53 protein-coding genes, 1 tRNA gene and 2 pseudogenes (2 of these 56 only partly in view) are annotated in these 56,797 nt (G+C 58.7%); 27 read left to right on the forward strand and 29 right to left on the reverse strand.

Annotated elements, in window-relative coordinates:
- From C8D72_RS17310 to C8D72_RS03170, 3 genes are all read right to left on the reverse strand, one after another.
- Positions 1-156, reverse strand: the beginning of a protein-coding gene (locus tag C8D72_RS17310; protein WP_147301492.1) for a hypothetical protein. 204 nt of this gene lie to the left of the window's left edge; the window shows 156 of its 360 coding nt (coding positions 1-156); it begins with the start codon at positions 154-156; its stop codon lies beyond the left edge, outside the window.
- Between the two features lie 2 nt (positions 157-158).
- Entirely contained in the window at positions 159-1,073 is a 915-nt protein-coding gene (locus C8D72_RS03165) for a LysR family transcriptional regulator ArgP (protein ID WP_115852939.1), read from the reverse strand.
- Between the two features lie 243 nt (positions 1,074-1,316).
- The gene (locus C8D72_RS03170; protein WP_170140483.1) at positions 1,317-2,084 is read right to left on the reverse strand and encodes an SIMPL domain-containing protein; all 768 of its coding nucleotides are present in this window, start codon (positions 2,082-2,084) and stop codon (positions 1,317-1,319) included.
- 282 nt (positions 2,085-2,366) lie between these two features.
- Between C8D72_RS03170 and C8D72_RS03175 the strand changes: the two genes are divergently transcribed.
- A complete protein-coding gene (locus tag C8D72_RS03175; protein ID WP_170140484.1) occupies positions 2,367-3,467 on the forward strand; it encodes an ABC transporter substrate-binding protein in 1,101 nt (366 codons plus the stop codon).
- 38 nt (positions 3,468-3,505) lie between these two features.
- Here the strand turns inward: C8D72_RS03175 and cobO are convergent, their stop codons facing one another.
- On the reverse strand, positions 3,506-4,114 hold the full coding sequence (gene cobO, locus C8D72_RS03180; RefSeq protein WP_115852942.1) for a cob(I)yrinic acid a,c-diamide adenosyltransferase: 609 nt from the start codon (positions 4,112-4,114) through the stop codon (positions 3,506-3,508).
- Between the two features lie 45 nt (positions 4,115-4,159).
- Positions 4,160-5,380 (reverse strand): NupC/NupG family nucleoside CNT transporter, encoded by a 1,221-nt coding sequence (locus tag C8D72_RS03185; RefSeq protein WP_115852943.1) that lies wholly within the window; start codon positions 5,378-5,380, stop codon positions 4,160-4,162.
- 258 nt (positions 5,381-5,638) lie between these two features.
- Between C8D72_RS03185 and C8D72_RS03190 the strand changes: the two genes are divergently transcribed.
- Entirely contained in the window at positions 5,639-7,198 is a 1,560-nt protein-coding gene (locus tag C8D72_RS03190; protein ID WP_115852944.1) for a BCCT family transporter, read from the forward strand.
- 100 nt (positions 7,199-7,298) lie between these two features.
- Here C8D72_RS03190 and C8D72_RS03195 read toward each other — a convergent pair whose 3' ends face one another.
- Both C8D72_RS03195 and ydiJ read right to left on the reverse strand, forming a co-directional pair.
- On the reverse strand, positions 7,299-9,188 hold the full coding sequence (locus C8D72_RS03195; protein ID WP_115852945.1) for a cation:proton antiporter: 1,890 nt from the start codon (positions 9,186-9,188) through the stop codon (positions 7,299-7,301).
- A gap of 108 nt (positions 9,189-9,296) precedes the next feature.
- Positions 9,297-12,389 carry a D-2-hydroxyglutarate dehydrogenase YdiJ gene (gene ydiJ / locus C8D72_RS03200; RefSeq protein WP_115852946.1) on the reverse strand — a complete coding sequence of 1,031 codons (3,093 nt, stop codon included), beginning with the start codon at positions 12,387-12,389 and terminating at the stop codon, positions 9,297-9,299.
- Positions 12,390-12,685: 296 nt separating this feature from the next.
- Between ydiJ and serS the strand changes: the two genes are divergently transcribed.
- Both serS and cobA read left to right on the forward strand, forming a co-directional pair.
- Entirely contained in the window at positions 12,686-13,966 is a 1,281-nt protein-coding gene (gene serS / locus C8D72_RS03205) for a serine--tRNA ligase (protein WP_115852947.1), read from the forward strand.
- Positions 13,967-14,040: 74 nt separating this feature from the next.
- Positions 14,041-15,216, forward strand: coding sequence for a uroporphyrinogen-III C-methyltransferase (cobA, locus tag C8D72_RS03210; RefSeq protein WP_342768057.1), 1,176 nt, complete (start codon positions 14,041-14,043; stop codon positions 15,214-15,216).
- Positions 15,217-15,256: 40 nt separating this feature from the next.
- On the opposite strand, the gene C8D72_RS03215 is transcribed toward cobA, so the two are convergent.
- The 4 genes from C8D72_RS03215 to C8D72_RS03230 are packed head-to-tail and all read right to left on the reverse strand — an operon-like array spanning position 15,257 to position 16,375.
- Entirely contained in the window at positions 15,257-15,508 is a 252-nt protein-coding gene (locus C8D72_RS03215; protein WP_115852949.1) for a hypothetical protein, read from the reverse strand.
- A complete protein-coding gene (locus C8D72_RS03220) occupies positions 15,508-15,717 on the reverse strand; it encodes a hypothetical protein (protein WP_147301493.1) in 210 nt (69 codons plus the stop codon). The genes C8D72_RS03215 and C8D72_RS03220 overlap by 1 nt, the downstream gene beginning before the upstream one ends.
- A gap of 44 nt (positions 15,718-15,761) precedes the next feature.
- The gene (locus C8D72_RS03225) at positions 15,762-16,121 is read right to left on the reverse strand and encodes a hypothetical protein (RefSeq protein WP_115852951.1); all 360 of its coding nucleotides are present in this window, start codon (positions 16,119-16,121) and stop codon (positions 15,762-15,764) included.
- A gap of 41 nt (positions 16,122-16,162) precedes the next feature.
- The gene (locus C8D72_RS03230; protein ID WP_115852952.1) at positions 16,163-16,375 is read right to left on the reverse strand and encodes a hypothetical protein; all 213 of its coding nucleotides are present in this window, start codon (positions 16,373-16,375) and stop codon (positions 16,163-16,165) included.
- Positions 16,376-16,787: 412 nt separating this feature from the next.
- Here C8D72_RS03230 and C8D72_RS03235 point away from each other — a divergent pair.
- The 3 genes from C8D72_RS03235 (at position 16,788) to C8D72_RS17315 (ending at position 17,984) form a co-directional block, all read left to right on the forward strand.
- Positions 16,788-16,872, forward strand: a tRNA-Leu gene (locus C8D72_RS03235).
- Positions 16,873-17,151: 279 nt separating this feature from the next.
- Positions 17,152-17,427: an Arm DNA-binding domain-containing protein gene (locus C8D72_RS17815; RefSeq protein WP_211308752.1), complete on the forward strand. Its 276-nt coding sequence runs from the start codon at positions 17,152-17,154 to the stop codon at positions 17,425-17,427.
- 161 nt (positions 17,428-17,588) lie between these two features.
- Positions 17,589-17,984, forward strand: coding sequence for a hypothetical protein (locus C8D72_RS17315; RefSeq protein ID WP_147301494.1), 396 nt, complete (start codon positions 17,589-17,591; stop codon positions 17,982-17,984).
- On the opposite strand, the pseudogene C8D72_RS17820 reads toward C8D72_RS17315, so the two are convergent.
- The 4 genes and pseudogenes from C8D72_RS17820 to C8D72_RS17325 all read right to left on the reverse strand — a co-directional run bounded on the left by C8D72_RS17820 (position 17,924) and on the right by C8D72_RS17325 (position 20,586).
- Positions 17,924-18,567, reverse strand: a pseudogene (locus C8D72_RS17820) (SMP-30/gluconolactonase/LRE family protein). The gene C8D72_RS17315 and the pseudogene C8D72_RS17820 overlap by 61 nt on opposite strands.
- Positions 18,554-18,745, reverse strand: coding sequence for a hypothetical protein (locus C8D72_RS17825; RefSeq protein WP_425453244.1), 192 nt, complete (start codon positions 18,743-18,745; stop codon positions 18,554-18,556). The pseudogene C8D72_RS17820 and the gene C8D72_RS17825 overlap by 14 nt, the downstream one beginning before the upstream one ends.
- 94 nt (positions 18,746-18,839) lie before the next feature.
- Positions 18,840-19,646: a hypothetical protein gene (locus C8D72_RS17320; protein ID WP_147301495.1), complete on the reverse strand. Its 807-nt coding sequence runs from the start codon at positions 19,644-19,646 to the stop codon at positions 18,840-18,842.
- A gap of 331 nt (positions 19,647-19,977) precedes the next feature.
- Complete coding sequence (locus tag C8D72_RS17325; RefSeq protein ID WP_147301496.1) at positions 19,978-20,586, reverse strand: hypothetical protein; 609 nt, start codon at positions 20,584-20,586, stop codon at positions 19,978-19,980.
- A gap of 240 nt (positions 20,587-20,826) precedes the next feature.
- Here C8D72_RS17325 and C8D72_RS03260 point away from each other — a divergent pair, with 240 nt between their 5' ends.
- The 3 genes from C8D72_RS03260 to C8D72_RS03270 all read left to right on the forward strand — a co-directional run bounded on the left by C8D72_RS03260 (position 20,827) and on the right by C8D72_RS03270 (position 22,110).
- Positions 20,827-21,282 carry a hypothetical protein gene (locus tag C8D72_RS03260; RefSeq protein WP_115852956.1) on the forward strand — a complete coding sequence of 152 codons (456 nt, stop codon included), beginning with the start codon at positions 20,827-20,829 and terminating at the stop codon, positions 21,280-21,282.
- 107 nt (positions 21,283-21,389) lie between these two features.
- Positions 21,390-21,857: a UvrD-helicase domain-containing protein gene (locus C8D72_RS03265; RefSeq protein ID WP_115852957.1), complete on the forward strand. Its 468-nt coding sequence runs from the start codon at positions 21,390-21,392 to the stop codon at positions 21,855-21,857.
- Positions 21,858-21,912: 55 nt separating this feature from the next.
- Positions 21,913-22,110, forward strand: coding sequence for a hypothetical protein (locus C8D72_RS03270; protein ID WP_115852958.1), 198 nt, complete (start codon positions 21,913-21,915; stop codon positions 22,108-22,110).
- A 319-nt stretch (positions 22,111-22,429) separates the two neighbouring features.
- On the opposite strand, the gene C8D72_RS03275 is transcribed toward C8D72_RS03270, so the two are convergent.
- The 3 genes and pseudogenes from C8D72_RS03275 to C8D72_RS03285 form a co-directional block, all read right to left on the reverse strand.
- Complete coding sequence (locus tag C8D72_RS03275; protein ID WP_115852959.1) at positions 22,430-24,013, reverse strand: glycoside hydrolase family 43 protein; 1,584 nt, start codon at positions 24,011-24,013, stop codon at positions 22,430-22,432.
- Between the two features lie 27 nt (positions 24,014-24,040).
- A pseudogene (locus C8D72_RS03280) lies at positions 24,041-25,446 on the reverse strand (MFS transporter).
- 600 nt (positions 25,447-26,046) lie between these two features.
- A complete protein-coding gene (locus tag C8D72_RS03285; protein ID WP_115852960.1) occupies positions 26,047-26,235 on the reverse strand; it encodes a hypothetical protein in 189 nt (62 codons plus the stop codon).
- Between the two features lie 298 nt (positions 26,236-26,533).
- Between C8D72_RS03285 and C8D72_RS03290 the strand changes: the two genes are divergently transcribed.
- From C8D72_RS03290 to C8D72_RS03305, 4 genes are all read left to right on the forward strand, one after another.
- On the forward strand, positions 26,534-27,286 hold the full coding sequence (locus C8D72_RS03290) for a ComF family protein (RefSeq protein ID WP_245955126.1): 753 nt from the start codon (positions 26,534-26,536) through the stop codon (positions 27,284-27,286).
- Positions 27,287-27,319: 33 nt separating this feature from the next.
- Positions 27,320-28,294 carry a serine/threonine protein kinase gene (locus C8D72_RS03295; RefSeq protein ID WP_115852961.1) on the forward strand — a complete coding sequence of 325 codons (975 nt, stop codon included), beginning with the start codon at positions 27,320-27,322 and terminating at the stop codon, positions 28,292-28,294.
- A 91-nt stretch (positions 28,295-28,385) separates the two neighbouring features.
- A complete protein-coding gene (gene folE, locus C8D72_RS03300) occupies positions 28,386-28,940 on the forward strand; it encodes a GTP cyclohydrolase I FolE (protein WP_211308754.1) in 555 nt (184 codons plus the stop codon).
- Between the two features lie 125 nt (positions 28,941-29,065).
- Positions 29,066-30,523: an NAD-dependent succinate-semialdehyde dehydrogenase gene (locus C8D72_RS03305; protein WP_115852963.1), complete on the forward strand. Its 1,458-nt coding sequence runs from the start codon at positions 29,066-29,068 to the stop codon at positions 30,521-30,523.
- A 108-nt stretch (positions 30,524-30,631) separates the two neighbouring features.
- On the opposite strand, the gene C8D72_RS17505 is transcribed toward C8D72_RS03305, so the two are convergent.
- The 9 genes from C8D72_RS17505 to ppa form a co-directional block, all read right to left on the reverse strand.
- On the reverse strand, positions 30,632-30,778 hold the full coding sequence (locus C8D72_RS17505; protein WP_170140486.1) for a hypothetical protein: 147 nt from the start codon (positions 30,776-30,778) through the stop codon (positions 30,632-30,634).
- Positions 30,779-31,078: 300 nt separating this feature from the next.
- A complete protein-coding gene (gene purH, locus C8D72_RS03310) occupies positions 31,079-32,692 on the reverse strand; it encodes a bifunctional phosphoribosylaminoimidazolecarboxamide formyltransferase/IMP cyclohydrolase (RefSeq protein ID WP_115852964.1) in 1,614 nt (537 codons plus the stop codon).
- A 52-nt stretch (positions 32,693-32,744) separates the two neighbouring features.
- On the reverse strand, positions 32,745-33,041 hold the full coding sequence (gene fis / locus C8D72_RS03315; protein WP_245955127.1) for a DNA-binding transcriptional regulator Fis: 297 nt from the start codon (positions 33,039-33,041) through the stop codon (positions 32,745-32,747).
- Positions 33,038-34,051: a tRNA dihydrouridine synthase DusB gene (gene dusB / locus C8D72_RS03320; RefSeq protein ID WP_115852965.1), complete on the reverse strand. Its 1,014-nt coding sequence runs from the start codon at positions 34,049-34,051 to the stop codon at positions 33,038-33,040. The genes fis and dusB overlap by 4 nt, the downstream gene beginning before the upstream one ends.
- Before the next feature lie 94 nt (positions 34,052-34,145).
- The gene (prmA, locus tag C8D72_RS03325) at positions 34,146-35,066 is read right to left on the reverse strand and encodes a 50S ribosomal protein L11 methyltransferase (RefSeq protein WP_115852966.1); all 921 of its coding nucleotides are present in this window, start codon (positions 35,064-35,066) and stop codon (positions 34,146-34,148) included.
- Positions 35,067-35,178: 112 nt separating this feature from the next.
- Positions 35,179-36,522, reverse strand: coding sequence for an acetyl-CoA carboxylase biotin carboxylase subunit (gene accC, locus C8D72_RS03330; RefSeq protein WP_115852967.1), 1,344 nt, complete (start codon positions 36,520-36,522; stop codon positions 35,179-35,181).
- Positions 36,523-36,535: 13 nt separating this feature from the next.
- Entirely contained in the window at positions 36,536-37,009 is a 474-nt protein-coding gene (accB, locus tag C8D72_RS03335; protein ID WP_115852968.1) for an acetyl-CoA carboxylase biotin carboxyl carrier protein, read from the reverse strand.
- A gap of 230 nt (positions 37,010-37,239) precedes the next feature.
- Positions 37,240-39,165, reverse strand: a complete 1,926-nt coding sequence (gene dsbD, locus C8D72_RS03340) for a protein-disulfide reductase DsbD (RefSeq protein ID WP_170140487.1) — start codon at positions 39,163-39,165, stop codon at positions 37,240-37,242.
- A 171-nt stretch (positions 39,166-39,336) separates the two neighbouring features.
- Complete coding sequence (gene ppa, locus C8D72_RS03345) at positions 39,337-39,873, reverse strand: inorganic diphosphatase (RefSeq protein ID WP_115852970.1); 537 nt, start codon at positions 39,871-39,873, stop codon at positions 39,337-39,339.
- Between the two features lie 228 nt (positions 39,874-40,101).
- On the opposite strand from ppa, the gene C8D72_RS03350 reads away from it, so the two are divergent.
- On the forward strand, positions 40,102-41,784 hold the full coding sequence (locus C8D72_RS03350) for a bifunctional protein-serine/threonine kinase/phosphatase (protein WP_115853595.1): 1,683 nt from the start codon (positions 40,102-40,104) through the stop codon (positions 41,782-41,784).
- Between the two features lie 96 nt (positions 41,785-41,880).
- Here C8D72_RS03350 and C8D72_RS03355 read toward each other — a convergent pair whose 3' ends face one another.
- Positions 41,881-43,140, reverse strand: coding sequence for a 6-phosphofructokinase (locus C8D72_RS03355; RefSeq protein ID WP_115852971.1), 1,260 nt, complete (start codon positions 43,138-43,140; stop codon positions 41,881-41,883).
- A 275-nt stretch (positions 43,141-43,415) separates the two neighbouring features.
- Between C8D72_RS03355 and mpl the strand changes: the two genes are divergently transcribed.
- Positions 43,416-44,801: a UDP-N-acetylmuramate:L-alanyl-gamma-D-glutamyl-meso-diaminopimelate ligase gene (gene mpl / locus C8D72_RS03360; RefSeq protein ID WP_115852972.1), complete on the forward strand. Its 1,386-nt coding sequence runs from the start codon at positions 43,416-43,418 to the stop codon at positions 44,799-44,801.
- Between the two features lie 93 nt (positions 44,802-44,894).
- On the opposite strand, the gene C8D72_RS03365 is transcribed toward mpl, so the two are convergent.
- Positions 44,895-46,313, reverse strand: a complete 1,419-nt coding sequence (locus C8D72_RS03365; RefSeq protein WP_115852973.1) for a bifunctional DedA family/phosphatase PAP2 family protein — start codon at positions 46,311-46,313, stop codon at positions 44,895-44,897.
- Between the two features lie 206 nt (positions 46,314-46,519).
- Here C8D72_RS03365 and C8D72_RS03370 point away from each other — a divergent pair, with 206 nt between their 5' ends.
- From C8D72_RS03370 to lipB, 11 genes are all read left to right on the forward strand, one after another.
- Positions 46,520-47,800: a glutamate-5-semialdehyde dehydrogenase gene (locus C8D72_RS03370; protein WP_115852974.1), complete on the forward strand. Its 1,281-nt coding sequence runs from the start codon at positions 46,520-46,522 to the stop codon at positions 47,798-47,800.
- On the forward strand, positions 47,787-48,449 hold the full coding sequence (nadD, locus tag C8D72_RS03375) for a nicotinate-nucleotide adenylyltransferase (RefSeq protein ID WP_342768058.1): 663 nt from the start codon (positions 47,787-47,789) through the stop codon (positions 48,447-48,449). The genes C8D72_RS03370 and nadD overlap by 14 nt, the downstream gene beginning before the upstream one ends.
- A gap of 113 nt (positions 48,450-48,562) precedes the next feature.
- A complete protein-coding gene (gene rsfS / locus C8D72_RS03380; RefSeq protein WP_115852975.1) occupies positions 48,563-48,928 on the forward strand; it encodes a ribosome silencing factor in 366 nt (121 codons plus the stop codon).
- Positions 48,925-49,392, forward strand: a complete 468-nt coding sequence (gene rlmH / locus C8D72_RS03385) for a 23S rRNA (pseudouridine(1915)-N(3))-methyltransferase RlmH (protein ID WP_115852976.1) — start codon at positions 48,925-48,927, stop codon at positions 49,390-49,392. The genes rsfS and rlmH overlap by 4 nt, the downstream gene beginning before the upstream one ends.
- 71 nt (positions 49,393-49,463) lie before the next feature.
- Positions 49,464-51,380, forward strand: a complete 1,917-nt coding sequence (gene mrdA / locus C8D72_RS03390; protein ID WP_115852977.1) for a penicillin-binding protein 2 — start codon at positions 49,464-49,466, stop codon at positions 51,378-51,380.
- A gap of 5 nt (positions 51,381-51,385) precedes the next feature.
- Positions 51,386-52,522, forward strand: a complete 1,137-nt coding sequence (rodA, locus tag C8D72_RS03395; RefSeq protein WP_115853597.1) for a rod shape-determining protein RodA — start codon at positions 51,386-51,388, stop codon at positions 52,520-52,522.
- 56 nt (positions 52,523-52,578) lie between these two features.
- Entirely contained in the window at positions 52,579-53,559 is a 981-nt protein-coding gene (gene mltB, locus C8D72_RS03400) for a lytic murein transglycosylase B (RefSeq protein WP_245955128.1), read from the forward strand.
- A gap of 1 nt (position 53,560) precedes the next feature.
- The gene (locus tag C8D72_RS03405) at positions 53,561-54,514 is read left to right on the forward strand and encodes a septal ring lytic transglycosylase RlpA family protein (RefSeq protein ID WP_245955129.1); all 954 of its coding nucleotides are present in this window, start codon (positions 53,561-53,563) and stop codon (positions 54,512-54,514) included.
- A 25-nt stretch (positions 54,515-54,539) separates the two neighbouring features.
- Positions 54,540-55,733 (forward strand): D-alanyl-D-alanine carboxypeptidase family protein, encoded by a 1,194-nt coding sequence (locus C8D72_RS03410; RefSeq protein ID WP_115852978.1) that lies wholly within the window; start codon positions 54,540-54,542, stop codon positions 55,731-55,733.
- Positions 55,734-55,855: 122 nt separating this feature from the next.
- Complete coding sequence (locus C8D72_RS03415) at positions 55,856-56,182, forward strand: HP0495 family protein (protein ID WP_245955130.1); 327 nt, start codon at positions 55,856-55,858, stop codon at positions 56,180-56,182.
- Positions 56,183-56,233: 51 nt separating this feature from the next.
- Positions 56,234-56,797: the 5' portion of a lipoyl(octanoyl) transferase LipB gene (gene lipB / locus C8D72_RS03420; protein WP_115852979.1), read on the forward strand. The gene runs 141 nt beyond the window's last position; 564 of the gene's 705 nt are visible here — the first part of the coding sequence; its start codon is at positions 56,234-56,236; the stop codon falls past the right edge of the window.

A 56,797-nucleotide genomic window follows, 5' to 3' on the forward strand; every position in this document is an offset into this window, starting at 1 on the left:
GGCCGTGGGTTCATCAGTGGCACCGGCGCTGACGGTCAGGATTCTTTCTGACGGCCCCTCCTGTTGAGTAGCGCTACAGGCTGGCAGCAGACCGGGCAGTAACAGCATGCCAAGGCAGGCGAGCGCAGGTCTGATGACAGAAGAAGGGGCACGCATGGTCAGAGTACTCCCACGGAATTTTCGAAACCGTCAAGATCGGTCAGCCAGCGCTGTGCATGCTGGGTCAGATGCTGTGTCAACGCTTCCAGTATATTCCCCCCCTGACGCCAGTAATGCCAGTAGAGCGGCACGATAACGTCAGAGCTGCTTTCAAGATCCACCAGCTCCCCACGCTCGATGGCCGCCTGCGCCTGGATTTCGGGCACCAGACCATAGCCGATGCCGGATCGAATCATCTGATAGAACCCTTCAGAAGAGGGGCACAGGTGATGCGGAAACGGCACGGTCACGCCATGGTTGGCAATGTAGCGCTGCTGAAGGCGATCATCGGGGCCAAAGACTACTGCCGGTGCTTCGGCAAGCGCAATGCGATCCAGACCATTGGGGAAGTAGCGCTTCACGAAGTCGGGCGTGGCCAGCGGGCGATAGCGCATGCCGCCAAGCGGGCGGGCGCGGGCCCCCTGAATCGAGCGTGGCGTCATGCATAGACAGGCAGCGACCTCGCCATCACGCATGCGCTTGAGCGCTGCTTCCTGATCCTCGACAACCAGGTCAAACAGCACGGTATGCTCACGAAAGAAATCCTCTACCGCCTCGGCCCACCAGGTGGCCAGGCTGTCGGCATTGAGCGCGATGCGCAGACGCTGTTCGCGATCACCGAGTGAGGGCACATAATCGAGCAGATCATGTTCCAGTAGCCGAACCTGCTGAATATGGTTAAGCAGTCTTTTGCCCAGATCGGTGGGAGCAATGCGTGGCGCACGGATCAGGACCGGCTGGCCCAGGCGCGCCTCCAAAAGCTTGATTCTCTGCGATACCGCGGACTGGGTCAGTCCCAATACCTGAGCGCCGCGCTCAAAGCCTGCCTGGTCCACAACGGCGCCAAGCGCCTCAAGAAGTTTATAGTCGAGCATAACGCCTGCTAAGCCGCTTTATATGAGGTTCCATCCAACAGCCCTATAGAATAGAGCATGTAACAGGCAGGTGCTTATGAGCACGATCCGATACGCCAGCCCGGGCGCCGTCATCAAAACGACGCCACGGACGGCAGGAAGGCGCCCAGAAGCACAAGACCCGTTTCCAGAAGCCAGCCGGTGGCCCGGAGCAGGCCTTTTGGCCGGTCAGGCCGGGGTGTGGGAGACGAATTGTCCCCGCAGTCAGTTCGTATGGAATGACGACGCGCCAAGCGCCCAGTTGACCAGGACGCCCGCATCCACGCTGATGGTGCCCGGCGTGTAAGTGGCGCTGTCGGCCTGTTCACTACGCGCCGTGGCCATCATCATCGGACGAAAGACCGGTGCTCGGGTTTCCTGAATACGCTCGACATCGCCCAGCGTCACGGACAGGGTCTCCGCCATCAATTCTGCCTTGTGCCGAGCACGTAGCAGCGCCTTTTGAAGCGCCCTGTCCTCAACGCCTTCCCGATCGCTGACGTCATAGCGAATACCTGCCAGACGATCGATGCCGTTGGCAAAGAGGGCATCGATGATATCGGGCAACGATGTCAGGTCGTTGATGTCGATATCAAGATTGCGCTCGATGATCACGCGCTCAAGCAGTGGGGCATTCTGATCATGTTGCTGCAGCTGCTGTTCGTTGCGCACGCTCAGATTGCCGGCATGCAGGTGATCATCATCAATACCCAGCTTTCGCAGCGCGTCGATCAGAGCGGTGCTGCGTTTTTCCAGCTGCTTACGCGCCTGAGGCGTGGCATCGTCATCGCGTTCGCTGCCCATCTCCACCAGCGGGGTCGCTTCTACCAGTACCGCATTCAGGGTGGCCCGGTCGGGCCGCACATCGATACTGGCTTCGGCCTGGACCTCGATCTGAGGTGGTACGTGTGACTCTGCGGCCAGAGCCGGCATCACCGGCAGACTCATGGCGATTAGTGCCAGACACGCTGGAAGGCGCAGTGAGACGGGCATGGGGCGATGCTCCACACAGGGCGCCATCGGCGCGGGAAAAGGACGATACTGGTTCACGACAGACCGGAAATGACCTCGGGGGCCAATACTGCGTGAGATAGTAAAGAGGCTGCGGCATGAAGTACAACGCTCTTTGCGTACCATCCCTTGCCGGGTTGAAGAAAAGCGCCTGTCGGTTTGAGGGGGATTTGCCTCATTGAGTCTACGCGATCATGATGAGCGCGACGGGCGCTGCCCCGAACCCTCGTTTTCGATCGGTCAGGACGATACATCAGAATGCATGTGAGTAAACAATGGTTTGCCGGTCTGGCGCTGGGCGTGCTGTCCGTGTCGGCGCAGGCCGATATTACGGTGCACGATATTGAAGGCCGTGACGTCACACTCGACAAACCGGCAGAGCACATCGTGCTGGCGGAAGGGCGTCAGTTGATTGCACTGTCGCTGCTGGACAAGGACCCGGCACACTGGCTGCTGGGCTGGGGCAGCGACATGAAGCGATCGCCCGAGCTTTATGACATCTATCGCCAGCGTGCGCCGGCACTTGATGACCTGCCCATCGTGGGCGACGGGCCGGGACCGGGCAGCATCTCGGTGGAAAAAATCATTTCGATGAACCCTGATGCGGTCGTTTTAAGCCGCTCGCAGGTGCCGGTATCCCAGGGGCAGGAACTCATGCATCAGCTGGATGCGGCCGGCATTCCCGTTGTGTTTATCGATTTTGCCACCGACCCGCTGGATGACACCGTGCCCAGCCTGCGTGCGCTGGGCACGCTTCTGGGACGCGAGGATCAGGCCGAGCGCTTTATCAGCTTTTACGAACAAAAGCGTCAGGCCGTCCTGGATCGAGTCGAAGATGACTCGGATACCGACAGGCCTACGGTGATGATCGAGGCCCATGCCGGCATGAATGAGTGCTGCAATTCACCCGGGCAGGGCAGCTTTGATCACTTCGCCAGACGTTTGAACGTGGACAACATCGGCGCCGACGTGCTCAAGGGCAAGAGTGGCCGGATCGACCCCGAGTACGTGCTGACCCGTGATCCCGATGTCTATATCGCTACCGGCGGTGGTTACCTGCGTCGGGTCAATGGCCTGGTGCTGGGGCCGGACGTGGAGGAAAGCGAGGCGGCTCAATCCCTGAAGCGCATTCTGGAGCGCCCCCTGATCGGCCATTTGAGCGCCGTTGAAAACGGCCGGGTGCATGGTCTCTACCATCATCTGATCAACACACCGCTCAATATTCTGGTGCTGGAGCAGATGGCCAAATGGAGCTATCCCGACCGCTTTCAGGACATTGATGCCCGCCAGACGCTTGAAGAGATCAACGAGCACTACATCAGCGACCCGTTTACGGGAACACTGTGGGTTGATCTGAAAGGGTAGAACGGCGCCGGTGAGCAGCGCCGTATCTGCGGTTGCGCCTAGTAATCGAGCCCGCGTCGTGCCTTCAGGCCGTTGTTGAAGGCATGGCGGGTTTCCTGCATTTCGGTAATGGTATCTGCCATGGCCAGCAGCTCACGATGGGCGTTGCGCCCGGTCACGATCACGCTCTGCTCGACGGGGCGGTGTTGCAGGGCGTCCCTGACCGCCTCGATATCGAGATAGCCGAATTTCAGCATATAGGTGATCTCGTCGAGCACCACCAGATAGACGCCCGGGTCGCTCAGCATTTTTCTGGCATCCTGCCAGACCGCTTCACAGGCCTGGCGGTCGGTCTCGCGGTTTTGTGTCTCCCAGGTGAACCCGGTGCCCATGGTGGCCACCTGCAGGTTCGGGTCCTCCTGCAGGCGTTCGCGTTCGCCGCACTCCCACTCGCCCTTGATGAACTGAACCACGCCCACGCCATAGCCGTAGCCCAGCGCGCGCGTCACCGTTCCCCAAGCGGCGGTGGTCTTGCCCTTGCCGTTGCCGGTGAAGATCAGCAGCTGCCCGCGCTCTTCACTGGCGCCGGCGACCCGCTCATCCACGTGACTTTTCAGTTTTTCCATGGCGCGCTGATGGCGCGCCTGGCGTTGGTCGTCGTTGCTCATGTCAGGGTGTCCTGTTGTGAAAGCGAATGATCGTGGTCCATGGTCCTACATTGATAGAAACAGGCCCGCCAGCGAGGCGCTCATCAGATTGGACAGTGTCCCGGCAAGAATCGCTTTCGGCCCCAGCCGGGCCACATCGCCACGCCGTGAGGGTGCCATGACAGCCAGCCCGCCCATCAAAATGGCAATGGAGGAGATGTTGGCAAAGCCACACAGCGCAAAGGTGATAATGGCGCGCGTGTGTTCGCTGAGATCGCCTTCGAAGCCGGTAAAGGAGGCAAAGGCGACGAACTCGTTGAGAATCGTTTTCTGGCCGATAAAGTTGCCGGCCGCCACGGCTTCCGACCACGGCACGCCGATCAGCCAGGCCACGGGGGAGAAGATATAGCCCAGAATCAGCTGCAGGGTGAGATCTTCAAAACCAAACAGCCCGCCGATACCGGTAAGGATGGCATTGGCCAGCGCGATCAGACTGACAAAGGCCAGCAGCATGCCACCCACATTGAGGGCCAGCTGCACGCCGGTGCTGGCACCGGTCGCCGCGGCATCGATGACGTTGGCCAGCTTTTCATCGTTTTCGGCAGTGGAAACATTGGTGTCGTGTCTGGGCGTTTCGGTCTCCGGCAACATCATCTTGGCCATTAAAAGGCCACCGGGCGCTGACATGAACGAGGCCGCGATCAGGTATTGAAGGTCCACCCCCATCGCGGCGTAACCGGCCAGCACGCCGCCTGCAACGCTTGCCAGGCCGCCGACCATGACGGCGAAAAGCTCCGAGCGGGTCATGTTGGCGATAAAGGGGCGTATCACCAGCGGCGCCTCTGTCTGGCCGACAAAGATGTTGGCGGCTGCAGACAGCGATTCGGGGCGGCTGGTGCCCATCAGCTTTTGAATGCCGCCGCCGAGAATGTTGATGACCCAGCGCATGATGCCCAGGTAATACAGCACTGAGACCAGCGAGGAGAAAAAGACGATGACCGAGAGCACCTGGATGGCAAAGATAAAGCCATTGTTACCGCCGGCCAGCGAGCCGAAGAGAAATTCGATGCCATCGCCGGCGCTGTCGATGACCGTCTGAACACCACCTGACATTCCCAGCAGGACGGTCTGGCCCACCGGCACATAGAGAACAAACAGGGCAAAGCCGGCCTGCAGGACAAATGCCCAGAACACGGTGCGCAGACGAATGGCGCGGCGGTTTTCGGAAAAGATAAAGGCGACTGCCAGCACGAACACGATGCCAACCAGTCCCATCAGAATTTGCATGATCAGCAACTCCCGGTATGTATTATTGATTGTTCCAGGGAACAACGCTCTCTCGTATCGCTCGGGCGCTTTCGTATTGCCCGGACGCTTTGGCGCACACCTTACCAGATTGAAGTCTGAGCGCACGGGCAGTCACCGGCAGGCGCAGCGGACCCGCACAACGGCGCGCAATTATGGCCGGATTTGAAATTTGAATATACCTGAAGGTGATGGATTGGTAGGGTGGTCAGCTTTGCTATCAAACGGTGACCCCCCTTCATGTCTTCATCCGACTCCGCTCGAGTGCTCGGTCAACGTATCGTATTTGCACTCAGTGGCGGCCTGCTGGTGCTGTTTGTGACCGCCGCACTGATCGATATCGATACGGTCAGCAGCTGGATCGATACCGCCTTTGGCTGGTCAACCTACTGGTTTGGTGCCTACTGGCAGCTGTGGATGCTGCTCAATCTTGTCATTGCCCTGGCGCTGGCGCTGACACGCTATGGTGATGTGCGTCTGGGCGGCAACGACAGTGAAGTCACCATGTCGACCTTCAACTGGCACGCCGTGATTCTCTGCGCCCTGCTGGGTGGCGGGGGCGTGTTCTGGTCCACGGCCGAACCCATTTATCATTTCATGTCGACGCCGCCGGCCTTTGACGGCGTGGAAAGCGCCACACCCGCAGCCATCGGCCCGGCACTGGCACAGGGGTTTTTCCACTGGGGCTTCAGCGCCTGGGCCTGTCTGGGCACACTGTCGGCGCTGGTCATGATCCATGCGCATTACCACGGCGGCATTCGCCTGCGCCCTCGCGCACTGCTGTATCCGTTTCTGGGACAAAAGGTGGAAACCCACTGGCTGGGGATCGTGGCTGACGTTGTCTGCATTCTGGGCGTGGCGGCCGGTACCATCGGCCCCATCGGCTTTCTGGCCACCCAGCTTGCCTATTCGTTCAATACGCTGTTTGGCTGGGCTGACAGCTACACTCTGCAGCTGGCCATTCTGGGCGGGCTGGTGGTTATCTACACGCTTTCAGCCGCCACCGGGCTGTCGCGCGGCATTCAGTGGCTCTCCAACTGTAACGTCTGGATTGTGCTGGTGCTGTTTGTGCTGATCATGGTGGCAGGTCCGGGGACGTTCATCGTGCACTCCATGATGGAAGGTTTCGCCAGCTACCTGCACAACTTTGTCGGCATGTCGCTGACGCGGGGCAGCGAAAACGAAGCATGGCTTGGGCAGTGGACGCTCTTTTTCTGGGGCTGGTTTATCAGTTTCGTGCCCTCCATGGCCATGTTCGTGGCGCGCATTTCGAAAGGCCGTACCCTGCGGGAGCTGGTGATCGCACTGGCCATTACCGCCCCGGTGGCCACCAACATCTGGTTTGCCACGCTGGGGGGCTCGGGCATCTTCTATGAGCTTCAAAACCCGGGAAGTGTCTCGGACTCCCTGACCGCCGGTGGACTGCCTGCTGCGCTTTTGGCGGTGACCAGTCAGCTGCCGCTGGCGTTTATCATCGTGCCGGCCTTTTTGCTGCTGACTACCATTTTCGTGGCCACAACCGGTGATTCCATGGCCTATGCCATCGCCATGTCGGTGACCGGTGATGCCAGGCCGTCGGCATTTGTCCGTATCTTCTGGGCCATCTCCTTTGGCGTGGTCGCAGCACTGTTGCTGATGATGGGACAGGGAGGCATCAGTGCGCTGCAGTCCGTCATCGTCATTGCGGCCGTGCCGGTGTCACTGCTGCTGCTGCCGCTGCTATGGACCGGGCCGAGAGCGGCCTACGCCATGGCCCGTGAGCAGGGGATTGCCACCGAGAAGCGCCCTTCCAAAGGGTAACGAACGGGGTCTTTCCTGAGCCTCAATAAAAAAGCCTCGCAGCGTTGCGAGGCTTTTTTTATGGCAGGGCCAGTTGGTTATGGATGCTTGCCGGGCAGAATCACGACGGCAGGCGGCCGGGATTGCTGCTGTCACTGCGTCCCGGCGTCACGCGCTGCTCTTCGCGGGCCCGCTCTTCACGCTCGCCCGGCTGCATTTCCGGGGAGTCCGGATAGATCAGGCTGATCACGCGCTCGCCCGCTCGAGGCGCGAGGGTCGCGTCGGTGTGGACCACGCGCAGCCGGCCGTTGGCTGCCACACAAAAAAGAGGCATCAGCCGGCCATCGTGAATGCGACGATACTCTTCAAGACCAAAGCTGTCGGTCATTTTCGCCACCCGGATTTCGGCACCACCGGCCACCAGACTTGCCAGCTTGGCAAAGGTGGCCTCGTCATTGAAAAGCCGCGGCAGATGGCCCAGCGCACGATCCTGCTGTCGCTTGGCATGCTTGCTCGACTCTTCGGCCAGTCGAAAGACATTGCCATGGCCGAGCATGTGCTCAAAGTGCAGTGCCGCCAGATTGTTGAGCTCGCGGTAGGGAGACAGCGGCAGCAGGCGACCGATACCGGTCAGCTCCAGATGCTGGGTAGCATGCTCTGACAGGGGATTGCCGTAGTAGACCGGCAGACCGGCCATGCGTGCTTCCTGAACGGCGTCCCAGCTGGTGTCGGTCAGGCGTACGGTCCAGCCCATCGTCATCAGCTCGCTGGCAATGGCGCGAGCGACCGGGTTGGCACCGATGATGAGAAAGCCGGTGGGCTCGGGCTCGTTGACCTTGAGCGCCTTGACGATGGGCTTTGAAAAGAGACTCTGGATGACCACGGTGCCGATGATGACCAGAAAGGTGATGGGCACCAGCATCTCGGCGCCTTCAACGCCGGCCTGCTCGAGCTTGATGGCAAACAGCGAGGCTACCGCGGCGGCGACGATGCCGCGGGGCGACAGCCAGGCCAGCAGGGCCTTTTCACGCCAGTGAAGCTCGGTACCGATGGTGCAGACCCAGACGGTAATGGGGCGGGCCACAAACATGAGCACGCCCAGAAACACCCAGGCCGGCCAGTTCAGGGTCATCAGCTGCTCGGTGGTGATGCGCGCGGCCAGCAGGATGAACAGCCCCGAGACCAGCAAAACGGTCAGCGTTTCCTTGAATTCGATGATCGGTCGCACAGGGATCCCGCGCATGTTGGCCATCCAGATGCCCATGACGGTCACGGTCAAAAGCCCCGACTCTTCAAACAGCGCGTTGGAGCCGGCAAACAGCGTCAGCATGATCATCAGGGTGCCGAAGTTATGCAGCCGCTGCGGCAGCCAGTGATGACGCAGAATAAGCCCCCAGAGCCAGCCACCCAGCGCGCCCAGGCCGAACCCGAGACCGACGGTCTGGCCAAACAGCAGCACGGTATGGGATGCCGCCCCGTTTTCCTGACCCAGCGCCACGAATTCATAGATCAAAACGGCCAGCAGGGCGCCTACCGGGTCCACCAGGATGCCTTCCCAGCGCAGGATCTGGGAGAGATTGGCCTTGGCGCGTAGCGTCTGCAACAGCGGAATCACCACGGTCGGCCCGGTCACGACCAGCAGCCCGCCCAGAACGGCGGCAATCTCGAGCGGCATGTCCAGAAGCCACCAGGCGGCCACGGTGCCGATCAGCCCCGTAATGACCACCCCCCAGGTGATCAGGCGGATCACGGTGCGCCCATGGCCGCGCAGATCCTCATAGTTGAGCGTAAGACTGCCCTCAAAGAGAATTACTGCCACAGAGAGCGAGACCAGCGGAAACAGCAGCTCGCCCAGAATGGCGTCGGGGTCCAGCCAGCCGGTGACGGGCCCGGCGATCAGGCCGACAATCAAAAGAGGCAAAATGGCAGGCAGGTGAACCCGCCACGCCGCCCATTGACACATCAGGGACAGCAGGCCGATCAGGGCCAGATAGAGCGCAGCGTGTTCCATGCAGGAAGATTCCGATAGGGGTCGATAAGGGTGCGCAGCCTAGACGCAGGCGATGGCCGTTGCAATGGGGAGTGAAAGTGGCCGCCTTAAGGTGGCGGCCATTGATCGTCACAGTGACGCGTTGTGATGACGCAGGTGCGACAAAAGGGCCTGCATGGGATGTTCGAGCGTGACCTCGGAGAAGCGCCGGACCTGGCTTCGACAGGAGTAGCCGGTCACCAGCAGCCGGGTATTGTCTTCACCGGATTCCACAAGCGGCTGCCAGGACTGGCTGTAAATGATGCGCGACGTTTCCAGGTTGCGCGCCTCATGCCCGTAAGTACCGGACATGCCGCAGCAGCCCGTGGGCACCAGCTCAAGCTCAAGGCCAAAGGCGCTGAAGACCTGCTGCCAGGCCCTGGCGCTGCCGGTGGCGTTGGTCTTTTCGGTGCAGTGACTCAAAAGTCGATAGCGAACGTTCGACTTCGATGACGCGTCATTTGATGTCGGCGCCAGTGTTCCCGCCATGGAAAGCAGCCATTCTTGGGGCAATAGCACCTCGGGCACGGCGTCCTGGCCCAGCGCGTCGACATACTCCTGACGGTAGGTCAGGGTCATGGCCGGATCGAGACCGACCAGCGGCACCTCAAGACGGGCCAGTGATCGAAGCTGCTCGGCCTGGTGTCGTGCGGTTTTTGTGAATGCCCCCATGAAGCCCTGCACGTGCATGGGCTTGCCGTTGGGCAGATAGGGCGCCACGAAGACGCGTATCCCCAAAAGGCTCAGGCATTCGACAAATTGACGGGCAACACTGGCATCAAACCAGGAGGTGAAGGCGTCCTGTACCAGCACGACGCTGCGCGCCTTTTGCTGTTCGCTTAAAAGCCCGAGCGCGACCGGGGTCGCCTCGGCAATGCCCCAGGCGTGGAGCTGTTTGTGAAAGTCACTGTGTGAAAAGGTCGGGGCGTCCACCATGCCGATCCCGCGCGCCATGACGTGCTGTACCAACTTCTGGCGCAGCAGGAAATTGTACAGCGGCGCTACCGGTTTGAGCCGCGGCATCAGGGTTTCCATGCGCCCAATCAGATGATCGCGCAGTGGTCTGATGCGCCGGCCATGATAGAGCTCCAGAAAGCGGCTGCGAAAATCCGGCACGTTGACCCGTACCGGACACTGCCCGGCGCAGGACTTGCAGGCTAGACAGCCGGCCATGGCCTCGTGGACCTCATCGGAGAAGCGATCATCCCCCTTGAGCGTACGTCGCAGTCGTGCCGGCAGCGTTTTAAGACGCTGGATCGTGCCGGCCTGGCGCAGTTCATGTGCCTCGGCCAGTACATCATGGCCGGCTGCCTGCTCGCGTCGTAGCCACTCGCGCATCAGACTGGCGCGCCCCTTGGGCGAGTGAATGCGCTCACGGGTGGCCTTCCACGACGGGCACATGGCGTCGTTGGGGTCGTAGTTGTAGCAGGCGCCATTGCCGTTGCAGTAGACCGCGCTCTGGTAACTCTGCCAGACCCGCTCGTCGATGGTGCGATCGAGCTCGCCGCGTGTGGTAACACCATCCACGGTGAGCAGGGTGGCATCGCTTGCCGGCGGCGTGGCGATCTTGCCGGGGTTGAGCTGGTTTCTCGGATCGAAGGCGCCCTTGAGCTGCTGCAGGGCCGGATACAGGTCGCCAAAAAAGGCCGGGGTATATTCCGAACGAATGCCCTTGCCGTGCTCGCCCCACAAAAGCCCGCCGTAGCGCTTTGTGAGGGCGACGACCTCATCGGAGAGCGGGCGAATCAGGGCCGCCTGCGCAGGGTCCTTCATGTCGATGGCCGGGCGGACATGCAACACGCCGGCATCCACATGGCCGAACATGCCGTATTCAAGGCCGTGGCTGTCGAGCAGGGCGCGAAACTCACTGATGTAATCGGCGAGCTGCTCGGGCGGTACGGCCGTGTCCTCGATAAACGGAATCGGGCGCTTCTCGCCACGCACGTTGCCTAAAAGCCCCACGGCGCGCTTTCGCATGCCGTAGACCGTCGTAATACGCTCGCGGCCCCAGGCAATGGTATGGCCCAGGCGCTCAACGTCTCGGTTGTTTTCCAGCGCCTGTGTGAAGCGCTCGACACGACGCTGGAGTGATGCCTCATCGTTGTCGTTGAACTCCACCAGGTTGATACCCCGCACCGGTGCGGCGCCTTCCTCACCGGCCGGGAAGTATTGCGCCACGCCATCCCAGACGATGTCTTCCATGGCGAGCATCAGCACGCGGTCATCGATGGTCTCGATCGAGGTGGGGGCATCCGGGCTGTCATCGCTGCCCATCAGGGCGCGGGCATCGCGCAGGGCATCCATGAAGCCCGAATAGCGTACGTTAATCAGCGCCGAATATTTCGGCAGCGGCAGCACGTTGAGGGTGGCCTCGATTAGAAAGCTCAGCGACCCTTCGCTGCCACACAGCGCGCTGTTGAGATCTAAACGCCCGTCCTCGGTGCGCAGGTGGGCCAGATCGTAGCCGGTCAGGCTGCGGTTGAGCGGTGGAAAGACGCGCTTGATCTGTTCCTGACGGGTATCGATGATCTCACGCGCACAGCGGTGCACCTCACCGATACGGTCCGTGCGGGCGCACTGCGCTTCAAGCGCGGCGTGATCAAGCGGCCGGCTGACAAAACGCTCGCCGCCTACCAGGGCAACATCCAGTTCGAGCACGTGATGGCGTGTCTTGCCATAGGCGCGCGAGCCCTGGCCGCAGGCGTCGGTGCTGATCATGCCGCCGATGGTGGCGCGGTTGGAGGTCGAAAGCTCGGGGGCAAAGAAAAGCCCAAAAGGCTTGAGGGCCGCATTGAGCTGGTCCTTGACCACGCCGGCCTGAACGCGCACGCGGCGATTGTCCACGTCGATGTCGATGATGTGATGCATATAGCGGGTGACATCCACCACCAGGCCATCGGTCAGAGACTGCCCGTTGGTGCCGGTGCCGCCGCCGCGCGGGGCCAGCACCACCTCGGCGAACGCCTCTTCGCCGGCGAGCCCGGCCAGCAGGGTAATGTCATCGGCGTCACGCGGATAGACCACGGCCCGGGGCAGGCGCTGATAGAGCGAGTTATCGGTGGCCAGGACGATGCGGTTGGCATCATCTGCGGCGATATCGCCCTTGAAGCCGCGAGCCTCAAGGGTGTCAAGAAACTGCTGATAGCACTGCTCGAGCGCTGGGGTCTTAAGCTGTTCGGTCATGATCAAGTCTTGCGGCTGTGGTCTGTCGAAAGCGTGCGATTGTGCTGCGTCATCGGCTCGGGCAGCAGGCGGTGTGCATGTACTGTCTCACGGCGGGGCAGGCGGCTGTCGCCATCGTGGTTCGGTATGCGCATAATGCACTGGCAGTCATGCGGTTGCGGCAGATAAAGTGTCGTGGCTGGCTGCCGGCCAATAGTGTCGGGCAGCGTTATTTTTTACAATATGTTCCTTTTCCTGATTCCGCATCGTGCGCGCGCGATTGACGGACATTATTGTCACGAACCGACAGGATAGTCATGCTCGATCCCAAACTGCTGCGCAGCGACCCTGACAGCGTTGCCGCAAGCCTTGCCCGCCGCGGCTATGCCCTTGATGTTGACCGGGTCCGAACGCTGGAGACACGCCGTCGCGAGCTTCAGACCCGTACCGAAGAACTCCAGAACGAGCGCAATACCCGCTCAAAAGAGATCGGGCAGGCCAAGGCACGCGGTGAGGATATCGAGCCGCTGCTGGCAAGCGTCGGCAATCTGGGCGATGAACTCGACAGCGCCAGCCGTGAACTCGCTCAGGTGCAGGCTGAATTCGAGGAGATTGCCACCGCCATCCCCAACCTGCCGCATGAGAGTGTCCCCAATGGGCAGGACGAGGAAGACAACGTCGAGCTGCACCGCTGGGGTACGCCGCGCGAGTTTGACTTTACCGTGCGCGACCACACCGATCTGGGTGGCATGTACGGCTATCTCGACTTTGAACTGGCCACCAAAATTACCGGGTCTCGCTTTGCCGTCATGCGGGGGCCCATTGCACGGCTGCATCGGGCATTGGCACAGTTCATGCTCGATAAACAGACGCTCGAGCACGGTTATGAAGAAGTGGCCGTGCCCTACATCGTCAATCGCGACTCGCTTTTCGGTACCGGGCAGTTGCCCAAGTTCGGCGATGACCTCTTCAAGCTGGAAGGCGATCAGGAGTACTACCTGATTCCGACCGCCGAGGTGCCGCTGACCAATATCGTCCGCGACGAAATTATTGACGGTGCAAGGCTGCCGCTTCGCATGACCGCGCATACCCCCTGCTATCGCAGTGAGGCGGGTGCCTATGGCCGTGATACCCGCGGCATGATTCGCCAGCACCAGTTTGACAAGGTCGAGATGGTGCAGGTCGTGGATCCCGAGCATTCCTATGAAGCGCTTGAAGAGATGCGCGGCCACGCCGAGGCGATTCTGCAGGCGCTGGAGCTTCCCTATCGTGTGGTCACGCTGTGTACCGGCGATATGAGCTTTGGTGCGACCAAGACCTACGATATTGAAGTGTGGCTGCCGAGCCAGAATACCTTCCGCGAAATTTCATCGGTCTCCAATACGGAAGATTTTCAGGCGCGTCGCATGCATGCCCGCTTTCGCGGTCAGGGGCAGAAAAAGCCGTCACTGGTGCACACGCTTAACGGCTCGGGGCTGGCGGTCGGGCGCTGTCTGCTGGCACTGATGGAAAACCATCAGCAGGCCGATGGCTCGATCACCGTCCCCGACGCCCTTCGCCCCTGGATGGGCGGTGTAGAGCGCATTAATCAGTCGTGATGCCGAGCGCGTCGGCATGCAGGTGCCGGCGCGTTTTATCATCAATCGATAACGACAATTTGCAGAGCGCGCTTATGGAACTGCTTTCTCTTCAGTTTGATCCTCGTCATCTGGATGCTCATCTGATCGGTGCCGGTCAGGCCGCCCTGACGCTGGCGCGCCAGTTTCGCGGGCTTGAACTGGCCCTGACCCTGCACGGCGAGATGATGCCTGCATTGAGCGCGCTGGCGCGTGAAGAGGGCTGGCACTGCGTTGCAGCCATGCCGCAGACCGGCCAGCTCTGGATCGTGGCCACCGGTATCACAAGCGAGGATGCACATTGGGCAGAGAGGGCACATCAGCTTGGCATTGGCGTGTATGTGCCTGCCTGTCCCGAGCTGTCTACCGTGCGCCTGCCGGCGCGCACTCAGGCACTGGCGCCCGAGGCGCCCAATGCCCTGCGGCGTGGCCATGTCTCGCTGGTCGGCGCCGGCCCGGGAGACCCGGGGCTTTTGACCCTGCGCGCGCTGGAGCGACTGCAGGAGGCAGATGTCGTTATTCATGACCGACTGGTCAGCCCGGAAATCCTAGCGCTTGCCAATCCGCAGGCGCGACGCCTGTATGTCGGCAAGGCCCGCTCGGCACACAGTGTGCCGCAGGAAGGGATCAATCAGTCTCTGGTGGATTGGGCGCGCGGCGGTTACTGCGTCGTGCGCCTGAAAGGGGGGGATCCCTTTATTTTTGGTCGTGGTGGCGAGGAGCTGCAGGCACTGGCAGATGCGCAGCTCTCCTTTGAGGTCGTGCCGGGAATTACGGCGGCCACGGGGATTTCGGCCTATACCGGCATTCCGCTAACGCATCGCGATCATGCCCAGTCGGTGCGTTTTGTCACCGGTCATCTGCGTAATGGCACCTGCGATCTTGACTGGCAGACACTGGCGGCACCCGGCCAGACCCTGGTCTTTTACATGGGGTTGGGGACGCTGGACACCCTTTGCGAGCAGCTGATTCAAAACGGTCTGTCAGCGTCAACGCCCATCGCACTGGTAGAACAGGGCACAACGGCCAGGCAGCGCCTGCATACCGGTACGCTCGAAGACCTGCCAAGGCGGCTGGCGGATCTGAAAGCGGCGCCGCCCACCCTGATTATCGTCGGAGAGGTCGTGACCCTGCATGACACGCTGGGCTGGTTTGCCACGCAAACGGCGAGAAGCCTGGGCTGGGAAAGCGGCAAGCATCCCTCGCCGCTGCCGCTGGCCGACAGTCGCTGATCAGATCAATGCGCGCCGGAAAGCTGCGCTGGTCGCGCCGTCAGCGCAGGAAGGAGAAGTCGGGCAGCGGAAAGGGCAGGGGAATGTTCTGCATATAGCTGATGATCAGAGCCAGCATGATGGGGCTGAACAGGGCAAACAGCGTCAGCATCAGCCAGTTGAAGCGTTCATACCAGAGCACATTGCGGTAACGACGGTTGGAAGGCAGCGGATCACGCAGCGAGCGATACCCCATCGGCATCGTCTCTTCTGCGCTCTCATCCGTCGTGGCACCATTATCCTGCTGAGACATCACGACACCATCTGCGCCTGAATCAGTGAATCAATCAATATCTCCTCACCCATCTCCGGGCGTGTTACGCGCAAAATGATAAAGGCAGTACGGTGTGCGGAATCGAACGTGTTCCACGCCTCGTCAGGACACGCCAGAGAGGATTCAACCCAGCGTGATGCCCATGGCTGACAGGGGGTGTGATGTTCCGGATAGCGGGCACTGGTCATCGCGGGGTCCTCCATCGAGAACGGTACAGGTTCATGACAGTATATCAACGAACGTCACTCTCGCGATGATCGGTCGTCGCGCTGGATGAGCGAGGCGTCGAGGTCGTGTTGCGCTGCTGGTAGCTGCGCTTTTCCTCTCTCAGGTTGCGCTGTGATTGCCGCAGCTGCTGCTGTTGTAGTGAGCGCTCGCCACGAGAAGTCGTCTGCTGGTTGCGCAGGCTGGATTTCTGACGATTGACGCTGGATTCACCGGATTGAATGCGGGAGTGCTGCTGGGCGCGCTCGAAGCGTTGCTGTGCTTCGCTACCGGCGCGCTCCTGTGATGCTGCAACGCTTTGCAACGTGCCCATGGCCAGTATTAGGCCGACAGACAATGAAAGAAGACCAACGCGATAATAACGCATGCTGACGCTCCTCTGATCGGGCACGACTTACAGCAATGAGACTAGCCTGCCTTGCGGGTCATCCTCGCCTGGTGAAGTTGAAATTCCTCGGCCATGGCAAGATCAAAGGCGGCCTGACGAAACTCCTGCATGGTGCAGATATAGTGCCCATTGGGGCAGCGCAGTTCGTGGTGGTCCGGAGTACGCCCGGGCCAGGAAAGGGTGATATTGCATTCGGGGCAGCGCGGTCCACTGCGCAAGGTGGTTGAGTTCATGACATTTCCCTTGTCAGTATGGATATTAATATGCGGTGCACGCCATCGATGGCATTCCCTGCCGGCGATGCGACGCGGACTCTAGCATAATGTAGCGGGGTGTACAGGCTGACCTGTATTGGTAAATAGCCTGGAAATCCATCGATTTAAGGCTGGGCTAATATCCGGGAAATGTGAGAGAAAAGGCCGCGATGAGCAGGGATGTGATGGGGCAAAAATGATTTTCGGGATTAATTCACGATTCATGGAACCAATCCCGACTGCCGCGGTCAGAGTTAGTGCAAGACATCCTTCTGGGTTTCTTTGCCCCTCGTTTCGAGGGGCTTTTCTTTGCCCGGAATCCACGAAACGATCACGCAAATACTTCTGCTGATTGACTGCCATGGTGCAATGCGTACAATACGCCGCACTCGCGGGAGTGGTGGAATTGGTAGACACGCTGGATTTAGGTTCCAGTGCCGTAAGGCGTGAGAGTTCGAGTCTCTCCTTCCGCACCATCTGCTTTACTTGTACATTTTCTGACATACCCTCCAGCCCCCATGGGGCCTAGTCTGTAGCAAATCTCTTTCCTCTAACGTCATCCTCAAAAGCGCCTTTAGAATAGCTCTTCGTGTATGCCTGTGTGTATGCTTCCAGTTAGGCATACAAAAGTCATGAAATCACTGTATGAAGCGCTCACAGACAAGCGCCGGCCGCTGGCGGACATCACTTTAAATTCCCTTGAACCCGAGGATAAAGACTACCGGGAGCTCGATGGATAGGATTTATATTTTCGTGTGAAGGCCAACAGCTCAAAATCATGGGAGCTGCGTTTCAAGCGCCCGGATGGACGCTGTTCTTGGCTGGGTCTCGGTGGTTTTCCTAATAGAGCTGGTAAAGCGGCTCGCAAAGAGGCCTTTGATCTTAGCGCGATGGCTGCCAACGGCGTCGATATCGTCACGACAGCACGGAGTCGGTCCTGCCTCCAGACGATTTCGGATGTAATGCCAAGAAAACGGGTTAACCGTGCGCTTAAGACCAGGTTCTGTGTGAAAATTCAGTCTCGTGCATAGCTTGATGCGGGCCGGTATCACCATGGCCTTAAGGCTGCTGAACACATTGCTAGAATAGGTATTTGCGCACCCCTTTTCATTCAACAAGCTAGATAGACGCTTTACCACATTGCGCTGACGAGTTTTCCGACCAGTGCGCTTCCCATTACCAAGGAGAGATCATGATCCGCCAGCAGCTTGCCAAAATCAGAATGAGCCGATGTGAAGATAAAGACAAATACATTGAGATCGTGGTTTTCCTTGATGGCGACCGTTGTATTTGTGAAGAGGATAGCTATGGGCACGTGAAGGATAACTATGGTGACGGGCTCCATATGTACCCGGTCCTTTTAACACCTGTTCCTGACCGTGGCGCGCCTGTATTCGAGATAGAGTGGGGCGGTAATGACAGAACCTTCACTGAGCTGGATTTCCAGCTCAAACGACCGGTGAAGGAAGGTGACAATGTCATCTGTGAAGAGTCGAGCGATAACAGTCAGGACCAGGTTAAGTACGACTACAAGATCAAGAGTATCGAGGTCCTTCTGAATGCCTTGCCGGGGGGCGAATCGGCATAATGATTCATGGACGTGCCGGCACCAGCCCGGGCGGATAGCGCTTCCACTAAAAAGCCCGCTCCGGTGAGTGGGCTTTTCCTTGGGGACATCCCGTCCGTCAGCTTGTGCGCAAGTCTCAATTTATCTCGGCATAGTCGATCCTGAGCAAATGCTCCTGACGCGAACCTGTCTGCAAGTTCGCTTTCTGATAGACCTAACCGCGCTGAAGTAATGTACAGATATTGGTCGCCATCGCCGAAAGAACAGCTTGTAGGGCGCAGGACCGGAAGCTTGATCCGTCGCATGATCGTTCCTTTCGGCGATATCTGGACGATGACTCCCCCATCAAAAAACACAATGAGAAGCGCTCCCTCCCGGTCAATCAGTAATCCATCAGGCTTGCCTGTATCCGTGGGGGGCCGATAAGCATTTGTCGGTGACTGACGTCACCAGAAAAGGGATCGTGATCACAGGCGTAGATGCATCCGCATCGCGAGTCCGTGACGTAGAGTGTTTGCCTGTAAGGACTCAAGTCGATCCCATTAATTAAAGTGCACCCGGAATCGATCGTGTGCCACACTCCGTCCGGATCAAGACGATACAGATAGCTTGAGCCCTACCGTAGCCCCTTCATACATCAAGCCAACCCATAGACGATTTGAAGGGTCCAGGCGTGCATCGTTGAGTCGGTAGCCCTCCTGAGCATGGGGTGTTGTCGCAATGCGTTGGTGTTCCCCCTTTTTACCGACCAGCTCGACATGACAGCCGATCCCTACAAGCAACTCGCCGTTTACTCGGCAGCTTGATTAAATATTATTTTTAATCAAGCTGCCGTGGCGCCAATGTACGTTGTAGAATATTTAGAAGTTAAATTATTCAATAACGGTTAAACTCTTCCGCAGCTTTATGCAACTGACTTTCAATCGATCTTCGTATGCCCCAGTTTGCACTTGTATATTTTTCAAGAACTCTAATCGAGGTGATCGAGCTTAATATCCCGCAAATTAATAAAGCTATAAGAGCAGCTTTGCCATTCGTTAAAAAACCAGCTTCAACGTTAAGGTACCCAGCTAAAACCACCCCGCAGGATATTAAAATCCACAGCAAGAATAGTTTAATGTATAACCCTTTATAACAATTTTGCTCTGTCAAGGTGTTTGTTTTGCCGCGCAAAATAAGTGGATTAAAGCAAGCCCCTAATATGTTTAGCAGAGGTATTGCGCCCACTAAGAAACCTTCTATAGCAACAGTTTTAGAAAACTCTTTTTCCTTGGAGTTGGTAATCAAACTTCTTCCCATATTAAAAATTTCTCCAGTATTGTAGTTATGGTAAACTTCAAGATATCCGTCCCTGGAATCGACGCCCAGACAAAGCTTTTGTTTTTCAAAAACGTCAATTGACTCGTTGTTGAGCTTTAATACGCCTTCTTTTTGAGTGAGAAGATTTTTATATCTAATTATTTGTCGTTCGTCCCTGTGATGAAAGCTTTTTATACTCACACCTTCTCCGTCAGGTGTTTTTATATCGGAAGTGATATCCCTGACCTGTTTGGTAGTAGTATAGGAGTGATCTGTATGGCTCGAACTCAAGATCATCACAGGGAAAAAATCAATCTTAGGAAAAATTATAGATGTCACACCACTAGCTATATTTTGTTTTGTGTCAGAAAAGTTGTTCAACATTCTAATAGCTTCCTATAGCCACAAGATTCGTATAGTTTTGGTTTTTATACAGCAGTTCGACTTTAAACTTCGATCCATGATGCATTTTTAATGAAGGTAAATCTAAATTTAAATGTTTAATTTTTATTGCCTCACTTTTCCAGTCTGTCAAATCTACTCAGCTTGATCTCGAGTCTGATACACTAGGTATTGGCTGCAGCTCCTGATTATTCAGTGGGGTGTATGAGCGTATCAACCAATCTCGATTGTTCACTGTGGAGACTTTTCATCAGCGATCAGATTGAGCGCTGATAAAGGCTGCTTTCTCAGCTCACCATGAGTGATAAGTCCTTCACGTATCTAATGTGCGGGCACCCAGTTCAAGGATGGCATTTATTGCCTTGGTAAAACTTTCCTTGTAAGAGCGTTCTGCTGCAACCCTTTCGACCAGATAAAAAGAGACGCAGCCATCTCCATTACTACATGATGCATATCCAGTGCTTTTTACGATTTCATTAAAGAGCTTTCTATCCGGTTCCTTGGAGCTCAGCACATATTGAACTTCCATATCTCTGGTGATCCCAGAGAAGGTGCTGGCTGAGCTCAAGGCTCCTTCTTCGCCAGTTTCCAGCATTTTTACGTCCAGCACATATCTTGAATCTTCAAACGGTGCATAGATACCTGCACTTTTCATGCCATTTTCCAGCGCTTCTCTCGCAGCATGCTCAGGCATGTTGGGAGATACATGGCCTGCTATAGGAAATATGCTGGTTCCTCGAAAATTTTCTATGCTTCTTAAGCTAATGCTTTGGTTAAACTGGTTGTCTTGATTAGCCTGAGTTTCGAAAACTGGGGTGGTTTTATCGATGTTGGGTTCGCCGGTTATCGAGACACAGCCTTGGAGAGAAATCAGTAAAACCGTGGTGGCAATCAAGGGTTTTCGGTTTGAATCAAGCTTCACAAGCGTTCCCCACATATTCATTTTTATACAATTTGAGTTGACTAAGATGATTTTATGCTAATTTAAGCTATGTTGCTATTTTTTACAATTGCCTCAGTCAGCTTTTGCCAATTCCAATGATGTTTTTTCAACAGATATGCTTGGCAAGGTTCTACACCATCACTTTATTCTTACTACTCTCGAATAGCAGGCGGTGATACCCACTCGTTCATCCTGCATCAATCGAGCATCGTTACCGGCATGAATACTTGGATACCCTCCCCATGGGCCAGACGTTTGAAAGTGACGTCTAACTGGAGACTTCGTCTCGATAATGACCGTCCGACCGTTACCGGACTCTCGGCAAAAGACATCATTTGCGATTGGCAGGTGCAAAAGGTCCGAACAACTCAAGGTTCCGCATGGGCGTCCTGCCATGTCGAGATCGCCAATGCTGTTTCCACGAAAACGACCAGCGTTGTTCTCAAGGGGCTTGCCAGGGACAGTGCGGAAAAACTCGCGGATGCGCTGCGTTTTAATCTGAATCGCTATCTCCTGAGAATGCTGGCCTCACGGGCAGCCATGATCGCCCGTTGGCGTCATGATGCCTTTGGCCAGCTTTACAGGGATCGCTGGAATCGACGAAGCCTCCTCGATCAACTCTATGGTGAACGCGACAACCTTTTCCTGCAGGTGAGATTTCCAATGCTGATTTGACTGCCCACCCAGCGCTTGATGAGTCTGGGGAAAACGCTGAGGCTACTGAAGCAATCGGCAATCTGTGAAGGACATTCAGTAATGAGCTTGAGCAACAGGCAGAATCGTTGAATCGGAAGTTCGAGCAGGCCGAGTTGCTTCGACATCGTGACTTTCTGGACAGGGTAGAATCGCGGCCACTTACGGACGAGCAAGCTGCTGCGGCCATTTGCTTTGATGATTGGGTTCGCTTCATTGCGCCGGCCGGGTCCGAAAAGACATCCACTATGGTGGCCCGCGCTGGCTACCCCGTACGGGCGGGTATCGCCCGACCTGATCAGATTCTGCTGCTGGCCTGCAACAGCGATGCCGCCAGCGAACTCAGAGAGAGCCTTAACTCAAGGGTGGTGCCTTGGGTCGATGGTCTTGAAAAGATCCAGTCCAGCACCTTTCATGCCTTCGGCCTGCGGGTTATTAGTGAAGTCACCGGGGTTTCAGGACATCTGCCTTTTATTCTCTGCAGTACTGTCCAGAGACATCGGCACATTCCAGGCACAAAAGGACCGGGTGGATACCGTACCACTGACACCAATTGATCCCGAGGCCATCGTGACCCATCGGGAGGAAGTCGTAAAAAGCTAGGAGGAGAAGATGATCGCCGACTGGTTGACGCTCAACGGCATTAACTACCGGTACGAGAAACCCTATTACAGCGATACGGCTGATGCCGGGCATGGGCAGTACCATCCAGATTTTTATTACCCGGACGCTGACCTCTACCACGAGCACCTTGCACTCGATGCGCCCGGAGAGCCACCGGCATCCTTCCAATATGAGCAGATATTATGACCAAGCTGGCGCTGTGCCTGCAGGTTCGCTAGCTGGGGCCGTCAGCCTGATCAATAGCAATGATGTAAATCCAATTTTGAAATCGATAGATCAAAACAGCAACGCTCGGTTTATATGCCTGTCTGTATGCCTCCAGCTCCTGACATGTGTAAGGGTTGTTCTATAAAGAGGAAGCCGTCCTCTCCTTCCGCACCATCTGCTTTACTTGTATGCCTTCTGAAGTACTCTTCAGCCCTGAACGGAGCTCGCTTCAAGTAATTTTCCATATCCAGATGCTGCCAGCACGACATGCCATGTATGCCTGTGTGTAGGCTGTCGATCAGTGATCCTTGTCTTCCCCCGTACGGTAATCGAAGTAGGCGAAATCTCCGGCCAGAGCCTGACCGCTGAGGTCCTGGACACACAGGCTTGTAAACGTTCCGGTAAAGCGAATGTATTTTGCGTCATCGTCAGAAAGATGAGCGATGTCGATTTTGTCGCCGACCGATTGCCACTGCTCAGGCTCTGTCGAGTAATAAAACTGCAGCTGCTCCCTGTCGATTTTTGCCTTTAAAAAGGTGGAGGACGCCGGCAGCGCAATCTCTTCACTTAATAGCTCATCGTATTCGCCATGCCGAGACTCGATGATGCCAAGACACTTGCCCAGCTCTTCATGATGGGTCACGCGCAGATAAACGTAATCGGCCGTGTCGTAATAGATGATCAGCCCGGCCATCTGCTGAAAGTGTTCGGGTGAAAACTCCAGTTCGGTCTCGACCTCGACATGGAAATGTTCCAGGCGTCTTGCCAGCAGACTTTGACGATGCGTCGACTGCATCGATTCGCCGCCCTTGAGCCTTAGAAACCCGGGACGTTCGTGCAGGGAAATCCAGTCCTGCGTAAAGGGTCGCCTGAGCGAGTTCCAGTACAGTTTTAAGCGTGAGTCAGAGAAATCATCGTGACCATCCTCCTGAGGCAACGGATGCGACGCCAGATTCGGCGCGGTGACCTGCCAGTCCGGATAGGGGCCATTTTCGATTCGCAGCCACCCGTCCTCGGTCCAGTAACATTTCTGCAGCGCTGTCTCACGACCGAGAATGCATTTGTCATCAATGGCCGGGCGGGCGCACAGGTGCGCCATGTACCAGTCACCGTCCTGGGTGGTGACCAGACTGCCATGGCCGGCCTTTTGCAGCCGGGACGGATCCTCCCGGTCGGAGGTCAGTATCGGGTTTTCAGGGTCGACCTCATAAGGCCCTGACAGGGAACTCGAGCGAGCGACCGTCACCGCGTGGTTGTACTCTGTGCCGCCCTCGGCGGTGATCAGATAGTAATAGCCACCATGTTGATAGATATGGGGGGCCTCTGTCAGGCCAAGCTCGGTCCCTCTGAATATATTGTGAACGGGGCCAGTCAGGCGTTTTCTGTCGTGGTCGTAGCGTTGCAGAGCGATGCCGGCAAAGGGGTGCTTGCTCTTGCGAAAGTCCCAGATCATGTTGAGAAGCCACTTCGAACCATCCTCGTCATGAAACAGGGAGGGGTCGAAGCCGCTGCTGTTCAGATAGACAGGATCCGACCAGGGGCCTTCGATGTTGTCGGCGATAATGAGGTAGTTGTGTGTATCCTTGAAGGCCCCCTCCCGACTTTTGACATCGGTATAGATCAGGTAGAAAACGCCATCGGCATGGCTCAGGCAGGGCGCCCAGACGCCTCCCGAGTCGATGTTGCCGATCATGTTGAGCTGTGACACTCGAGTCAGCGGATATGTCAGCAGCTGCCAGTGCACCAGATCCTTGGAATGATGGATCTGTACGCCGGGGAACCATTCGAAGGTCGATACCGCGATGTAATAATCGTCGCCTACCCGAAGGATCGAAGGGTCAGGATGATAGCCGGGCAATACAGGGTTGGTAATCAGCGTCATTGATGTCGTCCTTTTTAAGGCGGGGTATCAAGCTCTTGCCTTGAGATCCTGAATGATCTTCGGATAGCGCTTATCCAGATCGTAGAAAAGCATCAAAACAATGATGAGTACGCAAATGGCCAGCGGTAGATAAATAAAGAGCGCCTGGATGGACAACAGGGCCGTATCGGTCTGTGCGTCGCCGCCGCCGACATAGCCGCCCATGGCAAGTATCCAGCCGATAAGCGCTGTACCGAGACCGCTGCCGACCTTGATGCCCATGCTGCCGCCGCTGTAGACCATGCCCTCATTACGGATTCCGGTCTTCCATTCACCGTATTCGACGGTATCGCCCAGCATGGCGAACATGCTGCCGTTGATCGGTGCCTTGCCGATGCCGCGATAATCGTGCCGGCAATGATCAGGGCGACATTGGTGAGATCGATCAGCATGATTAAATAACCGAAGATGGTAATGACTTCGCCAACAATAATGGCGTTGCGCTTGCCGAATCGTTTGGTAATCGGTGCGACGACGACCATGCCCAGCAAAATGAAAGCGATATAGGCCGTCGTCACGACCCCTACCAGCCAGGTGTTATCAAGAATGTATTCTGCGTAATAAACCACGGCGCCCGAGTTGAGCCCGTTAAAGATGTAGGTCAACAGGATGAACGCTGTGGCAAGCACCCAGTATCGGTTTCTGCCCAGCGTCTTCAGGCTTTCCTTGAGCGAGACCTTCGTGTCTCGCATGTTCTGGCTTGCGGGCTGGACTCGCTCTCTGGTCGTCTTGAACGTAAAGATGAAAAGCGCCGTGCCTATCGCGCCAAACATCATGAAGGTCATGACCCAGCCAAACTGGCCTCCGCCCAGTAATGTCGCGACCGGTAGCGTCAGGTTGCTGACCAGCAGAACGCCCACGAGTGCCAGGCTCATGCGAAAGACATTCAGCAGCGAGCGCTGGTACTGATCCTGAGTGATGAGCGAGTTCATGGTGCCATAGGGAACATTGAGCCCGGTGTAGACCAGGCAGACAACGTTGTAGGTGACGGCGATATACACCACCTGCCAGAAGGGGTCGATATCGGGAACGGCGAACAGCAATACCGCCGACACGGCAAAGGGGACTGCCAGCCACAGCAACCATGGTCTGGCCTTGCCATGCCGGGAGGTTGTCTTGTCGATGATGTAGCCCATCGCAACATCCGAGACGCCATCGAACACGCGTGAAAAGAGCATGATCGAGCCGATGACGCCCGCGGCAATGCCGATAACATCGGTGTAGTAATAGACAATGAAGATACTCATTGCCTGCCAGATAAAGTTGCTGGCCAGATCGCCACAGCCATAACCGACTTTCTCCAAAAGACCAATTTTCTCGGCTTCCGGAATAGAAGCGCTGGCCGATGATGCTTCCGGCTGTGGGCCTTCCAGGGTATTCCTGTTTGTCGTCATGCATCATCCTGATGAGAGGGAAGGGCAATGGTTTGAAGGCCGCGGCTGGTGGCCGGAGCGTGAGGTTCATATGGATGTGGTCGCTGCCCGGCTGGTTTTTAAAGCGCCTATACGACCTGTTGGGTCAAGCCATGAACTGCTGTTTCAAGCCACGAACCATGAGTCAGCGTTGTAAAGCCTGTGCTGCATTACCATTAGACGTTGGTAAACCATCGAAGACCGAAGGTGATAATGATGGCTGTCCGGGTGATGGAACATGAAGATGGCGGGGGGCCGAGAGGAAATAATAAACTGGTGATTTCAGGGTGTTTACAGAGCCGGTGATAACCGGCGGAAGAATGCCTTGTTGAATCAATACAGAAGCGATACAGGTCCTGAAACCCTGAGTAGCATCATGATTGGTAATGATCCAGACATCACGGAAGGGCTGAATGGATGCTTCAACAGGTAAACAGGTAACTAAACAGGCTATAGCTGCCCTGTGCCTGTGCTGCCCTGTGCCTGTAAAGAAATAACGGGTAGCCGGATTGATTCGAGTGTCGCAGGCAGCAAGGCTGATGACCCATCGCGCATCAGCCTGTCCGCACGTGAAAAGGGTCCTCAACGCTTGCCGGAAACATCATCCTTGTCATTAAGCTCTTCGCAGGCAGCTTTCGCGGCGTCCTCGGTCGTATAGGTCGCGATTTCCATCCTGGTACCCTCCAAGAAAACGACGAACCCCTCGACATGGTCGTTCTCACCCGTGGAGGTGAACTCTCCTGCTGCGGCGTATTGATAGGTATAAGGCATGATGATCTCCGATGGTCAGCTTTATTGATGCGCCTTTAATGAGGCTAGGGGAGCCGCCAGCGCCACGCCATGTCCAGAGTGTTAACTTTGGTCGTCATTTGGCAGCACAGGCGAAAGTGGGCGTGGGACCATTAAAGACGGCTGCCTGGCACCAGGCTCGATGACTGGTAGCTCAGGGCAGGGAAAAGCTGTCTGTCATGCTCTGATGGGGTGGATTCTGATGGTTCGAATGAAAGTAGCAGCATTTAGTACCGACAAAATCTGCCGATAGCCTTCTGATACGGTCAGAAGGCATGCCATGAAAAACGGTTCAGGAGATATATGGCGGGTAAAGGGCAGGCGTCTTGTCGAGACGCTGGACCGCACGCTTGCCTGGACCATGCCCGGCTACTGCAGTTTTTGTCTGGCAGGTACTGCAGGCGGCAGGCCCTGGTGCGATCAATGTTTCAGAGCACTGGCATGGCATCAAAGCGCGTGCCCCTTGTGCAGTGAGCCGCGGCCGGCATCGGTGCCTGCCGACATGCCCTGTGGCCACTGTCTGAAGCAGCGGCCGAATTTTGATGACAGCTGGGTGCCCTTTCTCTACGAAGGCGAGATCGCGCAGTTGATTCAGCGCTTCAAGTTCAGCGCCGATCGTCGCGCCGGTCATATCCTTTTACAGCTCATGCTACAGGCGCTCAGGGAGTACCACGGGCAGGTGCAGGCGATCGTCACGGCCGATCTTCATCCCCGGCGCGCCCGAGAGCGCGGCTTTGATCAGACCCTGTGGCTGGGAAAACGAATCGCCGCGGCGCTGGATCTGCCTCTGTATCGGGCGACGCGGCTTCGCCTGACGCCGACGCAACGAGGGCTGTCGCGCCGGGCCCGACAGCGTAACGTTCACCGCGTCTATCGCGTGATGTCACCGCTGCCTGCTTCCGTGCTGCTGTTTGATGATGTCATGACCACCGGCGCCACGCTTGAGGCCCTCTCACGCGCCTGCCGTGAACAGGGCGCCGCCCATGTCACCGCCGGTGCGCTTGCCCGTACCCCGGCAGGTCGCGCAATCTGATAGCATGGCGCATTCAGACGCGGAGATAGTGTAGTGGCTCACCCCTTTGAACAGCTCGACCCGGCGCGCATCGTAGCGGCCATAGAAGCGCAGGGCTTTCGTACCGAAGGCGAGCCCTTTGCGCTCAACAGTTATGAAAACCGGGTCTTTTTGTGGCGCGACGACGACAACCAGCGCTTCATCGTCAAGTTTTACCGGCCCGATCGACTCGAGGATGCCGCCATCCTGGAGGAGCATGCCTTCGTCGATGAGCTGCATGCGGCGGGTTGCCCCGTCAATCGACTCTGGCGCAGCGAGTCGGGCGAGACGCTGCATCACCATGACGGCTTTCGTTTTGCCATCTTCCATTTCGTGTCGGGGCAGGCCCCGGAGCTGGACAACCCCGAGCATCTTTTCGCACTGGGGAGCACGCTCGGGCAGATGCATGCCGTCGCGCGCCGCAGTGTCTTTAAACATCGGTCCATACTGCGGCCGCACACCATCGCACTCGAGAGTCTTGAAAGCATTCGCGCCAGTCACTGGCTCAATGCCCGGCAGCGCCGTGCCCATGAGCAGATCAGTCAGACGCTGCTGGACATGCTGCCTGAAAAGGCCTGGCCGGATGATGCCTTTCAGCGCGTTCATGGCGACTGCCATCTGGGTAATATCCTGGGGCGGGAAAGCCATTTTTCACTGGTGGATTTTGATGACTGCGCCATGGCGCCTGCCGTGCAGGATCTGTGGATGCTGTTGACCGGCGAGGATGAGCCTTCCTGGCAGGCGCAGCTGGCGGAACTGATTGAAGGCTATGAAGAACACTGTTCGCTGGATCGGCGCCAGCTGGGGTGGATCGAACAGCTACGAACGCTTCGCCTGGTGCGCTATAGTGCCTGGCTTGTGGAGCGCTGGAGCGATCCGGCTTTCCCGCGAGCCTTTCCCTGGCTTGCCAGTGAACACTACTGGGATCAGCATATCAGAACTCTCGAACAGCAGCGTGTCGCGCTGTCGTCACCCCGCTGGCTGGCCTGACGCAGCGTCGACATGACCGGGCTGACCGGAAATGAAACATGCCACGGTGTCCGCATGGACATCGGATATACCCGAAACGCAGGAAAGAAACATGAGTCAGGAGATGGAAAACCACTATCGCGAGATCCTCTCTGCTCTGGGCGAGAATCCGGAGCGCGAAGGACTTCAGGACACGCCGGCACGTGCTGCCAAGGCCATGCAGTTCCTGACGCATGGGTATCAGCAAAGTCTGGACGATATCGTCAACGGCGCGGTGTTTTCATCGGATACCGATGAAATGGTGATCGTGAAGGACATCGAGCTCTACTCGATGTGCGAGCACCACATGCTGCCCTTTATCGGCAAATGCCATATCGGTTATCTGCCGCGCGGCAAGGTATTGGGACTCTCCAAATTTGCCCGTATCGTGGACATGTATGCCCGTCGCCTGCAGATTCAGGAAGAGCTGACCCGCCAGATTGCCAATGCCGTTCAGGACGCCACCGATGCCCGCGGGGTAGGGGTGATTGTTGAGGCGCGCCATATGTGCATGATGATGCGCGGCGTGGAAAAACAGAACTCCAGCATGAAAACCTCGGTCATGCTGGGCGATTTTCGTGACAATCTGCCTTCACGTCAGGAATTTCTGACGCTTGTCTATAACTGATCGCCATACGTTGACCTCATGGGTCGATCCCGATCCCGGGCAACGTTTCTCCTGTTCGATAGCATGTCCTATGCTTGGCACATATCCCGAGTGCCCCGAGAATTTCAAATCGACAGGAGAACGACATGGATACGTTGAACGACCAGAGCCTTTTCAGACCCTTTGCCTACATTGACGGTAGTTGGGTCGCGGCCGACAGCGGCGAGCAGATCGACGTCGACAATCCTGCCACCGGCGAGATCATCGCTCGGGTGCCGCGTCTGGGCGCCGCCGAGGCGCAGCGTGCCATCGAGGCGGCCCACGCCGCCTTTCCTGACTGGCGCGGTCGCACCGCCATCGAGCGTGCCGATATTCTTTACCGCTGGTATGAGCTGATGATCGAGCACAAGCGCGATCTTGGCCGCATCATGACCCTTGAGCAGGGCAAACCCGTTGCCGAAGCCGAAGGTGAAATCGTTTATGCGGCAAGCTTCATGCGCTGGTTCGCCGAAGAGGCGCGGCGTGTCTATGGCGACACCATTCCGGGGGCGAAGGCCAATCAGCGCATTATGGTGCTCAAGCAGCCGGTTGGCGTGGTAGGTGCCATTACGCCATGGAATTTCCCGTCTTCCATGATTACCCGCAAGGCGGCGGCCGCGCTGGCCGCAGGCTGCCCGATTGTCATCAAGCCGGCCGGCCAGACGCCGCTGTCTGCCACGGCGCTGGCGGTACTGGCCGAGCGTGCCGGGGTACCGCGCGGTGTGTTCAATGTGTTGCCGGGCAGCGCCAGCGAGATTGGCAAGGCCATGACTGACTCAACGCTGGTGCGCAAGATCACCTTCACCGGATCCACCGAGGTCGGGCGCAAGCTGATGTCCCAGGCCTCAAGCCATATCCAGAAGATTTCGCTGGAGCTTGGCGGCAACGCGCCCTTTATCGTGTTTGATGATGCCGACCTTGATGCTGCGGTCGCCGGTGCCATGGCTTCCAAGTTCCGCAACGCGGGCCAGACCTGCATCTGTACCAATCGCTTTCTGGTGCAGTCGGGGGTGGTCAATGCCTTTTGCGAGAAGCTGGCGGCGGCCATGAATGGCGAGCTGATGGTCGGCGATGGCATGCAGGAGGGTGTCAACATCGGCCCCATGATCAATGAGGATGCGGTCAACAAGGTGCACGAGCACGTTCAGGACGCCATCGACAAGGGGGGCGAGCTGATGATCGGCGGGCACCAGCATACGCTGGGCGGCCGCTTCTATCAGCCTACGCTCATCAACGGCGCCGATGCCTCGATGAAGGTGGCCTCCGAGGAGACTTTCGGGCCACTGGCGGCCGTCTTCCCCTTCGATGATGAGGCGCAGGCAATCAGCATGGCCAACGATACCGAATTTGGTCTGGCGGCCTATTTCTATACGCGCGATGCCGGTCGGATCTGGCGCGTGGGAGAGGCGCTGGAGTACGGCATCGTGGGCGTTAATGAAGGGCTGGTGTCCAACGCAGCAGCACCGTTTGGCGGCATGAAGGAGTCCGGGCTGGGTCGTGAAGGCTCACGCTACGGGCTGGAGGAGTACATGGAAACGAAATATCTGTGCATGACGATCCAGTAACCCTGAAGACCTGTTCAATCGTTGAATACGCTATTGGAAAACCCCGCGCTGGCGGGGTTTTTTATGCGCTGAAGGCCTGTTGTCTTCAACGCCTGTGGCATTCGTGGCTCAGGAACACATGCCATGTACCGGTGTGAACCACCAGCTCTGCTCGCTGGCGTAGGCGTAGGTGCCGGCAGTGGTCACGATGGTAATCGCAACGGCGACGGTCATTTTTTGGATGGTCAGTCCCTTGATGGTCAATGACTTCCACATGCGGGGTTACTCCGGACGGTTTTTTTAGTTTTTTTGCCGTTGCAGGTCATTGCAGCCGACGCTGGCCGGGCAAGGCATTATTGCCTGCAGGCATGTTCTGACACTGTGCCGTTTGGATTAAGAAAGGTTTCAGCAGGGAATTATTTTTACCCGGGCAACACCTATGGTTCCAAGGGAAATGAGCAGGCTCAGGTGATCCTTGAAAAGGACTGCCCTGATGACATGGCCCGAACTCGACAGGTGCAAATAAAAGGGCCGCCATCGTGAGATGGCGGCCCTTTTGACGGCTGATGCTCGAGATCAATGCCTGAAGTGGCGCATGCCGGTAAAGACCATGGCCATGCCGGCCTCGTCGGCGGCCTTGATGACCTCTTCATCCCGCATCGAGCCGCCGGGCTGAATGACGGCCGTAATGCCGGCCGCTGCGGCGTTGTCAATGCCATCACGGAAGGGGAAGAAAGCGTCGGATGCCATGACGCTGCCTTTCACCTCAAGGTTCGCCTGTTCTGCCTTGATGGCCGCGATGCGGGCGGAGTTGACGCGGCTCATCTGGCCGGCGCCCACGCCCACGGTCTGGCCGTTGCGCGCATAGACGATGGCATTGGACTTCACAAACTTGGCGACCTTCCAGGCAAACAGCAGATCATCAAGTTCATCACTGGAAGGCGTGCGTTGTGTGACCGTGCGAAGTTCATCTTCCGTCACCATGCCGCTATCGCGTGACTGCACGAGAAGGCCACCGGTGATCCGCTTGTAGTCAAAGCTTTCAGGGGTGCTTTCAGGCCAGGCGCCGCATTCCAGCAGGCGCACGTTTTTCTTGTCGGCTACCGTCCGACGCGCCTCGTCGCTGATCGCCGGTGCAATGATGACTTCGACAAACTGGCGCTCGACGATGGCGGCTGCCGTATCCCCGTCGAGTTCGCGATTGAAGGCAATGATGCCGCCAAAGGCGGATTCGCTGTCGGTGGCAAAGGCGAGCTCGTAGGCGCTCTTGAGCTGACCGTCACGGCTGATGCCCACGCCGCAGGGGTTGGCATGCTTGACGATGACACAGGCGGGTGCGTCAAGGCTCTTGACGCATTCAAGCGCAGCATCGGTATCGGCGACGTTGTTGTAGGACAGTTCCTTGCCCTGGAGCTGGACGGCGCTGGCGATACTGCCCGGTGCGGGCTCACGCTCGGTATAAAACGCTGCCTGCTGGTGCGGGTTTTCGCCGTAGCGCATCTGCTGGCGCTTGTGGAACTGCGTCGACCAGGTGCGGGGCAGGGCGGATGTTGAATCGTCACCACTTTCGACGATGCCGCCCAGATAGCTGGCAATGGCGGCGTCATAGCCTGCCGTATGCTCAAAGGCCTTGACCGCCAGGTCAAAGCGCAGGGTGGTGTCGGTACCCTGATTGGCGCTTTCCAGAGAGTCGAGTACGCGCGCATAGTCGCTCGGGTCTACCACGATGGTGGTGTAGGCGTGATTCTTGGCGCAGGCACGCACCATGGTGGGGCCGCCGATATCGATGTTCTCGATGGCGCGCTCGAGCGTGCAGTCCGGTTCGGCCACGGTTTCCGCGAAGGGATAGAGATTGACCACCACCATGTCGATGGGGGCAATGTCATGCTCGGCCATGACGTCATCGTCCTGGCCGCGACGGCCCAGAATGCCGCCGTGAATGCGTGGATGAAGCGTCTTGACCCGGCCATCCATGATTTCCGGGAACCCCGTATGCTCGGAGACCTCGGTGACGGCGATGCCCTGCTCATTCAAGAGGCGCCATGTGCCGCCGGTCGAAAGAAGCTCTACGCCAAGAGCGGTTAGGCGGCGGGCGAAGTCCACGATGCCGTCCTTGTTGGAGACACTGATCAGTGCACGGCGGATCGGCTGGCAGGCGTGGGACATTGCAGTCTCGTCTTGATGAGTCATGAGGTTTCCGTGGCAGGCAGTAAACGTGTCATGCGCGAGCAGCGCATCAGGCTCAGATCAGATCGTACTGTTTGAGCTTCTTGCGCAGTGTCCCGCGGTTCAGGCCCAGCATCTGTGAGGCCAGGGTCTGGTTGCCGCGGGTATGGGCCATGACCGAACGTAGAAGCGGGGCTTCCACTTCGGCCATGACCATGTTGTAAAGGTCGGTTACGTTTTCACCATCAAGATGGGAAAAATAAAGCGACATGGCCTGATCAACCGCCTCACGCAGCGTGCGTGACTGCGACGGATGCTGGTGAAGCTGGATGGGGGTTTCACCCGGGTGATCAGACAGTGGATGACTACTCATGCGGCACGCGTTCCATCTATAGGGGCGAACGGAGAATTTTCGGCGAAAAGCGCTATCAGGTAGCGCTGCTGTTCGTCACAGCCTTCAAGGGTGTTGAATTCGCGGCGCCAGCGTTCGCCGTGCTCGGCACCGGCGAGATACCAGCCAATATGCTTGCGTGCGATGCGCACCCCCATATGCTCACCGTACAGGGCATAAAGGGCTTCCAGATGGCGGGTCATGACCTCGGCGCGCTCGCTGGCGGTGGGGGGCGTCAGGAAGCTGCCATTTTCAAGATGGTGCTCGATCTCGCGAAAGATCCAGGGGTTGCCCTGAGCGGCGCGTCCAACCATGACCGCATCGGCGCCGGTATAGTCCAGCACCTGGCGCGCCTTTTCGGGGCCGTCGACATCGCCATTGGCAAACACCGGGATGGCAAGCTCGGATTTGATCCGGGCGATGGTGTCGTACTCGGCCAGACCCTGGTAGCGCTGCTCGCGGGTGCGACCATGAACGCTGAGTGCTGCAATGCCGGCAGATTCCGCCATGCGGGCGATGGTAAGCGCGTTACGGGTCTGATCACACCAGCCGGTGCGGATCTTGAGCGTCACGGGGATATCCACTGCGCTGACCACCCGCTCCAGAATCTCGGCGACCAGCGCTTCATCGCGCATCAGGGCTGAGCCGGCGGCCTTGTTGCAGACCTTCTTGGCCGGACAGCCCATGTTGATGTCGATGATTTCAGCGCCATTGTCGGCATTGACGCGCGCGGCATCTGCCAGCATTGCCGCATCGCCACCGGCAATCTGCACCGAGCGGGGGCCGGGCTCGCCGCTGTGGTCCAGTCGCAGGCGTGATTTGGGCGTATGCCATAGCCGCTTGTCGGCGGTCACCATCTCGGAGACCACCAGACCAGCGCCCAGCGTTCTGCAGAGCTGGCGAAAGGGGCGATCGGTAATTCCCGCCATGGGCGCAAGAATAACGCGCCCGGCCAGCCGGTGAGGGCCGATACAGGGCAGTCCGTTAACCATTGAAAGCTTGATCCGGAAAAGGGAGGAACATGATAGCGACCTGAGCGCCGATCTTGAAGGGCCAGGTCGCGTTGCTTCGCCGAAAGAACGGTACTCAGTCGGTGTTGACGGGGCGATAGCCTTCGACACAGACCCAGCCCTCGCGCTCACGGGGCTCGTTCATGTAAAGCCCCTGATCCCGATAGGCCTCGAGGATATCGTCTGCCTGGTGCGACAGAATGCCCGAGAGCGCCAGGCGCCCGCCCGGGGCGACGTGTGCTGCAATCATGGGCGCCAGTGCCACCAGCGGTCCGGCCAGAATATTGGCCACGACCACGTCAAAGCGCTCATCGGGTGCCTGCTCGGGCAGGTACAGATCGAAGTCCTGCTCGGCGATTTCGTTGCGCCCGGCGTTGTCCCGGCTGGCCAGCAGGGCCTGCGGATCAATATCGGTGCCGACGGCATGAGTCGCACCGAGCTTGAGCGCCGCGATGGCCAGAATGCCCGAGCCGCAGCCGATGTCGATCAGACGCTTGTGCTCAAGCTCGCCGGCCACGGCCAGCTCATCCAGCCACTGCAGGCACAGCGCTGTGGTTGGGTGAGTGCCGGTGCCAAAGGCAAGGCCCGGGTCGAGCAGCAGATTGACGGCATCAGGCTCCGGCGCATCGAGCCAGCTCGGCACGATCCACAAACGCTGCCCCATTTTCATGGGCTCAAAGCCGTCCATCCATTCGCGACTCCAGTCGCGATCCTCGAGCACTTCGTATTCGATGTCGGGGCAGGGCTCGTCGCCAACTGCCGCAGCCCAGTGTTCGCGCACCCGTGCGATCATGTCGCTGACGCCTTCCAGGTCGTCATAAAGACCGGTCAGAACGGTCTGATTCCACAAGGGAGTCGTGCCGCGCTCGGGCTCGAATACCGGGTCATCAACGGCGTCTTCAAGCGTGATGGCCTGAGCACCTTCGTTGGTGAGCAGTTCTTCAAGCAGTTCGGCGTGTTCCGGCGCGATGTGCGCCTTGAGTTGAAGCCAGGCCATAAGGCCTCCTGCAAAGCCGGGTGGAGGGCATGGCGGGGATGCCCTGAAAGCATCAGGGGGCGATATGATCGCCCCCTGACGGGTCCTGTACGATAGACGTCAAAAGCAGGTATCAGTGCAGACCCAGCTTCTTTTCCAGATAGTGGATATTGACCCCACCGCGCTGGAACTCGACATCGCGGACCAGATCCTTTTGCAGATCAATATTGGTCTTGATGCCTTCAACCAGCAGCTCATCCAGCGCATTCTGCATGCGCGTCAGCGCGCTTTCGCGGTGTTCGCCCCAGGTGATAAGCTTGCCGATCAGCGAGTCGTAATTGGGCGGCACCGTATAGCCGGTATAAAGATGCGAATCCATGCGCACGCCCAGACCACCGGGGGCATGATAGAAAGTGATCTTGCCGGGCGAGGGCATGAAGGTGCGAGAGTCTTCGGCGTTGATGCGACACTCGAAGGCGTGCCCGTTGGCCACCACATCTTCCTGTCGAATCGACAGCGGAATGCCGGAGGCGATCTTGAGCTGCTCCTTGACGATGTCGACACCGGTAACCATTTCTGTGACCGGATGCTCTACCTGAACGCGGGTGTTCATCTCGATAAAGAAGAACTCGCCGTTTTCGTAGAGAAATTCGAAAGTGCCCGCGCCGCGATAGCCAATCTCGATGCAGGCATCGACACAGGCCTTGAGCACGTTCGCGCGGGCCTGCTCATCGATATGGGGCGCCGGTGCTTCCTCGAGGACCTTCTGATGGCGGCGCTGCAGCGAGCAGTCGCGATCAAAAAGATGGATGGCATTGCCCTGGCCGTCAGCCAGTACCTGTACCTCGACATGGCGAGGACGCTCCAGGTACTTTTCCATGTAGACGACATCGCTGCCGAAGGCGGCGTTGGCTTCCGATTTGGTGACCGCCACAGCCGAGACCAGCTGTGACTCTTCGCGAACCACACGCATGCCGCGCCCACCGCCACCGGCGGCGGCCTTGATCATGACTGGAAAGCCGATGCGCCGACCGATTTCCAGTATTTCAGCATCGTCGTCGGGCAGCGGGCCATCAGAGCCCGGAACCGTGGGAACGCCGGCCTTTTTCATGGACTCGATGGCCGAGACCTTGTCACCCATCAATCGAATGACATCTGCCGTGGGGCCGACAAACACAAAGCCCGAACGCTCGACCTGTTCGGCGAAGTTGGCGTTTTCGGAGAGAAAGCCATAGCCCGGATGGATGGCGGTGGCATCCGTTACCTCGGCGGCTGAAATCAGGGCCGGGATATTGAGATACGACGCCGGGGAGGGCGCAGGGCCAATACAGACGGCTTCATCGGCAAGGCGTACATGGATCAGGTCACGGTCAGCCTTGGAATGGACAGCCACCGTCTTGATACCGAGTTCCTTGCAGGCGCGCAGTATGCGTAGTGCGATTTCGCCGCGATTGGCGATCAGTACCTTTTCCAGCATGCTGAAAATCCTGTCAGGCAATGATGATCATGGGCTGGTCAAACTCGACCGGCTCGCCATCTTCAACAAGGATCGTATCAATCACGCCATCCTTGTCCGCTTCGATCTGGTTCATCATCTTCATGGCTTCAACGATGCAGATGGTGTCACCCTTTTTGACGCTCTGGCCGACTTCTACGAACGACTTGGCGCCGGGCGCCGGGGCGCGATAGAAGGTGCCGACCATGGGAGAGAGCACCTGATGGCCGCTGGGCATGGCCGGCGCGGCTTCTTCGGCCGCGGGTGCGCCGCCACCGGTGCCCTGCTGCGGCTGTGCCTGGGTCTGAGGGTAATAGCCCATCGGTGCCTGCGGCATCATCATCTGACCCTGCTGACCGGGCAGATTGCGGCTAATACGGACGGACTCCTCGCCTTCCTGAATCTCGATTTCGCTGATGTTGGATTCTTCCAGCAGCTCGATGAGCTTCTTGACCTTGCGAATGTCCATGACAATACCTGTTGATCGATCGTGCCTTGCCTGGAACAGGGCACGGGAAAGTAAACTCTGTTGTCAGGCAGTGAACGTGCCCTCGAACACCTCATGGTTAACCTGCAGGTCAACCGGCAAGATAGCGACATGATCTCAGACGATCACGCCGCCGCAAATGTGTCGGGGGAGTTTGCCGAAAAAAGCGAACGGTGTCCAGAAAGTCACTGAATGATACCGACGAAACCCGGTCAGGCATTTTTAGCAACATGCTTGAGCAGATCGCGCATTTGCGGGCGTCCGATTTCGCCCTGGGTGCGTAGCGAGCGCATCTCCTGGCCATCGCTGAAAAAAAGCAGTGCCGGGGGGCCGAAAAGGTTATAGCGCTTGAGCAGCGCCCGTGCTTCCGGATCATTATCCGTGACATCGAGGCGAATCAGTACAAGATCCTGGAGCTGTTCGCGGATGTCGGGGTCGCTCAGGACGTCTCGCTCAAAGCGGCGGCAACTGATGCACCAGTCGGCGTAGACATCGATCATGACGGGTCTTTCGGCATTGTCGACCAGACGATCGAGCGCCTGGCGACTTGTTACCGTGGTCATGTCGAGCGAGGTGTTACTGCGATCCGTTGACGCCGCACCGCCATTGGCCAGCGGCGCCCACGGATCATCATGGCCCATGGCAGAACCGATCAGGCACAAAACGCCCCAGAGTAGTACGATCAGGGCGAGCGCCTGGCGCAGGCGCGACCATAGCGACTGCCCGGACCGCGACAGGGCGCCCATCCCCATGCCGACCAGTACGGCAAGGCCACCCCACAGCGCCAGTGACAGCGCGGGCGGCAGTAGACGCTCCAGCAGCCACAGGGCAACGCCTGCCAGCGCCACGGCAAAGAAGCTGCGTACGCCCTCCATCCAGGGGCCGCTGCGCGGTAACCAGCCGGCGCCGAGTGTGGCGACCAGTATCAGGGGAATGCCCATGCCCACGCCCAGGGCCAGAAGCGCAAGCATGCCGACCACAGGGTTGGAGCCTGCCGAAAGGTAGACCAGTACGCCTGCCAGTGGCGCGGAGATGCAGGGAGAGACAATCAGGGTCGAGAGCGCGCCGGCCAGTGCCGCCCCCGGCAGCCCGGCGCGGCGCAGCCGGTCCTGCCAGGCGTTGATGCGCTGCTGAAAACGTGCCCCGGGAGAGAACTGCCAGACATCCAGCAGCCACAGGGCAAATACCAGAAACAGAGCGGCAAAGGGGATCAGTACCCAGGGCGACTGCAGCCGCGCCTGGAGGTTGAGGCTCGCACCAAACAGCCCCATCAGGGTGCCAAGCGCCGCATAGGTCAATGACATGCCGGCCACATAGGCAGATGACAGCGCCAGCGCGCGGGGTTTGTCCGCATTCTGGCCCACCACCAGGGTGGTCACGATGGGCAGCATGGGCAGCACGCAGGGCGTGAAGGCAAGCCCTAGCCCTGCCAGCAGGAAAACGCCCATCATGACCAGCAGGCTGGACTGGCCGGGCAGGGCGGAAGTGTCGCTATCGCGCGGTTGATCCGTGTCCTGGGTTTTCCCGTCCTGTGCCTTTGCGACAGGGGCAGGGTCGCCCGGCATTTGCGCGTCGATAAAGCGCTCGGGCGTGGTGCCGGGAGCAGCCTGAAGACGGCGCGTTTCGGGAGAGTAGCAAAGCCCCGCCTCGGCACACCCCTGGAAATCGACGCGAATCGGTATCGAGGCGTCATCGGACACCGACCCCTTCAGTGTTGCCGTAATGACCAGCGGGTGATGAAAGACTTCCACGTCGCCCAGAAATTCATCGTGAATGGCTTCACCGCGGGGTATCTCGACGGATTCAAGCGCAATGTCCTCGCGCTCGATGTGAAGTTCAAACCGGTGACGATAGAGATAGTAGGCATCGGCACTGGCAAATCCCACCTTGATCGTATTGCCTTCGCGCCACGCTCTGTAGGTAAATGCCTGATCGACGGGCAGGAAGTCGCCGTTGCCGGTGGTGTCTGCAGAGGACGTCTGCCATGGCATTTCAGCCGTACTGCTGCCTTCTACGCGGCTGGAACCCTCGACGGCAGCATTATCGTCAGAGGTGGAAAAGAAATTGCTGGCAGGCGCTGCGCCTGACAGCACGATCCCCAGCAGGGTGACCATTAAAAAAAACAGGGCGCGCGACATCATGAACTCCGCAGCGCTGGCATTTTAAAATGCCGAGAGTGAAGGTAAGGAGTGCCTGAATAAAACATGTCGCGGCGCAACGGCGCCGCGACATGCTGGTATGAAGACATTTTTTCAGCGAAGGGGTTCGCCGATCAGTGCTTCGAGGGCCACGCGATCATGGATTGATGATCAGTGACTGTCCTTCTGGAAGGCATCGATCGATTTTTCGATGGCCTTGATGGCAGCGGCCTTGTCGCCCCAGGTGTCGATCTTGACCCACTTGCCCTTTTCGAGATCCTTGTAGTTCTCGAAAAAGTGCGCAATCTGCTGACGCAGCAGTTCGGGCAGATCAGTGACTTCCTCGACATCGTCATAGGCCGCGGACAGCTTCTGGTGAGGGACGCAGATCAGCTTGGCATCTTCGCCGGCTTCATCGGTCATGTGCAGGATGCCCACGGGGCGGGCGCGAATGACACAGCCGGGCTGTACCGGGTAGGGCGTCACGACCAGCGCGTCCAGCGGGTCACCGTCATCGGCCAGCGTGTTGGGGATGAACCCGTAGTTGGCCGGATAGAACATCGGGGTCGGCATGAAACGATCGACCAGCAGCGCGTCGAGATCCTTGTCGATTTCATACTTGATCGGCGTATGGTTGGCAGGAATCTCAATCGCCACGAACAGATCGTGGGGAACATCCTTGCCGGCGGGGATCTTGTCGAAACTCATCGATCGAGTCCTTGCGTTTGCGGGTTGAAAATTCGAGAGTGAAAATCGTGGGAAATTATACGAACCAGGCAGGACGATTACCAATTCGGTCGAGCGGCAGCTCCCGATCCGCACAATACGATAAATCCGTTGTCTCGTAAAAAGGATGCCAGTGACGTGCAAAGTGGCCTGTCATTAAGTTTCGGACACGCGTTCGTGGCGCCCGATCAACGCCGTCATCGCTCCTCGATGTCGGTCCAGGTGCCCGATAACGCTCGTCAGCTCGAGATCAAGGGTGCCTGCGCGATCATCGCGGATTCTACCTGGCGCAATGCGATTGCGCGCCAGGCCGGCGACATTTCGGTACGTGGCTTTCTGGCTGATTACTATTCCACGCCTGACCACTGGGACATCAAGACCTCGGCCACCAGAGTGCTGCGCGCGCTCAACGGCTGGTGCTACAGCCAGAGCCGCTACGTCCAGGGCGGCAGCTATATCAGCTCGCTGTCGGCCATTATCTTTCGTGGCCGGGAAAGTTACCTGTTTCATATGGGCGATACGCTGGTCTTTCGCCTGCGCGGCGCCGAGTTTGAGCAGCTTTCGCGCGATCATGTCACGGACCTGGGCGGCTATCGCTATCCCTCCCGCGCGCTGGGCATGGACAACAACATCGATATCGATCACATGAGTCTGCCGCTCAAGACAGGCGATGTGTTTTTGTTTACCTCCCAGGCTGTGCGCGGCACGCTCACACCCACGGACTACGTGCACGCCATCCGACAGCAGGATAACGACCTTGATGCAGCCTGCGAGCGTCTGGCCGGCATGGCGCGTGAGCGTGCCGGTGCACGGGGTTACGGCGCTGAAGCCTTCTGCTTTCAGCTGGTTCGTGTCGACACGCTTCCAGATGAAGATATGGGGCCGCCGGTTCAGTTTCCCGGGCAGTTGCCGATCCCGGCCGAGCTTGAGGCGGGGGATCGCATTGACGGATTTCTGATCGAGTCGATCATCTCCAGAACGGCACGAGCTCATGTTTACGGGGTCAGGGATGAAACCTCGCTGCGGCGGATGGCGATGAAGGTCCCCAGTCCCGCGATGTCGTCCAGAAATCCCTATCTGGAGCATTTCCTGTTGCAGCAGTGGATCGGCGAACGAGTACGCTCCCCCTTTGTGGTGCGCATCGTGGCGCCCCCGCGTCCCCGGCGACATCTCTATTATCTGATGCGTCCCATCGAGGGACAGCCGCTGGATCACTGGCTGGCACAGCATCCCGACGCCGGTCTCGAACAGCGCCTCGACATTGCGCGCCAGCTCGCGCGTGCCGTGCATGCGCTACATCGGCGCGACATTCTTCATCAGGCCATTCGTCCTGAAAACATCATGATTGATGAACATGAGCAGGTGGTCCTGATCGATTTTGGCGCCTGCGCGCGCCGGCTGGATGACGACAACAACGCGGCGCTGGCCCTGGCACGGGATGGTAGGCTTGGGATGCACAGTGCGCCGGAGTACGCCCTCGGGCTGGGCGTCAGTCGTCGTAGTGACCAGTATTCGCTGGCCTCGACCATCTACTGGTTGCTCACTGGGGCCATGCCCTACGACATTGCACCTGATACGCTTGAAAGTGAACAGGCGCTGTCAGGGATGACCTACCGTCGCGCCCGCGAGATCAATGCTCAGATACCGACATCCATCGATGATGCGCTGGCGCGTGCCCTGTCCCCACGTCGAGCGCTTCGTTTCAGGCGCCTGTCCGAGATGATCCAAACGCTTCGTCACGGCGCAGCGCTTGATGACGATGATGACGACGAAGCCTCTTCATCGGGTGAAAAAACGCTGGATGCCTCATCGCGTCAGAAGGCGCTTCGTCTATGGCAGGGCATTGCGGCGGCCCTGCTGCTGATTCTGGTGGCCGTCATGCTGATCCAGTAGGACGCTCCGGATCGATACGTTAAAAACCCCGGCCACGCAATGTGGCCGGGGTTTTTTTGATCTCGGCATTCAGGCCGAAGGGTCGGTTGCTCGTGACTAGAGATGGTACTCGGGCAGCTTTTTGGTGATGCGCTCCAGGCGCAGCTTGGCGACCTTGGGCAGGCCGTTCTCGAACGGCGGGAAATCTTCGCCCTGAATCAGGGGGCGCAGATAGCGGCGACCGGCATCATTGATGCCAAAACCGTCTTCGCGAATATACTCCGCTGGCATGAACTTTTCCTGATTGGCGACCCGTTCAAGCGGGGCATCAATGATCGACCAGCTGTACGGGTCTTCACTGTCACGCTGAATGGCCGGCATCACGGCATTTTTGCCTTCAAGGGCGCATTCCACGGCGCGCTGGCCCACGGCGTAGGCCTGTTCGACATCAACGGCCGAGGCCAGATGGCGCGCGGCGCGCTGCAGGTAGTCGGCCACGGCCCAGTGATACTTGTAGCCCAGATCCTGCTTGACCATGCCGGCCAGCGTGGGGGCAACGCCGCCGAGCTGGCGATGGCCAAAGGCGTCGGTATTGCCGGCATCGGCCAGGAAGGTGCCGTCTTCATAGCGGGCGCCTTCCGAGACGACCACCACGCAGTAGCCGTGCTTTTTGACCGCGGCGTCGATGTGGGCCATGACGCGCTGGCGGTCAAAGGGCACCTCGGGCAGCAGGATCATGTGCGGCGGGCCGTCATTGGTTTCGCTGGCAAGGGCCCCGGCGGCGGCAATCCAGCCGGCATGGCGACCCATGGCTTCCAGGATGAAGACCTTGGTGGAGGTCGAGCACATCGACGCAATATCGAGGGCCGCTTCGCGGGTGGAGGTGGCGATGTACTTGGCGACCGAGCCAAACCCCGGAGAGTTGTCGGTAATGGGCAGGTCATTATCGACGGTCTTGGCCACGTGAATGGCCTGCAGGGGGTAGCCCATGTGTTCGGAAAGACGGGAAATCTTCAGGCAGGTATCGGCGCTGTCGCCGCCGCCGTTGTAGAAGAAGTAACGAATGTCATGGGCCTTGAAGACTTCGATGAGGCGCTCGTACTGGCTGCGGTGCGTCTCGATATCCTTGAGCTTGTAACGGCAGGAGCCAAAGGCGCCGCCCGGGGTATGTCTCAGTGCTGCGATGGCCTCGTCACTTTCCAGGCTGGTATCAATCAGATCCTCGGTCAATGCACCGATAATGCCATTGTGTCCGGCATAGAGGGTACCAATGCGATCGCTGTACTTGCGGCATGTCTGGATGACGCCGCAGGCACTGGCATTGATAACGGCCGTAACACCACCTGATTGCGCGTAAAAGGCGTTATTGGAGGTCATGAGCTTCCTGCTTCTTATGAATGTAGGTCGGCCAGCGCCGTTGCTCTGACCGATTTGTCTCTCGGCAACGTGGCGCACCTCTTGTGGGCAGCGCTGCTGTTGGTCGGTCAGCGGATCGATGGCCGGCATCGGGTATTACCCGTGGGGCGATCATAGCCATTACCTGCAGGCCTGATCCAGTCAGAGATTCAGGATTTGCAGGTGAGCCGGAGCCTGACGTCGATTCATGCCCCATGCTAGGCTGATCCGGCTTTTGACGGAGAGCCCAATTTTTCATGCATATTCACATTCTCGGCATCTGTGGCACGTTCATGGGCAGCCTTGCGCTGCTGGCTCGCGAGCTCGGGCATCGAGTCACCGGCTCGGACAAGGGGGTCTATCCCCCCATGAGTACACAGCTTGCCGCACACGGTATCGATGCCGGGCACGGCTTTGATGCGGCCAATCTACAGCCCAGGCCTGATCTGGTCATCATCGGCAATGCGTTGTCGCGCGGTAACGTCGAGGTCGAGACTGTCCTTAACGAGCGTATTCCCTATACCTCCGGGCCACAGTGGCTGGCGGACAATGTGCTGCAAAAAAGGCGAGTGCTGGCGGTGGCCGGCACCCATGGCAAAACGACAACGGCCAGCATGCTGGCATGGATCCTCGAGCAGGCCGGGCTGTCCCCGGGCTTTCTGATCGGCGGTATTCCGCGCAATCTGGGCATTTCGGCACGTGCGGGGGCGGCCGGCGGCGTTTTCGTGATCGAGGCCGACGAGTACGACACGGCCTTTTTCGACAAGCGCTCCAAGTTTGTTCACTACCTGCCGGACGTTGCCGTGCTCAACAATCTGGAGTTCGATCACGCCGATATTTTCAGTGACCTGGCGGCCATCGAGCGACAGTTTCATCATCTGGTACGTCTGGTGCCGGGCAACGGACAGCTTGTCGTGGCGGACGACGAGGACGCGCTGTCCCGCGTGCTGGAGATGGGTTCCTGGTCACCGGTGGCCCGCTTTGGCCGCACAACTCATGCGCAGTGGCGCCTCGCTGACGGCGCCGATGACCGCCACTTTGTCGTCAGCGCCCCCGAGGGGGAAGTGGTCGTATGGTGGGGCATGAGCGGCGAGCACAACCGGCGTAATGCACTGGCGGCCATGGCGGCCGCCAGTGCCGTCGGGGTCACGCTTGAGCAGTCGGCCGGCGCACTGGCCACGTTTGCCTCCCCCAGGCGCCGTCAGGAGGTGCGCGGGTGCGTCAACGACATTCAGGTCATCGACGATTTCGCCCATCATCCGACAGCGATTGCCATGACGCTCGAAGGCCTGCGCGCCGTACCCTCCAGCGGACGCCTGATCTCCGTGATCGAGCCACGCTCCAATACCATGAAACTTGGCACCATGAAGGCGCGCCTGCCGGAAAGCGTTGCCAGTGCCGATGAAGTCTACTGGTATCAGCCGGCGATGCTGGGGTGGTCGGTAGCCGAGGTCGCCCAGGCGTGTCCGGTGCCGGCCCATGTCATGACCACCACCGAGCAGCTGATCGAGGTGCTGGTGGATCAGGCGCGCCCGGGCGACCGGATTGTCATCATGAGCAACGGCGGCTTTGATAACATTCATGAGCGGCTTTTGAAGGCGCTCGAACAGCGCCATGGGCAGACGGCGCACGCCGAGGCCTGACAGGGTCGGTGAGTTCGTATGAGCACCGGGGGCCATTCACGCCATGTGATGGCCCCCGATTGTCATGGCGGCTCTCGAAGGCCGGCAGGAGAGTCAGAAGGCGGGCACCCAGATGATGCGCGCAGTCACCAGTGCCACCGATGCCAGCGTCAAAAGCATCAGCTGCATGGGCGTGGCCACACCGGCCAGACTGCGCCTGGCAAAGAGGTGATAGCTGATGCGGGTCGCACCGCAGATAATCAGTCCCAGCAGTGCACCGCCGACAAGGTCACTGATCCAGTGCACGCCAAAGGTCAGTCGCGACAGGGCAACAATACTGGCGGCAACGATCGCGAGCCAGTAGGGCCAGTGCCGGGTTCGGCTTGAGAGCCCCTCGGCAATGAAGGCGGCACTCAATCCCCAGAACACCACGGCCGTTGAGGCATGCGCGCTCGGGTAGGAAAACGAGCCGGTCAGATGCTCAGGCGTATCCGGCCGTGCGCGTCCGATCCACTGTTTGAGTGCGGTATTGCTGAAGGCCAGCAGGGCCAGGGCGCCGCCCCAGTGAAACACGGCGGCCAGACGCTTTCGCAGCAACAGCCAGGCAAGCCAGGGCGTCAGCATGGCGATCACCCCGAGTGCATCGCCGATACGATCCAGCAGCACCGATATCTGCATCAAGGGACGGTTGTCAGGGTGGGAAAAGAAGCTCTGCGCCGCGACATCCAGTGCCAGCGGTTGATGAAGCCCAGCCACAAGCCATGTCCAGCCGATAAAGGCGAGTATGCCCACCAGTACCAGCACGATGGAGGCCAGCGGGATCTCACCGCCAATCCGTCTCTGGCGAAGGCTTAGCCAGAGCCGGCGCGTTATGGTGTGCCGGCGCGCTCGGACAAGCAGGCCGCGATAGAAGCGGCTGTCCCGGTCGAGCCGTCGCCGCAGCCACGACAGCGCAAGGCCAAGGGCGATGAACACGAAAAACAGCACCGACAGCAGCATTTCGGCGCCGGGGGGCAGATGGACCAGCCGCTGCCAGCTGCGTCCCAGATAGTAGCCGGGCAGCAGGTAGGCGGGTGCCCAGAGCAGCGCCGAGATCACATTGACGATCAAAAAGCGCATCGGCGGCATGTACATCATGCCGGCCACCATGGGAATAATGGGGCGTACCGGGCCGACAAAGCGTCCGAACGCTACTGACAGGGCGCCGTAACGAGTGAAAAAGCTTTCGCCCTTGTCGACCCAGTGGGGATAGCGATTGAACGGCCACCAGGCGCGAAGGCGATCACTCTGGGTGCGTCCGAGCCAGTAGCTTACGCCATCGCCGATTACGGCGCCGATGAAGGCGCTGAGCAACAACGCGACAATGGAAATCTGGTCGTGGCCTGCCAGCGATGCGGCGGCCGTAAGCATGACCACACCGGGCATGACCAGACCGACCAGCGCCAGTGATTCGAGCAGGGCGACGGCGCCAACGATGACAATCAGGATCGTCGGGTTGTGCGCCCACTGATCAATCAGGGCAACAGGATTCATCTAACAGGACTCCACACAATGACTTGCCGCGCCGGGCGCGGTTTTTACTGCTGCCGACAACTGGCTTATAGTAGCGATTCATAAGTATCGGACGGACAAACGTAAAATCGCCGGCCAGTATAGTCAGCCGCTGTGCCCTGCGATAGCGTCAGGAGTCGACGACAGACAAGCGCGGCCGCGCATTCGGGAACAGGAGAACAGCGCAGATGACGTCTGAGGTGCAAAGGGAAGACAGTGATATCGCCACCCGCATGACGCTGCTGGGTCAGCAGGCGCGTCGGGCATCGAGTCTGCTGCGCAGCAGCACCACGCAGCAGCGAAATGAGGCACTCGCCGCCATGGCTCGCGAGCTGTCGACACAGCGTGAGGCCGTGCTGGAAGCCAACGCGCGTGATATGGCTCGTGGCAAAACGGAGGGGCTGTCGGAGGCGCTCATGGATCGGCTGTTGCTGACGCCTGAGCGCATCGACGCCATGATCTCCGGACTTGACACCGTGGCCTCCCTGCCGGACCCGATCGGCGGTATCGATGATCTTCGCACTCAGGCCAACGGGCTGCGTATCGGCCGTATGCGCACGCCGCTGGGCGTGATCGGTATCATCTATGAGTCTCGCCCCAATGTGACGGTGGACGCCGCCGCGCTGTGTCTCAAGGCCGGTAATGCCGCCATTCTGCGCGGTGGTTCTGAAGCCTTTGAATCCAATTGCGCCATTGCCCGCTGTATCGCTTCGGGTCTTGAGCGGGCCGGTCTGCCGAGCCACGCCGTGCAGCTGGTGGAGACCACCGATCGTGCGGCTGTGGGCGCGCTGATCACAGCGAATGAGTACGTGGACGTGATTATTCCGCGGGGCGGGAAGTCGCTGATCAAGCGCATCTCGGAGGAGGCGAGCATCCCGGTTATCAAGCACCTGGAAGGGCTTTGCCACATCTTCGTGGATCGTCATGCATCACTGGATATGGCCTTCGATATCGCCTTTAACGCCAAGTGCTTTCGCTATGGCATCTGTGGCGCCATGGAAACGCTGCTGGTGGATCAGGCGGTGGCCGAGACCTTTCTGCCGCCCATGATCGCGCGTTTCAAGGACGCGGGTGTCACGGTGTGTGGTTGCGACAGGGTTCAGGCACTGACCGAGGTTGAGCCGGCCACCGAGGAGGACTGGCAGACCGAGTACCTGGGGCCGTATCTGTCCATTCGGGTGGTCGATGACATGCACGCTGCCATCGAGCATATCAATCACTACGGCTCACACCATACCGATGCCATCGTTAGTGACCATTTCGGCCATACCCAGCGTTTTTTGGCGGAAGTGGATTCAAGCTCGGTCATGGTTAATGCACCGACCTGCTTTGCCGATGGCGCGCAGTATGGTTTGGGTGCCGAAATCGGCATTTCCACCGATAAGCTGCATGTCAGGGGGCCGGTAGGGCTTGAGGGGCTGACCACGCGTAAATATATCGTGCTGGGCGATGGTCATGTTAGAACGTAAGCCGCGTGTCGCCATGTTTGGCGGCACGTTCAATCCGGTTCATATCGCGCATCTGCGCGCGGCCGTCGAGATTCGCGACGCCCTTTCGCTGGACGCTGTACACATGGTGCCGGCGCATCTGCCGCCCCATCGCAGCGCGCCGGGCGTCAGTTCCGAGGACCGCCTGAGCATGCTGAAGCTGGCACTGGCCGATACGCCGGGGCTGATTGCCGATGACCGCGAGATTCACCGTGACGGGCCGTCCTGGTCGCTGGACACGCTCGCCTCCTTGCGCGAGCAGTATGGCGACCAGGCGCGTCTTGTGATGGTGCTGGGGCGTGACGCCTTTTTGAAGCTGCATGAATGGCATGAGCCTCGAGCGCTTTTTGATTATGCCCATATTCTGGTGATCGGCCGCCCGGAAAGTGATGAAGTGCAGTGTTCGGCACTCGAGGCGCTGATCGAAGGGCGCCGCGTTGACAGCACCGATGCGCTCATGGCTGAGCCCTGCGGCCGGGTGCTGGATTATGACCGAACCACGGCGATGGCCATCTCCGCAACCGCCATTCGTCAGACGCTGGCCCGGGGCGGGAGCATACGCTATCTGATGCCGCCGGCGGTTGAAGCCTTCATCGAGCAGCGCGGCCTCTACACCGGCGAGATGCCCTGACACGATGAAAAAGCATCCCGGTACGCTCAAGGCGCCAAAAGCTGTAAATGGCTATGGTGCCTATCCCTGACAGCGGTACAATGCGGGCCTGAACCCTATATCTCCGAGGAGCTATGCAGACAGTACTTTCATCTCTGGTGGTTGATGCCCTGGAAGAGCTCAAGGGGCGTGATATCGCCGAACTTGATGTCTCCAGAATGACCAGCATCACCGATGTCATGGTGGTGGCCAGCGGCACTTCCAGCCGACACGTCAAGGCATTGGCAGACAATGTGGTTGAGCGCGCCAAAAACGAGGGCGTTCGTCCACTGGGTGTAGAAGGGGAGGCCGGCAGCGACTGGGTGCTGGTGGATCTGGGTGATGTGGTGGTCCATGTCATGATGCCGGATGCCCGCAGCCTCTACGATCTGGAACGGCTCTGGAGCGAATTGCCCAACGATCTGGGTCGTCATGAAGCGATCGGTGAGCGCCAGTCTTGAAATTGAGAATGCTTGCCGTTGGCACGCGCATGCCGGACTGGGTCACTCAGGGGGTCGAGGAGTACCGCAAGCGGCTGCCGCGCGAGATGCCACTGGAAGTGGTCGAGCTGTCACCCGGTCCACGTCAGAAAAGCGCGGACCCTGCGAAGGCGATACGCGTTGAGGGCGATCGCCTGCTGTCGAAAATCAGGGACAGTGAACTCGTGGTGGCGCTTGATGTCGAAGGCAAGCCCTGGTCGACACCAGTGCTCTCCGAACGCATGCGTGACTGGCAGATGACCGGCAGCGACGTGTCCCTTTTGATCGGTGGCCCGGATGGTCTCGATCAGCGCTGCCTGTCACGTGCTGATCTTCGCTGGTCCCTGTCGCCATTGACGCTGCCACATCCGCTGGTACGTGTATTGCTGGCCGAACAGCTCTACCGTGGCTGGACGCTGATGACCGGGCATCCCTACCATCGCTAGGGGGCTGAGCATGCATCGTTTTTTGCTTGCCGGTTGGCCTATCCGTTTACCGTTTTTGGGCAGTCTCCTCAATGCGCCCACGTCGCGCCACGCTTAAGGATTCCGAACAACAGGCACGTATCTTTCGTCATCGCAGCATTGTGGCGGCGTTTTTTGTGCTCATCATGTTTTCCGGTCTGATCGGGCGCATGGTATGGCTGCAGGTTGTTCAACACGACATCTTCATTACGCGCTCGGATAAAAATCGAATGCGTGTCGAGCCGCTGCCGCCCAATCGCGGCCTGATCTTTGATCGCAACCATGATGTAGTGGCCGAGAACCGGCCGACCTATAACCTCACTCTGGTGCGTGAGCAGGCCGGCGATGTCAGCCAGACCATTGCACGCCTGATCGATATTCTTGATCTTCCCCCCGAAGAGCACGATGTGCTGGCGCAGCGCTCTCGTGAGCGGCTGCGCTCCTATGAGCCTGCGCTGTTGCTCAGTGATCTCAATGAAGGCCAGATCGCCCGGATTGCGGTCAATCGTTATCGACTGCCTGGCGTGGAGGTCGAGGCCCAGCTCATCCGTTATTACCCCGACGGCGAGTGGATGTCGCATGTGCTGGGATATGTGGGGCGTATCAGCCAGGAAGACCAGCAGCGTATTGATACCAGCAATTACGCCGGCACCCACTTCATCGGCAAGACCGGAATCGAGCGGTTTTATGAAGATGAGCTGCATGGTCAGGCGGGGGTACGCCGTGTGGAAACCAACGCTCGTGGCCGAGCGCTGCGCGAGATCGATCGAACGCCGCCGCAGCCGGGCAAGAATCTGACGCTGACGCTGGATTCAAAGCTTCAAAAGCTGGGTCACGAGCTCTTGAAGGGCAAGCGCGGTGCCATTGTGGCCATCGAACCCGCGAGCGGCGCCATTCTGGCCATGGTGTCCGAACCCGGCTTTGACAATAACAAGTTCGTGACCGGCATCGACACCAAATCCTACGCGGCCCTGCGTGACGATGTTGACATGCCGCTTTATAACCGGGCCTCGCGCGGACAGTACCCGCCGGCTTCCACGGTCAAGCCCTACATGGCGTCTGCGGGTCTGGAGTACGGTCTGATACAGCCCTCCGACACGGTCTATGACCCGGGCTACTACCAGCTGCCCAACGACTCCAGACGCTATCGCAACTGGCTGCGCTGGGGACATGGTCGGGTCGACATGAAGCGTGCCATTACGGTCTCCAACGATACCTATTTCTTCAGCCTCGCCCATCGCATGGGTATCGATCGGCTCTCCGAGTTCATGCACAAATATGGGTTCGGTGAGGATCACAGCCTGGATGTCTGGGGGGCCGGCAGTGGATTGATGCCCAGCCGCGACTGGAAGCGTGGGCGCTATAACCAGGCATGGTACCCGGGCGAAACCCTGTCAGTGGGCATCGGACAGGGTTATTGGCTGGCCACGCCCTTGCAGATGGCCACTGCTGTCGCCGTGCTGGCCAACGATGGCAAATGGGTGCGTCCGCACCTTGCCATGCAGGTGGGGGATGAGAAGATCGCGCCACCTTTCGAGAATACGCCCGATGACGTGGAACTGGATAACCCGCGCTGGTGGGATCTGATCCATCAGGCCATGGAAAACGTCATGAGCGGCAGCGAAGGCTCGGGACGTGCTTCGGGCCGCAACCTTCAGTACCGCATGGCAGGCAAGTCAGGCACGGCGCAGGTGTTTACCCTGGGGCAGAAGGAGAAGTACAACGCCGCCGAGCTTGAAGAGCGCCTGCATGATCATGCCCTGTTTACGGCCTATGCCCCGGTGGATGACCCGAAGATCGCGCTTGCCGTTATTATCGAAAACGGCGGTGGCGGCAGTAAGGTGGCCGCGCCCATCGCCCGTGAAATGCTGGATGCCTGGATACTGCCGAGCATGAAGTCCAGTGAAGAGGCGCAGCGCCACGCCCAGCAAAATGAAAGCGCTGCTCAGCAGATCGTGACGGGAGACTGACGATGATGATGGACTACTGGCAGCGGGTGTATCGCCGCAGTCGTCGGCAGTATCAGCGTCTGAGCTGGCGCACCCTGCATCTTGATCCCTGGCTTTTGCTGGCGCTGCTGACCATCGTTGCCGGCGGTCTGATCGTGCTCTACAGCGCCGGGGGCGAGTCTACACATCTGGTGGAGGCCCAGGCGCTTCGATTCGCTGCCGCATTTTTGATCATGCTGCTGATCGCGCAGTTTTCACCGCGCACCATGCAGCGCTTTGCGTGGTTTTTCTATGTCGTGGTCATCCTGATGCTGGTGGCGGTGGACGTGATCGGCACCCATGCCATGGGGGCTCAGCGCTGGCTGACCATTCCCGGCGTCATCCGCTTTCAGCCCTCCGAGCTCATGAAGCTTGCCATGCCGATGACCATTGCCGCCTATCTATCGCGCCGGGTGTTGCCGCCCGGGTGGCTGGACCTGCTGGTGTGTCTGCTGCTGATGGGATTTCCGGTGGCGCTGATTGCCAATCAGCCCGATCTGGGCACCTCCATGCTGGTTACGGCCTCTGCTGTTTTCGTGATACTGCTGGCCGGGCTTTCCTGGCGTTTTGTGGCGGTCTGCGCAGGGTTCGGGATCGCCGCGATGCCGCTTTTGTGGTTCAACATGCACCAGTATCAGCGCCAGCGGGTACTGACCTTTTTGAATCCGGAAAGTGATCCGCTGGGAACGGGCTGGAATATCATACAGTCCAAGACCGCGATCGGTTCAGGCGGCATCCATGGCAAGGGCTGGATGCAGGGAACACAGTCACAGCTCGAGTTTCTCCCCGAACGTCACACCGATTTCATTGTGGCCGTGCTCGCCGAAGAATTCGGCTTGATCGGTATGGCCGTACTGATGTCCTGCTATCTGCTGTTGATATGGCGTGGCCTCTACATGGCCACTCAGGCGCACGATACCTTTGGAAGACTGCTGGGGGGCAGCCTGATCCTGACCTTTTTTGTCTATGTGTTCGTCAATGTCGGCATGGTCAGCGGCGTTTTGCCGGTGGTCGGCGTACCGCTGCCGTTGATCAGCTATGGCGGCACGGCCAGCGTGACCCTGATGGCCGGCTTCGGTATGCTGATGGCCGTTTTTACCCATCACAAGACCACGCCACGCTAGAGAGAGTCGGGATGAAGCCGGATCGATGTCATTCAGGTAAGAAATGGCGCTGGGCCATGGCAATGCTGCTGGCGGTGGCACCGCTGGCAAACGCGGCAGGCGAGTATGACCCGAGCACCAATGATCAGGCACGTGCCGTGGTCGACAGGCTTGCCGAAGCAGGGCTTGATCGCCAGAAGCTTGATGAAACGCTGGCCCGGGCCAGTCGTCAGCAAAAGATCATCGATGCGATTTCAAAACCCGCCGAACGTCATTTGCGCTGGGATCAGTATCGCGACATCTTTATCAAGCCTGAGCGTGTGGCCGGCGGAGTTGAGTTCATCCGGGCTCACCGTGATGCCATGATACGTGCTGAGCAGGAATACGGGGTGCCGCGTGAGATCATTGCCGCCATCATCGGCGTGGAAACCTGGTATGGGCGCCACACCGGCAGTTATCGCGTCCTCGATGCCCTGACCACACTGGCCTTTGACTATCCGCCCCGCAGTGATTTTTTCGGCCGTGAGCTGGAAGCCTTTCTCACCCTGACCAGCGAGCAGGGTCTTGATCCGCTGGAGCTCAAGGGCTCCTATGCCGGTGCCATGGGGCTGCCTCAGTTCATGCCCAGCAGCTATCAGGCCTACGCCGTCGACTTCAACCATGATGGCATCAAGGATCTCTGGGAGGAGCCTGTCGATGCCATCGGCAGTGTGGCCAACTATTTTGCCGAACATGGCTGGCGCCCGGGCCGGCCGCTGACGGTGGCGGCCCATCTGGAGGCCTCGCAAAAGCCCGAAGATGTCGAGTTCAATCAAGCCAAACCGCCGTATATGCGGGTCGGAGATCTAAAGGAAAAGGGCGTGGTGGCCGACATCGCCATCTCCGATGACGAGGAGGTGATTCCATTGGCGCTCGACTATGCCGATGGTGATGACCACTATCTGTTTGGTCTGCATAACTTCTACGTCATTACGCGCTATAACCACAGCCATCTCTATGCCATGGCCGTCACCACGCTGGCCGAGCAGATCCAGGCGGCACTCCAGCGGGAGGGGTAGGGTGTCATTCTTGAAAGCCTTTCTGCCGGGGCATGTCCCGCGCTCGGTTCTGCTGTTGGTGATCGTAGCGCTGATGGGCGGCTGTGCCAGTGGCGGCGGTAGCGCCGGCGGACGCTACGCCATGTCCCGTGATGCCTACCCTGATCGTCAGGTCGATGTCTCGCAGGTGCCGGATGCGGTGCCTCGGGTTGAGCCGCGCTCACGCAGCGGCAATCAGTCCAGCTATCAGGTACTGGGCAAGCGTTATCACGTGCTCTCATCGAGCGAGGGGTACAGCCAGACGGGGCTGGCCTCCTTCTATGGTCAGAAATTCCAGGGCTACGATACCGCCAACGGTGAGCAGTACGATATGTATGCCATGTCGGCGGCGCATCGCTCCCTGCCGTTGCCCACCTTCGCGCGCGTGACCAATCTGGCCAACGACCAATCCGTGATTGTTCGCGTCAATGACCGTGGCCCGTTTCATGATGATCGTTTGATTGATCTCTCCTATGCAGCAGCGTCGCGACTGGATATGCTCGGCGATGGCACGGCCAGGGTACGGGTCACCGCCATAGATCCGCGCCAATGGCAGGCTCAACACAATAACAATCAACAGATCGCGGCCCGCTCGGGGCGCATTGAAGACTCGCCGGGAGCCTCAAGAGCTCAGGAACCTGTCCGGCAGGGCGCAGGTGCCTCTGCGCAGCAGGCAGCTGCACCTGTGATCCGCAGTAACGACCAGGGCAACGCCGTCTACCTGCAGGTGGCGGCCCTTGGATCGGATGAGCACGCCCGGGCGCTCAGGGACAAGCTCGAAGCGCGTCTTTCAAGACCGGTTCGGGTAACACGACATGCCGCCATGCATCGGGTACAAGTGGGTCCACTCGATGATCCGATCATGGTGGAATCAGTCAGGTCCGAACTGCATGACGCAGGCTATGATCAGCTACACCAGGTAGCTGGCACGGACTGAATACAAGCAAACAGAGAAAGGCAATATGACCCTTTTTGCAGTAAACGTATGCCGCTGGCGCCACCTTGTCGCGTTTTCCTCGCTGGCGCTGACTCTGACGGCGGCGCCCGCAATGGCATCCGATGGCCCGTCACCTTCAAGCTTTATTCCTTCGCCGCCGGGGCTTGCCGCGACATCATGGGTGTTGATGGACGCCAAATCCGGTCGTGTCCTGGTTGAACACGATGGCAACGAGCGCGTTCCGCCAGCCAGTCTGACCAAGATGATGACGGCCTATATTGCTGAAAGCGAAATCGAAAGCGGTAACATGTCTGCCGAAGATGAAGTTCGTATCAGCAAGGAAGCCTGGCAGACCGGTGGCTCGCGGATGTTCGTCAAGGTCAACAGCAATGTGCCGGTGCAGGCACTGATGCAGGGCATCGTGGTGCAGTCCGGTAACGATGCCACGGTAGCCATGGCCGAACACATCGCCGGCAGCCAGTCATCGTTTGCCGATCTCATGAATGAACATGCACGCCAGATGGGCCTGCAGAATACGCACTTCATGAACCCGACCGGTCTGCCGGACCCGGAGCACTACTCGTCGGCCTACGATATGGCCGTGATCGCACGGCACATCATCAACGATTTTCCCGATCACTATTCGCTTTATGCCGAGAAATATTTCACCTGGAACGGCATCAAACAGCCCAACCGCAATCTGCTGCTGTGGCGTGACAAGACGGTCGATGGCCTGAAAACCGGCCATACCGAAGAGGCAGGATACTGCCTGGTAGCGTCGGCCCAGCAGACCGACACCCGCCTGATCGCGGCGGTTATGGGGACCAATTCGGAAGAGGCCCGGTCGCAGGAAACCCAGAAGCTTTTGAGCTATGGCTTTCGCTACTTCCAGACCCAGAAGGTGTATGACGCTGGGCAGGAGCTCACGCGTGCCCGCGTCTGGGGCGGCACTCAGGATGAGGGCAGCTTCGGCGTGGCCAACGATGTCTACCTGACAGCTTCCAAGCAAAATGATGCAGGCCTTTCCAACCGCATCAATATCAATGGTGATCTGCAGGCGCCCATCCAGGCCGGCCAGCAATACGGCACGGTTCAGATCGTACAAAATGACGAAGTCATTGATGAGCAGCCGCTGGTCGCGCTCGAAAGCATCGAGCAGGGCGGTCTGTTCAAGCGTCTCTGGGATGGCCTTTTGAAGTTTGTTCAGGGTCTGTTCTGATCCCTGAAACCGCAACTGTTCCATGACCATCAGGGGGGATTCGGCTGACGAATCCCCCCTTTTTCAGTAAAATGGCAGGTAATCGGGCGAACTTTCAGCCTGCAATGCTCAAGAGGTTTATCATGTCCAGGCCTTCATCCAAAAAGCCTGCCGCTATCCTGTCGTCACCCGGCGACGATAAAAGGGCACAGGAGGCGCCGAAGATCGAGTTTCCCTGCGATTACGCCATCAAGATCGTGGGAAACAACGATGTTGAATTCGATCGTGACATGCTCGATATCGTGGAGCGGTTCTCACCGGAGCTCGATCGTTCACGCGTGACCCATCGTGACAGCCGCAACGGCAAATACCGCTCTCTGCATGTCACCATTTATGCGACCGGCGAAGAGCAGCTCAACGAGCTTTTTGTGGCGCTCAAGGCGACCGGTCGTGTTCAGATGGTGCTTTAAGACGCACCGGCTGACAGGCGACCCTGCCGGTTCTCCCCTGAGGTGGCACTGATGAGTGATACAAACCTGGATGATCAGAGCATTGGCGTATATCGTCTGGGGGTATGCGATTACACCACGATCTGGGAGGCGATGCGCCGCTTTACCGATGAGCGCGATGCCACAACGCAGGATCAGATCTGGCTGGTGGAACATTTTCCCGTGTTTACCCAGGGGCGGGCCGGCAAGCCGGAACATTTATTGAATCCCGGCAGCATTCCGCTGGTACACAGTGACCGTGGCGGACAGGTCACCTATCATGGGCCCGGGCAGTTGATCATGTACCCACTGATTGATGTCAAAAGGCGACGCATCGGGGTACGTGCCATGGTGGATGCCCTTGAAAATGCCGTCATTCGTTCGCTGAGTGACCACGGTATTACGGCCCGCTCACGAACGGATGCACCGGGTGTCTACGTGGAGGATGCCAAGATTGCTTCCCTCGGGCTGCGTATCCGCCGGGGCAGCAGCTTTCACGGGATTGCCTTCAATATCGATATGGACCTTGCCCCCTTTGACCATATCAATCCCTGTGGCCATGCAGGGCTTAGAATGACACAGCTTCGCGATCTGCTG

The sequence above is a fragment of the Kushneria indalinina DSM 14324 genome (genome assembly GCF_003385845.1).
In the GTDB taxonomy this organism is placed as follows: Bacteria; Pseudomonadota; Gammaproteobacteria; order Pseudomonadales; family Halomonadaceae; genus Kushneria; species Kushneria indalinina.

Excerpts from the sequence above, each read along its gene's own strand:
- C8D72_RS03275 (WP_115852959.1), bottom strand. The coding sequence starts at position 24,013 with ATGACGCTGATTACCAACCCTGTATTGCCCGGCTATCATCCTGACCCT.
- C8D72_RS03285 (WP_115852960.1), bottom strand. The coding sequence starts at position 26,235 with ATGCCTTATACCTATCAATACGCCGCAGCAGGAGAGTTCACCTCCACG.
- C8D72_RS03225 (WP_115852951.1), bottom strand. The coding sequence starts at position 16,121 with ATGCGTTATTATCGCGTTGGTCTTCTTTCATTGTCTGTCGGCCTAATA.
- cobO (WP_115852942.1), bottom strand. The coding sequence starts at position 4,114 with ATGAGCAACGACGACCAACGCCAGGCGCGCCATCAGCGCGCCATGGAA.
- C8D72_RS03365 (WP_115852973.1), bottom strand. The coding sequence starts at position 46,313 with ATGAATCCTGTTGCCCTGATTGATCAGTGGGCGCACAACCCGACGATC.
- folE (WP_211308754.1), top strand. The coding sequence starts at position 28,386 with ATGAGTCAGGAGATGGAAAACCACTATCGCGAGATCCTCTCTGCTCTG.
- C8D72_RS17320 (WP_147301495.1), bottom strand. The coding sequence starts at position 19,646 with ATGTTGAACAACTTTTCTGACACAAAACAAAATATAGCTAGTGGTGTG.
- C8D72_RS03185 (WP_115852943.1), bottom strand. The coding sequence starts at position 5,380 with ATGCAAATTCTGATGGGACTGGTTGGCATCGTGTTCGTGCTGGCAGTC.
- C8D72_RS03415 (WP_245955130.1), top strand. The coding sequence starts at position 55,856 with ATGTCCAGGCCTTCATCCAAAAAGCCTGCCGCTATCCTGTCGTCACCC.
- C8D72_RS03355 (WP_115852971.1), bottom strand. The coding sequence starts at position 43,140 with ATGACCTCCAATAACGCCTTTTACGCGCAATCAGGTGGTGTTACGGCC.
- C8D72_RS03370 (WP_115852974.1), top strand. The coding sequence starts at position 46,520 with ATGACGTCTGAGGTGCAAAGGGAAGACAGTGATATCGCCACCCGCATG.
- purH (WP_115852964.1), bottom strand. The coding sequence starts at position 32,692 with ATGACTCATCAAGACGAGACTGCAATGTCCCACGCCTGCCAGCCGATC.
- accC (WP_115852967.1), bottom strand. The coding sequence starts at position 36,522 with ATGCTGGAAAAGGTACTGATCGCCAATCGCGGCGAAATCGCACTACGC.
- C8D72_RS03215 (WP_115852949.1), bottom strand. The coding sequence starts at position 15,508 with ATGTCTCAGCAGGATAATGGTGCCACGACGGATGAGAGCGCAGAAGAG.
- C8D72_RS03305 (WP_115852963.1), top strand. The coding sequence starts at position 29,066 with ATGGATACGTTGAACGACCAGAGCCTTTTCAGACCCTTTGCCTACATT.
- ppa (WP_115852970.1), bottom strand. The coding sequence starts at position 39,873 with ATGAGTTTCGACAAGATCCCCGCCGGCAAGGATGTTCCCCACGATCTG.
- C8D72_RS03350 (WP_115853595.1), top strand. The coding sequence starts at position 40,102 with ATGTCGGTCCAGGTGCCCGATAACGCTCGTCAGCTCGAGATCAAGGGT.
- mpl (WP_115852972.1), top strand. The coding sequence starts at position 43,416 with ATGCATATTCACATTCTCGGCATCTGTGGCACGTTCATGGGCAGCCTT.
- C8D72_RS03170 (WP_170140483.1), bottom strand. The coding sequence starts at position 2,084 with ATGCCCGTCTCACTGCGCCTTCCAGCGTGTCTGGCACTAATCGCCATG.
- rsfS (WP_115852975.1), top strand. The coding sequence starts at position 48,563 with ATGCAGACAGTACTTTCATCTCTGGTGGTTGATGCCCTGGAAGAGCTC.
- accB (WP_115852968.1), bottom strand. The coding sequence starts at position 37,009 with ATGGACATTCGCAAGGTCAAGAAGCTCATCGAGCTGCTGGAAGAATCC.
- C8D72_RS17505 (WP_170140486.1), bottom strand. The coding sequence starts at position 30,778 with ATGTGGAAGTCATTGACCATCAAGGGACTGACCATCCAAAAAATGACC.
- ydiJ (WP_115852946.1), bottom strand. The coding sequence starts at position 12,389 with ATGACCGAACAGCTTAAGACCCCAGCGCTCGAGCAGTGCTATCAGCAG.
- mrdA (WP_115852977.1), top strand. The coding sequence starts at position 49,464 with ATGCGCCCACGTCGCGCCACGCTTAAGGATTCCGAACAACAGGCACGT.
- C8D72_RS03230 (WP_115852952.1), bottom strand. The coding sequence starts at position 16,375 with ATGAACTCAACCACCTTGCGCAGTGGACCGCGCTGCCCCGAATGCAAT.
- nadD (WP_342768058.1), top strand. The coding sequence starts at position 47,787 with ATGTTAGAACGTAAGCCGCGTGTCGCCATGTTTGGCGGCACGTTCAAT.
- fis (WP_245955127.1), bottom strand. The coding sequence starts at position 33,041 with ATGAGTAGTCATCCACTGTCTGATCACCCGGGTGAAACCCCCATCCAG.
- C8D72_RS03290 (WP_245955126.1), top strand. The coding sequence starts at position 26,534 with ATGAAAAACGGTTCAGGAGATATATGGCGGGTAAAGGGCAGGCGTCTT.
- dusB (WP_115852965.1), bottom strand. The coding sequence starts at position 34,051 with ATGGTTAACGGACTGCCCTGTATCGGCCCTCACCGGCTGGCCGGGCGC.
- C8D72_RS03165 (WP_115852939.1), bottom strand. The coding sequence starts at position 1,073 with ATGCTCGACTATAAACTTCTTGAGGCGCTTGGCGCCGTTGTGGACCAG.
- dsbD (WP_170140487.1), bottom strand. The coding sequence starts at position 39,165 with ATGTCGCGCGCCCTGTTTTTTTTAATGGTCACCCTGCTGGGGATCGTG.
- serS (WP_115852947.1), top strand. The coding sequence starts at position 12,686 with ATGCTCGATCCCAAACTGCTGCGCAGCGACCCTGACAGCGTTGCCGCA.
- C8D72_RS03220 (WP_147301493.1), bottom strand. The coding sequence starts at position 15,717 with ATGACCAGTGCCCGCTATCCGGAACATCACACCCCCTGTCAGCCATGG.
- C8D72_RS03410 (WP_115852978.1), top strand. The coding sequence starts at position 54,540 with ATGACCCTTTTTGCAGTAAACGTATGCCGCTGGCGCCACCTTGTCGCG.
- prmA (WP_115852966.1), bottom strand. The coding sequence starts at position 35,066 with ATGGCCTGGCTTCAACTCAAGGCGCACATCGCGCCGGAACACGCCGAA.
- C8D72_RS03260 (WP_115852956.1), top strand. The coding sequence starts at position 20,827 with ATGAATACTTGGATACCCTCCCCATGGGCCAGACGTTTGAAAGTGACG.
- C8D72_RS03195 (WP_115852945.1), bottom strand. The coding sequence starts at position 9,188 with ATGGAACACGCTGCGCTCTATCTGGCCCTGATCGGCCTGCTGTCCCTG.
- mltB (WP_245955128.1), top strand. The coding sequence starts at position 52,579 with ATGGCAATGCTGCTGGCGGTGGCACCGCTGGCAAACGCGGCAGGCGAG.
- cobA (WP_342768057.1), top strand. The coding sequence starts at position 14,041 with ATGGAACTGCTTTCTCTTCAGTTTGATCCTCGTCATCTGGATGCTCAT.
- C8D72_RS17315 (WP_147301494.1), top strand. The coding sequence starts at position 17,589 with ATGATCCGCCAGCAGCTTGCCAAAATCAGAATGAGCCGATGTGAAGAT.
- C8D72_RS03270 (WP_115852958.1), top strand. The coding sequence starts at position 21,913 with ATGATCGCCGACTGGTTGACGCTCAACGGCATTAACTACCGGTACGAG.
- rodA (WP_115853597.1), top strand. The coding sequence starts at position 51,386 with ATGATGGACTACTGGCAGCGGGTGTATCGCCGCAGTCGTCGGCAGTAT.
- C8D72_RS03190 (WP_115852944.1), top strand. The coding sequence starts at position 5,639 with ATGTCTTCATCCGACTCCGCTCGAGTGCTCGGTCAACGTATCGTATTT.